Annotated in this window: 56 protein-coding genes and 4 tRNA genes (2 of these 60 running past the window's edge); 20 read left to right on the plus strand and 40 right to left on the minus strand. The window is 67.0% G+C overall.

The window, feature by feature from the left end; translation table 11 throughout:
* The 8 genes in view from nuoG to O4N75_RS13260 are tightly spaced (at most 55 nt apart) and all read right to left on the minus strand, a layout consistent with a single transcriptional unit that may run on beyond the window.
* Positions 1-1,136, minus strand: the 5' portion of a protein-coding gene (gene nuoG, locus O4N75_RS13225) for an NADH-quinone oxidoreductase subunit NuoG (protein ID WP_269625995.1). It extends 907 nt beyond the left edge of the window; 1,136 of the gene's 2,043 nt are visible here — the first part of the coding sequence; its start codon is at positions 1,134-1,136; its stop codon lies off the left edge, out of view.
* A gap of 6 nt (positions 1,137-1,142) precedes the next feature.
* Entirely contained in the window at positions 1,143-2,459 is a 1,317-nt protein-coding gene (nuoF, locus tag O4N75_RS13230) for an NADH-quinone oxidoreductase subunit NuoF (RefSeq protein WP_269625996.1), read from the minus strand.
* A 55-nt stretch (positions 2,460-2,514) separates the two neighbouring features.
* A complete protein-coding gene (nuoE, locus tag O4N75_RS13235) occupies positions 2,515-3,198 on the minus strand; it encodes an NADH-quinone oxidoreductase subunit NuoE (protein ID WP_267233043.1) in 684 nt (227 codons plus the stop codon).
* A 7-nt stretch (positions 3,199-3,205) separates the two neighbouring features.
* Positions 3,206-3,556, minus strand: coding sequence for a nuclear transport factor 2 family protein (locus tag O4N75_RS13240; protein ID WP_269625997.1), 351 nt, complete (start codon positions 3,554-3,556; stop codon positions 3,206-3,208).
* Positions 3,553-4,767, minus strand: coding sequence for an NADH-quinone oxidoreductase subunit D (locus tag O4N75_RS13245; RefSeq protein WP_269625998.1), 1,215 nt, complete (start codon positions 4,765-4,767; stop codon positions 3,553-3,555). Before O4N75_RS13245 ends, O4N75_RS13240 begins: the two co-directional genes overlap by 4 nt.
* Complete coding sequence (locus tag O4N75_RS13250; RefSeq protein ID WP_269625999.1) at positions 4,767-5,378, minus strand: NADH-quinone oxidoreductase subunit C; 612 nt, start codon at positions 5,376-5,378, stop codon at positions 4,767-4,769. The genes O4N75_RS13245 and O4N75_RS13250 overlap by 1 nt, the downstream gene beginning before the upstream one ends.
* Complete coding sequence (locus tag O4N75_RS13255; protein ID WP_267233039.1) at positions 5,375-5,956, minus strand: NADH-quinone oxidoreductase subunit B; 582 nt, start codon at positions 5,954-5,956, stop codon at positions 5,375-5,377. Before O4N75_RS13255 ends, O4N75_RS13250 begins: the two co-directional genes overlap by 4 nt.
* Positions 5,926-6,303, minus strand: coding sequence for an NADH-quinone oxidoreductase subunit A (locus O4N75_RS13260; RefSeq protein ID WP_056018620.1), 378 nt, complete (start codon positions 6,301-6,303; stop codon positions 5,926-5,928). Before O4N75_RS13260 ends, O4N75_RS13255 begins: the two co-directional genes overlap by 31 nt.
* 322 nt (positions 6,304-6,625) lie before the next feature.
* On the opposite strand from O4N75_RS13260, the gene O4N75_RS13265 reads away from it, so the two are divergent.
* The 3 genes from O4N75_RS13265 (at position 6,626) to O4N75_RS13275 (ending at position 7,785) form a co-directional block, all read left to right on the plus strand.
* Positions 6,626-6,702 (plus strand) — tRNA-Asp (locus O4N75_RS13265).
* 193 nt (positions 6,703-6,895) lie between these two features.
* A tRNA-Asp gene (locus O4N75_RS13270) sits at positions 6,896-6,972 on the plus strand.
* A gap of 138 nt (positions 6,973-7,110) precedes the next feature.
* Positions 7,111-7,785 carry a PEPxxWA-CTERM sorting domain-containing protein gene (locus tag O4N75_RS13275; RefSeq protein ID WP_269626000.1) on the plus strand — a complete coding sequence of 225 codons (675 nt, stop codon included), beginning with the start codon at positions 7,111-7,113 and terminating at the stop codon, positions 7,783-7,785.
* Positions 7,786-8,139: 354 nt separating this feature from the next.
* Here O4N75_RS13275 and O4N75_RS13280 read toward each other — a convergent pair whose 3' ends face one another.
* From O4N75_RS13280 to O4N75_RS13305, 6 genes are all read right to left on the minus strand, one after another.
* Positions 8,140-8,715 (minus strand): NAD(P)H-dependent oxidoreductase, encoded by a 576-nt coding sequence (locus tag O4N75_RS13280; RefSeq protein WP_269626001.1) that lies wholly within the window; start codon positions 8,713-8,715, stop codon positions 8,140-8,142.
* A gap of 81 nt (positions 8,716-8,796) precedes the next feature.
* Complete coding sequence (locus O4N75_RS13285) at positions 8,797-9,207, minus strand: GFA family protein (RefSeq protein ID WP_269626002.1); 411 nt, start codon at positions 9,205-9,207, stop codon at positions 8,797-8,799.
* 10 nt (positions 9,208-9,217) lie between these two features.
* Positions 9,218-11,137: an NAD(P)/FAD-dependent oxidoreductase gene (locus O4N75_RS13290; RefSeq protein ID WP_269626003.1), complete on the minus strand. Its 1,920-nt coding sequence runs from the start codon at positions 11,135-11,137 to the stop codon at positions 9,218-9,220.
* 82 nt (positions 11,138-11,219) lie between these two features.
* Positions 11,220-12,479 (minus strand): cytochrome P450, encoded by a 1,260-nt coding sequence (locus tag O4N75_RS13295; RefSeq protein ID WP_269626004.1) that lies wholly within the window; start codon positions 12,477-12,479, stop codon positions 11,220-11,222.
* A gap of 120 nt (positions 12,480-12,599) precedes the next feature.
* The gene (locus O4N75_RS13300; protein ID WP_269626005.1) at positions 12,600-13,067 is read right to left on the minus strand and encodes a nucleoside deaminase; all 468 of its coding nucleotides are present in this window, start codon (positions 13,065-13,067) and stop codon (positions 12,600-12,602) included.
* A 5-nt stretch (positions 13,068-13,072) separates the two neighbouring features.
* Positions 13,073-14,008 (minus strand): aldo/keto reductase, encoded by a 936-nt coding sequence (locus O4N75_RS13305; protein WP_269626006.1) that lies wholly within the window; start codon positions 14,006-14,008, stop codon positions 13,073-13,075.
* A 506-nt stretch (positions 14,009-14,514) separates the two neighbouring features.
* On the opposite strand from O4N75_RS13305, the gene O4N75_RS13310 reads away from it, so the two are divergent.
* Both O4N75_RS13310 and O4N75_RS13315 read left to right on the plus strand, forming a co-directional pair.
* Positions 14,515-15,072 carry a sigma-70 family RNA polymerase sigma factor gene (locus O4N75_RS13310; protein ID WP_269626007.1) on the plus strand — a complete coding sequence of 186 codons (558 nt, stop codon included), beginning with the start codon at positions 14,515-14,517 and terminating at the stop codon, positions 15,070-15,072.
* A 47-nt stretch (positions 15,073-15,119) separates the two neighbouring features.
* Positions 15,120-16,439 carry a transporter gene (locus O4N75_RS13315; protein ID WP_269626008.1) on the plus strand — a complete coding sequence of 440 codons (1,320 nt, stop codon included), beginning with the start codon at positions 15,120-15,122 and terminating at the stop codon, positions 16,437-16,439.
* A 2-nt stretch (positions 16,440-16,441) separates the two neighbouring features.
* Here the strand turns inward: O4N75_RS13315 and O4N75_RS13320 are convergent, their stop codons facing one another.
* From O4N75_RS13320 to clpX, 11 genes are all read right to left on the minus strand, one after another.
* Entirely contained in the window at positions 16,442-17,002 is a 561-nt protein-coding gene (locus tag O4N75_RS13320; protein ID WP_269626009.1) for a hypothetical protein, read from the minus strand.
* 4 nt (positions 17,003-17,006) lie between these two features.
* Positions 17,007-17,708 carry a C39 family peptidase gene (locus tag O4N75_RS13325; protein ID WP_269626010.1) on the minus strand — a complete coding sequence of 234 codons (702 nt, stop codon included), beginning with the start codon at positions 17,706-17,708 and terminating at the stop codon, positions 17,007-17,009.
* 31 nt (positions 17,709-17,739) lie between these two features.
* Positions 17,740-18,132 (minus strand): hypothetical protein, encoded by a 393-nt coding sequence (locus O4N75_RS13330; protein WP_269626011.1) that lies wholly within the window; start codon positions 18,130-18,132, stop codon positions 17,740-17,742.
* A 74-nt stretch (positions 18,133-18,206) separates the two neighbouring features.
* Positions 18,207-18,764, minus strand: coding sequence for a hypothetical protein (locus tag O4N75_RS13335; protein WP_269626012.1), 558 nt, complete (start codon positions 18,762-18,764; stop codon positions 18,207-18,209).
* A 138-nt stretch (positions 18,765-18,902) separates the two neighbouring features.
* Positions 18,903-18,979: transfer RNA gene (locus tag O4N75_RS13340), tRNA-Val, on the minus strand.
* A 69-nt stretch (positions 18,980-19,048) separates the two neighbouring features.
* Complete coding sequence (locus O4N75_RS13345) at positions 19,049-19,321, minus strand: HU family DNA-binding protein (RefSeq protein ID WP_267233024.1); 273 nt, start codon at positions 19,319-19,321, stop codon at positions 19,049-19,051.
* A 158-nt stretch (positions 19,322-19,479) separates the two neighbouring features.
* Positions 19,480-21,879 carry an endopeptidase La gene (gene lon, locus O4N75_RS13350; protein ID WP_269626013.1) on the minus strand — a complete coding sequence of 800 codons (2,400 nt, stop codon included), beginning with the start codon at positions 21,877-21,879 and terminating at the stop codon, positions 19,480-19,482.
* A 205-nt stretch (positions 21,880-22,084) separates the two neighbouring features.
* Positions 22,085-23,533 carry an amidohydrolase family protein gene (locus tag O4N75_RS13355; protein WP_269626014.1) on the minus strand — a complete coding sequence of 483 codons (1,449 nt, stop codon included), beginning with the start codon at positions 23,531-23,533 and terminating at the stop codon, positions 22,085-22,087.
* Between the two features lie 84 nt (positions 23,534-23,617).
* Positions 23,618-24,217: a DUF3011 domain-containing protein gene (locus O4N75_RS13360; RefSeq protein WP_269629371.1), complete on the minus strand. Its 600-nt coding sequence runs from the start codon at positions 24,215-24,217 to the stop codon at positions 23,618-23,620.
* A gap of 82 nt (positions 24,218-24,299) precedes the next feature.
* Complete coding sequence (locus O4N75_RS13365) at positions 24,300-25,730, minus strand: DHA2 family efflux MFS transporter permease subunit (protein ID WP_269626015.1); 1,431 nt, start codon at positions 25,728-25,730, stop codon at positions 24,300-24,302.
* Positions 25,731-25,802: 72 nt separating this feature from the next.
* Positions 25,803-27,065 carry an ATP-dependent Clp protease ATP-binding subunit ClpX gene (gene clpX / locus O4N75_RS13370; protein WP_269626016.1) on the minus strand — a complete coding sequence of 421 codons (1,263 nt, stop codon included), beginning with the start codon at positions 27,063-27,065 and terminating at the stop codon, positions 25,803-25,805.
* 340 nt (positions 27,066-27,405) lie between these two features.
* Here clpX and O4N75_RS13375 point away from each other — a divergent pair, with 340 nt between their 5' ends.
* The 4 genes from O4N75_RS13375 to O4N75_RS13390 are packed head-to-tail and all read left to right on the plus strand — an operon-like array spanning position 27,406 to position 29,077.
* Positions 27,406-28,071: an HAD-IB family hydrolase gene (locus O4N75_RS13375; protein WP_269626017.1), complete on the plus strand. Its 666-nt coding sequence runs from the start codon at positions 27,406-27,408 to the stop codon at positions 28,069-28,071.
* A 34-nt stretch (positions 28,072-28,105) separates the two neighbouring features.
* Positions 28,106-28,423 carry a helix-turn-helix domain-containing protein gene (locus tag O4N75_RS13380; RefSeq protein ID WP_269626018.1) on the plus strand — a complete coding sequence of 106 codons (318 nt, stop codon included), beginning with the start codon at positions 28,106-28,108 and terminating at the stop codon, positions 28,421-28,423.
* Positions 28,420-28,812, plus strand: a complete 393-nt coding sequence (locus O4N75_RS13385) for a nucleoside triphosphate pyrophosphohydrolase (RefSeq protein WP_269626019.1) — start codon at positions 28,420-28,422, stop codon at positions 28,810-28,812. The genes O4N75_RS13380 and O4N75_RS13385 overlap by 4 nt, the downstream gene beginning before the upstream one ends.
* Before the next feature lie 4 nt (positions 28,813-28,816).
* Entirely contained in the window at positions 28,817-29,077 is a 261-nt protein-coding gene (locus tag O4N75_RS13390; protein ID WP_269626020.1) for a hypothetical protein, read from the plus strand.
* On the opposite strand, the gene O4N75_RS13395 is transcribed toward O4N75_RS13390, so the two are convergent.
* The 5 genes from O4N75_RS13395 to O4N75_RS13415 form a co-directional block, all read right to left on the minus strand.
* Positions 29,067-29,552: a hypothetical protein gene (locus tag O4N75_RS13395; RefSeq protein ID WP_269626021.1), complete on the minus strand. Its 486-nt coding sequence runs from the start codon at positions 29,550-29,552 to the stop codon at positions 29,067-29,069. The genes O4N75_RS13390 and O4N75_RS13395 overlap by 11 nt on opposite strands.
* A gap of 46 nt (positions 29,553-29,598) precedes the next feature.
* On the minus strand, positions 29,599-30,213 hold the full coding sequence (locus O4N75_RS13400) for an ATP-dependent Clp protease proteolytic subunit (RefSeq protein WP_183770180.1): 615 nt from the start codon (positions 30,211-30,213) through the stop codon (positions 29,599-29,601).
* 161 nt (positions 30,214-30,374) lie between these two features.
* Positions 30,375-31,733, minus strand: a complete 1,359-nt coding sequence (tig, locus tag O4N75_RS13405; protein WP_269626022.1) for a trigger factor — start codon at positions 31,731-31,733, stop codon at positions 30,375-30,377.
* Between the two features lie 165 nt (positions 31,734-31,898).
* On the minus strand, positions 31,899-32,474 hold the full coding sequence (locus O4N75_RS13410; protein WP_269626023.1) for an MFS transporter: 576 nt from the start codon (positions 32,472-32,474) through the stop codon (positions 31,899-31,901).
* Positions 32,475-32,601: 127 nt separating this feature from the next.
* A tRNA-Leu gene (locus O4N75_RS13415) sits at positions 32,602-32,686 on the minus strand.
* A 204-nt stretch (positions 32,687-32,890) separates the two neighbouring features.
* On the opposite strand from O4N75_RS13415, the gene O4N75_RS13420 reads away from it, so the two are divergent.
* Together O4N75_RS13420 and O4N75_RS13425 are read left to right on the plus strand one after the other, a co-directional pair.
* Positions 32,891-33,070 (plus strand): hypothetical protein, encoded by a 180-nt coding sequence (locus O4N75_RS13420; RefSeq protein WP_269626024.1) that lies wholly within the window; start codon positions 32,891-32,893, stop codon positions 33,068-33,070.
* A 53-nt stretch (positions 33,071-33,123) separates the two neighbouring features.
* The gene (locus O4N75_RS13425; protein WP_269626025.1) at positions 33,124-33,276 is read left to right on the plus strand and encodes a hypothetical protein; all 153 of its coding nucleotides are present in this window, start codon (positions 33,124-33,126) and stop codon (positions 33,274-33,276) included.
* A gap of 7 nt (positions 33,277-33,283) precedes the next feature.
* On the opposite strand, the gene O4N75_RS13430 is transcribed toward O4N75_RS13425, so the two are convergent.
* From O4N75_RS13430 to O4N75_RS13445, 4 genes are all read right to left on the minus strand, one after another.
* Positions 33,284-33,904 carry a LysE family translocator gene (locus O4N75_RS13430; protein WP_269626026.1) on the minus strand — a complete coding sequence of 207 codons (621 nt, stop codon included), beginning with the start codon at positions 33,902-33,904 and terminating at the stop codon, positions 33,284-33,286.
* 251 nt (positions 33,905-34,155) lie between these two features.
* Positions 34,156-35,607 carry an NAD(P)H-hydrate dehydratase gene (locus O4N75_RS13435; RefSeq protein ID WP_269626027.1) on the minus strand — a complete coding sequence of 484 codons (1,452 nt, stop codon included), beginning with the start codon at positions 35,605-35,607 and terminating at the stop codon, positions 34,156-34,158.
* Positions 35,608-35,626: 19 nt separating this feature from the next.
* On the minus strand, positions 35,627-36,196 hold the full coding sequence (locus O4N75_RS13440; RefSeq protein WP_269626028.1) for a histidine phosphatase family protein: 570 nt from the start codon (positions 36,194-36,196) through the stop codon (positions 35,627-35,629).
* A 4-nt stretch (positions 36,197-36,200) separates the two neighbouring features.
* Positions 36,201-37,736 (minus strand): acetyl-CoA acetyltransferase, encoded by a 1,536-nt coding sequence (locus O4N75_RS13445; RefSeq protein ID WP_269626029.1) that lies wholly within the window; start codon positions 37,734-37,736, stop codon positions 36,201-36,203.
* A 243-nt stretch (positions 37,737-37,979) separates the two neighbouring features.
* On the opposite strand from O4N75_RS13445, the gene O4N75_RS13450 reads away from it, so the two are divergent.
* The 8 genes from O4N75_RS13450 (at position 37,980) to O4N75_RS13485 (ending at position 49,446) form a co-directional block, all read left to right on the plus strand.
* Complete coding sequence (locus tag O4N75_RS13450) at positions 37,980-38,318, plus strand: P-II family nitrogen regulator (RefSeq protein ID WP_267233004.1); 339 nt, start codon at positions 37,980-37,982, stop codon at positions 38,316-38,318.
* A gap of 39 nt (positions 38,319-38,357) precedes the next feature.
* Positions 38,358-39,770 (plus strand): type I glutamate--ammonia ligase, encoded by a 1,413-nt coding sequence (glnA, locus tag O4N75_RS13455; protein WP_269626030.1) that lies wholly within the window; start codon positions 38,358-38,360, stop codon positions 39,768-39,770.
* Between the two features lie 156 nt (positions 39,771-39,926).
* Positions 39,927-42,242 (plus strand): penicillin acylase family protein, encoded by a 2,316-nt coding sequence (locus O4N75_RS13460; protein WP_269626031.1) that lies wholly within the window; start codon positions 39,927-39,929, stop codon positions 42,240-42,242.
* Between the two features lie 137 nt (positions 42,243-42,379).
* Positions 42,380-44,437, plus strand: a complete 2,058-nt coding sequence (gene parE, locus O4N75_RS13465; RefSeq protein WP_269626032.1) for a DNA topoisomerase IV subunit B — start codon at positions 42,380-42,382, stop codon at positions 44,435-44,437.
* 70 nt (positions 44,438-44,507) lie between these two features.
* Positions 44,508-45,635, plus strand: a complete 1,128-nt coding sequence (locus tag O4N75_RS13470; RefSeq protein WP_269626033.1) for an acyltransferase — start codon at positions 44,508-44,510, stop codon at positions 45,633-45,635.
* Positions 45,636-45,861: 226 nt separating this feature from the next.
* Positions 45,862-47,397 (plus strand): DEAD/DEAH box helicase, encoded by a 1,536-nt coding sequence (locus tag O4N75_RS13475; RefSeq protein ID WP_269626034.1) that lies wholly within the window; start codon positions 45,862-45,864, stop codon positions 47,395-47,397.
* Between the two features lie 115 nt (positions 47,398-47,512).
* Complete coding sequence (locus O4N75_RS13480; RefSeq protein ID WP_269626035.1) at positions 47,513-48,568, plus strand: GGDEF domain-containing protein; 1,056 nt, start codon at positions 47,513-47,515, stop codon at positions 48,566-48,568.
* An 80-nt stretch (positions 48,569-48,648) separates the two neighbouring features.
* The gene (locus O4N75_RS13485; RefSeq protein WP_269626036.1) at positions 48,649-49,446 is read left to right on the plus strand and encodes an enoyl-CoA hydratase/isomerase; all 798 of its coding nucleotides are present in this window, start codon (positions 48,649-48,651) and stop codon (positions 49,444-49,446) included.
* On the opposite strand, the gene O4N75_RS13490 is transcribed toward O4N75_RS13485, so the two are convergent.
* Positions 49,443-50,621, minus strand: a complete 1,179-nt coding sequence (locus O4N75_RS13490; protein ID WP_269626037.1) for a low temperature requirement protein A — start codon at positions 50,619-50,621, stop codon at positions 49,443-49,445. The genes O4N75_RS13485 and O4N75_RS13490 overlap by 4 nt on opposite strands.
* Positions 50,622-50,708: 87 nt before the next feature.
* Between O4N75_RS13490 and O4N75_RS13495 the strand changes: the two genes are divergently transcribed.
* Positions 50,709-51,377 (plus strand): glutathione S-transferase, encoded by a 669-nt coding sequence (locus tag O4N75_RS13495; protein ID WP_269626038.1) that lies wholly within the window; start codon positions 50,709-50,711, stop codon positions 51,375-51,377.
* Here the strand turns inward: O4N75_RS13495 and O4N75_RS13500 are convergent.
* The 5 genes in view from O4N75_RS13500 to sufC are tightly spaced (at most 18 nt apart) and all read right to left on the minus strand, a layout consistent with a single transcriptional unit that may run on beyond the window.
* Positions 51,374-51,775, minus strand: a complete 402-nt coding sequence (locus O4N75_RS13500; protein ID WP_267233794.1) for an iron-sulfur cluster assembly accessory protein — start codon at positions 51,773-51,775, stop codon at positions 51,374-51,376. The genes O4N75_RS13495 and O4N75_RS13500 overlap by 4 nt on opposite strands.
* An 18-nt stretch (positions 51,776-51,793) precedes the next feature.
* The gene (locus tag O4N75_RS13505) at positions 51,794-52,156 is read right to left on the minus strand and encodes an SUF system Fe-S cluster assembly protein (RefSeq protein WP_183770203.1); all 363 of its coding nucleotides are present in this window, start codon (positions 52,154-52,156) and stop codon (positions 51,794-51,796) included.
* Between the two features lie 8 nt (positions 52,157-52,164).
* On the minus strand, positions 52,165-53,379 hold the full coding sequence (locus O4N75_RS13510; protein ID WP_269626039.1) for a cysteine desulfurase: 1,215 nt from the start codon (positions 53,377-53,379) through the stop codon (positions 52,165-52,167).
* 2 nt (positions 53,380-53,381) lie between these two features.
* Positions 53,382-54,413 carry a Fe-S cluster assembly protein SufD gene (gene sufD / locus O4N75_RS13515; protein ID WP_269626040.1) on the minus strand — a complete coding sequence of 344 codons (1,032 nt, stop codon included), beginning with the start codon at positions 54,411-54,413 and terminating at the stop codon, positions 53,382-53,384.
* Positions 54,410-55,061: the 3' portion of a Fe-S cluster assembly ATPase SufC gene (gene sufC / locus O4N75_RS13520; protein WP_269626041.1), read on the minus strand. The gene runs 95 nt beyond the window's last position; the window shows 652 of its 747 coding nt (coding positions 96-747); its start codon lies off the right edge, out of view; it ends in the stop codon at positions 54,410-54,412. Before sufC ends, sufD begins: the two co-directional genes overlap by 4 nt.

Below are 55,061 nucleotides of genomic sequence, written 5' to 3' on the forward strand. Positions count from 1 at the left end.
GCTTCGACGCGCGGATTGGTCCCGACCAGCAGGACGACGTCGGCGTCTTCGATGCCGGCGATCGTCGAGTTCATCAGCCAGCTCTCGCGCGGTCCGCCGCCCAGCACCATGCCGTCCTGGCGGCAGTCGATGTTGGCCGAGCCGAGCGCGGTGAACAGGTCCTTGGCGGCAGCCATGGACTCCACGTCCTGGACGTCGCCGGCGATCACGCCGATGCGCTCGCCGCTGGCAGCCTTGACCTTCGCGGTGATCAGCTCGAACGCCTGCGCCCAGGTCGCCGGCTGCAGGCGCCCGTCCTTACGGACGAACGGCTGGTCCAGGCGCTGGCGCGACAGGCCATCGACCGCGTAGCGCGTCTTGTCGCTGATCCACTCTTCGTTGATCTCTTCGTTCAGGCGCGGCAGCACCCGCAGGACCGCCGGACCGCGGCTGTCGACGCGGATCGCCGAACCCAGCGCGTCCATGACGTCGACGCTCTCGGTCTTCTTCAGCTCCCAAGGCCGCGCATTGAACGCGTACGGCTTGGAGGTCAGCGCGCCGACCGGGCACAGGTCGATGACGTTGGCCGACAGTTCCGACCCGACCGACTTGTCGAGATAGGTCGTGATTTCAACGTCTTCGCCGCGCGAGATAAGACCGATGTCCGGCACGCCGGCCACTTCGGTGATGAAGCGGACGCAGCGCGTGCACTGGATGCAGCGGGTCATCACCGTCTTGATGAGCGGACCCATGTACTTTTCTTCGACGGCCCGCTTGTTCTCGGCGTAGCGGCTGTCGTCGCGGCCATAGCCCATGGCCTGATCCTGCAGGTCGCACTCGCCGCCCTGGTCGCAGATCGGGCAGTCCAGCGGGTGGTTGATGAGCAGGAACTCCATCACCCCTTCGCGGGCCTTCTTCACCATCGGCGTGTTGGTGAAGATCTCCTGGCCTTCGGCGGCCGGCAGCGCGCAGGACGCCTGCGGCTTCGGCGGGCCGGGCTTCACCTCGACCAGGCACATGCGGCAGTTGCCGGCGATGCTGAGACGCTCGTGATAGCAGAAGCGCGGGATTTCCTCGCCGGCCAGTTCCGCCACCTGCAGGACCGTCATGCCGGGTTCGAACTCGACCTCGGCGCCGTTGACTTTAGCCTTGGGCATTAGGGGTTACTCCGCCGCTTGCAGGGACGCGCCCTGCACATGCGGCCTTCCGGCCCGGTATTGGGTGATGCGGTCTTCCACCTCGTGGCGGAAGTGGCGGAACAGGCCCTGGATCGGCCAGGCCGCCGCATCGCCGAGACCGCAGATCGTGTGACCTTCGACCTGGCTGGCGACGTCCAGCAGCATGTCGATCTCGCGCATCTCGGCTTCGCCGGTGACCATGCGCTCCATGACCCGCCACATCCAGCCGGTGCCTTCGCGGCACGGGGTGCACTGGCCGCAGCTCTCGTGCTTGTAGAAGTACGACAGGCGCGCGATCGCCTTCACGATGTCGGTGGACTGGTCCATCACGATCACCGCCGCGGTGCCCAGGCCCGACTTCAGCGCCGAGAGGCTGTCGAAGTCCATCAGTGCGGTCTCGGCCTCGTGGGCTGGGATCATGCGGACCGACGAGCCGCCCGGGATCACCGCCTTCAGGTTGCCCCAACCGCCGCGGATGCCGCCGCAATGGTCTTCCAGCAGCTGCTTCAGCGGGATCGACATCGCCTCTTCGACGACGCACGGCTTGTTCACGTGGCCAGAGATGGCCATCAGCTTGGTGCCCGTGTTGTTCGGCCGGCCGAAGCCCGAGAACCATTCTGCGCCCCGGCGCAGGATGGTGCCGACGACCGAGATCGACTCGACGTTGTTGATGGTGGTCGGGCAGCCGTAGATGCCGGCGCCGGCCGGGAACGGCGGCTTCAGGCGCGGCTGGCCCTTCTTGCCTTCCAGGCTTTCCATCAGCGCGGTTTCGTCGCCGCAGATATAGGCGCCGCCGCCATGGGTGACGTGCAGGTCGAAGTCCCAACCGTGGACGTTGCCCTTGCCGATCAGCTTGGCCTCGTAGGCCTGCTTGATCGCCGCTTCCAGGCGCTCGCGCTCATGCACGTACTCGCCGCGGATGTAGATGTAGCAGGTGTGCGCGCGGATCGCGTAGCTGGCGATCAGGCAGCCTTCGATCAGCAGGTGCGGATCATTGCGCATGATCTCGCGGTCCTTGCAGGTGCCCGGCTCGGACTCGTCGGCGTTGACCACCAGATAGTGCGGGCGCTCGCTCTCCTGCTTGGGCATGAAGGTCCACTTCAGGCCCGTGGAGAAGCCCGCGCCGCCGCGGCCGCGCAGGCCCGAGGCCTTGATCTGGTCGCAGAGCCATTCCGGCGTCTGCTTCAGCATCTCACGCGTGCCGTTCCAGGCCCCGCGCTTCTTCGCTCCCTCGAGGCCCCAGTCGTGCAGGCCGTAGAGGTTGGTGAAGATGCGGTCCTTGTCTTCGAGAATACCGACCAAGGCCCCTACACTCCTCTGTCCGCGCGCGCCGGGCGCGCGATCGAATTCATTGCGCTCACTGGGCCGGCTCCTTGGCGCCCTTGGACGGCTTGGGCGCGTTGGGAAGCGACTTGATCGGCTTGGCGCGCGTGCCGTCGTACAGCGACGCGTCGCTGAGCGTCAGCGGGCCGCCCTCCGGCGCAGAACCGCTGCGGCCGATCACCGAGCCCGGGGCGCGCGGCTTGCCGGCGGCGAACTCGTCCAGAACCGCGTCGAGCGTCTCGACCGTCAGGTCTTCGTAGTAATAGTCGTTGATCATCGCCATCGGCGCGTTGGAGCACGCGCCCAGGCACTCGACTTCCTGCCAGTAGAACTTGCCGTCGGCCGACAGGTGATCCTTCGGGCCAAGGCGCTTCTTGCAATGGGCGATCAGCTCGTTGGCGCCGCGCAGGGCGCACGGCGTCGTGCCGCAGACCTGCACCAGCGCATGGGTGCCGACCGGCTCGAGCATGAACATGGTGTAGAAGGTCGCGACCTCCAGCACCCGGATCTGGGCCATGCCCAGCAGCTCGGCGACGAGGCGGATGGCGGGCTCGGAGACCCAGCCCTCCTGCTTCTGCACGAGCCACAGAATCGGAATGACCGCCGATTGCTGGCGGCCGGCCGGGAACTTGGAGATCCACCAATCCGCCTGCTTCTTGGTCTCCGCGGAGAACTCAAAGCTGGCGGGCTGGTTCGGAGAGAGGCGGCGAACGCTCAAGCGATCCTCACTTCACGAAGTCGACGCGGACGATCTTGGCGTCCGAGACGGTGTAGATGGCGGCGACCTCGAAGGGTTCGGCGTCCGGCGAACGCTTCACCCGCTCGTGGTCGATGACCCGGGCGCCGACCACGATGCGGTTCAGCAGCTCGGCATGATTGTGCGGGAAGTCCGCGAAAACCTGCCGGTACTTGGCGCGATAGGCCTCGATCCCGGAGATCGTCACCGCCCCGTTCAGGTCGGCCACAACGACGTCGTCGGCGAAGCACGCGCAGTGCGCGTCCAGGTCCTGGGCGTTGTAGGCCTCAAGCTGGGCCTCGGCCACGTCGAACGGGCTGATGCAGGCGGGCGCGCTCACCGGTCGATCTCCCCGAACACGATGTCGAGCGAACCGAGGATGGCGGACACGTCGGCCAGCATGTGGCCGCGGTTCAGCCAGTCCATCGCCATCAGGTGCGGGTAGCCCGGCGCGCGGATCTTGCAGCGGTAAGGCTTGTTGGTGCCGTCGGAGACGACGAACACGCCGAACTCGCCCTTCGGCGCTTCCACGCAGGCGTAGACCTCGCCCGGGGGCGTGCGGAAGCCTTCGGTATAGAGCTTGAAGTGATGGATGAGAGCTTCCATCGACCGCTTCATCTCACCACGGCGCGGCGGCGCGAACTTGTTGTCTTCCGTCAGCACAGGGCCCGGCGTTTTCTTAAGCCGATCAGCGCATTGGATGATGATCTTCGCGCTCTGACGCATCTCTTCCATACGGCAGAGATAGCGGTCGTAGCAGTCGCCGTTGACGCCCAGCGGGATGTCGAACTCGAAGTCGTCGTAGCACTCGTAGGGCTGGCTGCGGCGCAGGTCCCAGGCGATGCCCGAACCGCGCACCATGACGCCCGAGAAGCCCCAGTTGATCGCCTCCTCCTTCGACACGACGCCGATATCGACGTTGCGCTGCTTGAAGATGCGGTTGCCGGTGATCAGCTTGTCGATGTCGCTGATCGGGCGCTCGAAGGCGACCGCCCAGTCACGGATGTCGTCGACCAGCGCGTCCGGCAGGTCCTGGTGGACGCCGCCCGGACGGAAGTAGTTGGCGTGCAGGCGAGCGCCGCAGGCGCGCTCGTAGAACACCATCAGCTTCTCGCGCTCTTCGAAGCCCCACAGCGGCGGGGTCAGGGCGCCGACGTCCATCGCCTGGGTGGTGACGTTGAGCAGGTGATTCAGGATCCGGCCGATTTCCGAGAACATCACCCGGATGATCGAGCCGCGGATCGGGACTTCCAGGTCCAGCAGCTTCTCGATGGCCAGGCAGAACGCATGCTCCTGATTCATCGGCGCCACGTAGTCGAGGCGGTCGAAGTACGGGATGTTCTGGAGGTAGGTCCGGTACTCCATCAGCTTTTCGGTGCCGCGATGCAGCAGGCCGACGTGCGGGTCGACCCGCTCGACGACTTCACCGTCCAGCTCGAGCACCAGGCGCAGCACGCCGTGCGCCGCCGGGTGCTGCGGGCCGAAGTTGATGTTGAACTTGCGGACCGGGGTTTCCGGGATCGCGACCGGGTTCGAAGCGTCGTCGGCCATTATTTCGCCTCCGCCTTTTCATCGCCCGGCAGCACGTACTCGGCGCCTTCCCAGGGCGAGAGGAAGTCCCAGTTGCGGAATTCGACCGATTTAACCGGTTCGTAGACCACCCGCTTCAGCTCGTCGTCGTAGCGCAGCTCGACATAGCCGGTCATCGGGAAGTCCTTCCGCAGCGGATGGCCGTGGAAGCCGTAGTCGGTGAGAATCCGGCGCAGGTCCGGATGCCCTTCGAAGAACACGCCGTACATGTCGAAGGCCTCGCGCTCGAACCAGTCGGCGCACGGATAGACGCCGGTCACGGTCGGAACCGGGGTGTCCTCGTCCGTCTGCACCTTGATCCGGATGCGGCGGTTCTTGGTCAGCGACAGCAAGTGGTAGACCACGTCGAAGCGCTGGGCGCGCTCCGGGTAGTCGACGCCGCAGAGGTCGATCAGCTGCTGGAAGCCGAACTGGTCGCGCAGCAGGGTCAGCGCCTCGACGATTCGGCTGGCGGACCCCGTGAGGGTCAGCTCGCCATAGGCTACCTCGAAGCCGGCGACGGCGCCGGCCCCGGCGGTGACGATCTCATCGCCCAGCGACCGCAGGGCGTCTTCGGTCAGGGGCCAGCTCATCGCTCGATCGTCCCCGTCCGGCGGATCTTCTTCTGCAGCTGCAGCACGCCGTAAACCAGCGCTTCGGCCGTGGGCGGGCAGCCCGGGACATAGATGTCGACCGGAACGATGCGGTCGCAGCCGCGCACCACCGAGTAGGAGAAGTAGTAGTAGCCGCCGCCGTTGGCGCACGAGCCCATCGAGATGACGTAACGCGGCTCCGGCATCTGGTCGTAGACCTTGCGCAGAGCGGGAGCCATCTTGTTGCAGAGCGTGCCGGCGACGATCATCACGTCCGACTGACGCGGGCTGGCGCGCGGGGCGAAGCCGTAGCGCTCCAGGTCGTAGCGCGGCATCGAGGCCTGCATCATCTCGACCGCGCAACAGGCCAGGCCGAACGTCATCCACATCAGCGAGCCGGTGCGCGCCCAGGTGATCAGGTCGTCGGCTGCCGCCGTAATAAAGCCCTTGTCCGCCAGTTCATTCGACACGCCGTCGAAGAACGGGTCATGGAGCTTGGGGTCGTAGCCTTCGACCGTCGAACGGCCGGCCGAACCCGCGGGAACGATCACTCCCATTCCAGGGCGCCTTTCTTCCATTCGTAGATGAAGCCGACGGTCAGCACGCCGAGGAAGGTCATCATCGACCAGAAGGCGAACTGTCCGAGCTCCTGCGGCAGCTTCATGAGCGACACCGCCCACGGGAACAGGAACGCCACTTCAAGGTCGAAGATGATGAAGAGGATCGACACCAGATAGAACCGGACGTCGAACTTCATTCGCGCATCGTCGAAGGCGTTGAAGCCGCACTCATAGGTGGACAGCTTCTCAGGATCCGGCGCCTGCGGAGACAGCGTGGCCGAAGCCACGATGAATGCGAGGCCCAGGGCGGTCGCGATCCCTAGGAAGATCACGATGGGCAGATACTGCAAAAGAAAGGCGTTCATGGAATCCTCGAAGGAGTCGCGCGCCCTTCTAGACCAGCATCGCTCAGGGTTCAAACGGCGTGGTGCGACCGGTGGTATCGCAAATGCGCGCAACCTGCATCGTCTGATAATTCCGCGCCCCGCGCCCGTGATCCATGCTCACATGTCTTCGATGGCGGAGAAGGTACGACTGACAATCACTCGCAATATTTGACAGCGCTCCCGGCCCTTTTCGGAGAAAAAAGCAGGCCTCGCCGGTTTGTCCACAGCTGCGCAAGATTGGCCGTTGACACGATTCAGGCGGGGTCATATCAGACGCCCCTCGCGGCGACGTAGCCGTCACGCGGATGTAGCTCAGTTGGTTAGAGCGCCGGCCTGTCACGCCGGAGGTCGCGGGTTCGAGCCCCGTCATTCGCGCCACTTCTTCTTTCCCTACAAGAACCTGATGTAAAGTGCAGCGCCGCACAGCACGCCATTTGGCGAGCTCCATGCCGCTCAAGCCGCCGACGCGCCTGCGACTGAACCGACGGCTCTCACATCCCCGCACCGATCCCCCTTCCGATTTCGATTCAGGTGGGGTATCAGACGCCCCTCGCGGCGACGTAGCCGTCACGCGGATGTAGCTCAGTTGGTTAGAGCGCCGGCCTGTCACGCCGGAGGTCGCGGGTTCGAGCCCCGTCATTCGCGCCACTTCCCCCGACAACTCAAGAACATAGCGCAAAGCGGCCAATGCTGGCGCGCGCGTCGCTTCCCACGAAAAACTTGAAATGGCTCTGCTTGACTTGGGGTGGCGCCGGGCGTCCGCTTCTCCCAATGAGGGAGGACGCTATGCCAAGAATACATGCGCCGGCAGTCGCCTTTGCGGCGGCCGCCTGCTTCTGGGCCGGATCAGCCGAGGCGGCCCGCTACTATGAGATCACGCTCAAGGGCGAGCTGGTGAGCGAATTGGGCTACGGCCCATGGGAACTCAACACCGGGGTCGATCAAAAGCTGGCGGTCGGAAACATCGTCACGTTGACCGCGCGCTTCAACGCCGATCGGGCCTTCGACCAGGGCGGAGGCTTCGTGGCTGGTCTTTACGGCCTGCCGACCGGCGGCGAAGAGTTCTGGCGCCTCGACGTCGGCGGCCTCACCTGGAATTCGATTCACGAGATGTACGATGGCTTCCCGATCTACGTCGATGACGAAAACTATTACGCCGACCCGTCGATCCGCTTCGCCGGCGGCAAGGTGACCGGCGTCTCCGGCGAGATGGTGCCGACCTCGACCGACACGATCCCGGTCTTCCGGCTCTCCGATTTCCGCATCGAGCCGGGCGAAGGGCTATATGGAAACACCTACGGGACCCAGGGCTTCAAAGGGACCTGGGACTACGCTGGCTCGTCGGCGGTCCTCTCGGGCGTGCCCGAGCCGGCGACCTGGGCGATCATGATTGTCGGGTTCGGCATGACCGGGGCGACGATCCGGGCCGCCCGCCGCCGCGGCAAGACCGCCCACGCCTAGCAGGCCGCCTCCGGGGCGGCGGCTCTCGCGCCCCGGAGCACGCCTTGGCTCCCTGAGACTCGACCATTCCCTCCAACGCGCGGACACCTTCACTGTCGACGGAGGATGCGCGCATGAGGACCTACCGCATGGTTTGGTTCGGACTGCTGCTGCAGTACTTTCTGATGGTCCAGGAGCAGGCAGGCGCGGACTTCGCCACCCGGACCGTCAATTTCTTCAGCTACTTCACCATTCTCAGCAACCTGCTGGCGGCGCCATGTCGGCCCCGACGCTCGCCCCGGCAAGCCCGCTCGGTCGCCACTTCGCCACTCGGGCCGCGCGCACCGCGCTCAACCGCCTTCTGGGCGGCAGGGCTTAGGCCGCCCCCTCACGCATTCCCTTCAGCGCCGCGGCCCAGCGGGCCAGCTCGTCCAGCATGGTCTTGGCCGAGCCCAGGTGGATTTCGTTGGGCGTGAAGCGCTTCTCGTCGTCCAGATGCTGGCTGAACATTGGGATCATCACCTGCTCGGGCAACGGCATAATCTTGAAGCTGGTCATCATCAGCTTCTCAGTCTGGGTGGCGCGGATGCCGCCCGACACCCCGCCATAGCTGACGAAGCCGGCGACCTTGTTGTGCCACTCGAGCACCAGGTAGTTCATCGCGTTCACCAGCGAGGGCGGCGGCCCGAAGTTGTACTCGGGCGTCACGAACACGAATGCGTCGGCGCTCTCCACGCTCGCGCTCCAGGCCTTGGTGTGGGCGTGCTCGTACTTGCGCAGGCGCGGATGGTGAGGCTCGTCGAAGACCGGCAGGGCGTAGTCAGCCAGATCTTCGAGGCTGACATCGAAGCCGCCATGCTCCTTGGCGTAGGTTTCGAACCACCGACCGATCGAAAGACCGACACGCCCAGGGCGGGTCGAACAGACGATGACGTTGAGCTTCAGGGCCATGGCGATTCTCCGAGCAAACCTATCGCCCCCAGCATAGCCGGCCCGGGGCCTCGAAGTCGTCCGCCGGAATGGCGCGCGCTCCTATCCGGGCGGCCCGCGCTCGAACACGGGCAGGCCGGGCGTCATCTGATGCCAGGACGGCGCGTCGACCGTCCAGATGTGCATGCCCGGCGACAACGCCGACGGATCGTCGAGGCCGCCCAGCTTCACGGCCAGGAACGGCAGCACCTCCGGGTCCGAGTAGAGCGGCGTGCCGCAATCAGGGCAGAACGCCCGCAGCACGTCCTGACCGCTGCCGCCGGGACTGACGAACGCCTTCGGCTCGCCCTGCGTCACCTCGAAGGCCTCGCGCATCACCAACGCCACATAGTTCGGGCCGCCGCCGGAGCTGTACTGACATTGCCGACAATGGCAGACGCCCACTCCCATCGGCGCCTGGCTGACCCGGAAGCGGATCTTGCGACAGGCGCAGCCGCCCTGAAGTTCACTCATCACCCCTCCCCTAGCCGACCAGTTCGGCGCTCTTCGTCAGCACGAAATCATCCGGGTCGGGCGCCAGCGTCGCGCGCCAGTAGTCGACAAGGGCGAAGGGCCAGTTCTGGCTGACGCGGCCGCTCTCGCTCTTGTACCAACTGCTCACCTGCGGCGCGCCCCAGGCCATCAGGCTGTTGCCGGCGTCCACCCGCTCATTGAACGCGTCATGCACCTCGCGGCGCGGCTCCATCGCCGTCGCCCCGGTCTGGGCCAACAGCTTCAGGCACCCGACGATGTAGCGGACGCTGCACTCGGAGAAGAAGATGATCGAGCCGTTGACGACGATGTTGGTGTTCGGCCCGTAGATCATGAACAGGTTCGGGAAGCCCGGCGTGGTCATGCCGAGATAGGCCCGCGGGTCGCCGCCCCAGGTCTCGTGCAGATCGGCCCCGCCGCGTCCTTTGATCTTCATCGGCCACAGGAACTTCGATGCATGGAAGCCGGTGCCGTAGATGATCACGTCGAAATCGCGCGACTTGCCGTCGGCGGTGGTGACACCGGTCTCGGTGATCTCGGCGATGGAGTCGGTGACCAGCTCGACGTTCGGTCGCTGCAGCGCGGCCATCCAGACGCCGTTGTCGAGCAGCGAGCGCTTGCCGCCGACCGGATAGTTCGGGATCACCTTCTCAACCAGGTCGGGCCGGTTCGGGGCCTGCTCGGCGATCGCCATCGCGATCATGTCCCGGAAGCCTTGGTTCAGTTCGCTGACCGCGGTCGGCGGGCCGTTCCAGGCGGGATCGGCGGTGACCATCGGCAACAGGCCGTCCGTCACCATCCAGAACATCCAGAAGCGGTACCATTTGTCGTAGAACGGCACGTGCTCCATCAGCCAGTTCATCCCCTCGGGGACGTCCTCGTGATAGTGCGCCACGGGGAACCCCCAAGGCGGGGTGCGCTGGAAGACGGTCAGGCTGGCGACCTTGCCGGTGATCTCGGGCACGAACTGATAGGCGCTGGCGCCGGTGCCGATGACGGCCACGCGCTTGCCGGTCAGGTCGACGTCGTGTCGCCACTCGGCTGAGTGGAAGGCCGGCCCGGCGAAGCGCTCCCGGCCCTTGATATCCGGATATCGCGGCCGGTTCAGTTGGCCGACCGCGGTGACGACGGCGTTGGCCTCCACATGCTCGACGCCCTCCGGGGTCTTCAGCCGGACCTTCCAGACGCCGCGATGATCGTCCCAGACCATCTCCTCGACCGTGACCCCGAAGCGGATGTGCTTCTTCAGGTCGTGCTTGGCGGCGACCCCGCGGAAATAGTCCAGCAGCACCGGCTGGGTGGAGAAGTGCTGCGGCCAGAAGTGGTTCGGCTCGAAGCTGTAGGAATACATGTGGTTCGAGGAGTCGACCCGGCAGCCGGGATAGGTGTTCTCCAGCCAAGTCCCGCCAACGTCGGCGTTCTTGTCGACCACCTGGAACGGCACGCCGGCCTGCTCGAGGCGCAGCGCGGTCAGCAGGCCCGACATTCCCGCCCCGACCACCAGGACATGCAGCCGGCGCGCGACGGTCTTCAGCTCCGGCGACCAGTCGGGATCCTTCGAGGAGTGGCCGTCCAGCGCCAGTTCGTCGGTGAGGAAGTCGCCATAGCTGTCGGGGATGTCGGCCCCGGCCACGAAGCTCATCATTTCCCGGACCATGGCCGGCGACGGCGTCGCCGCCATCGGGGTCTTGCCGGTCAGGTAGTCGGTGATCGCCGCCTTGGCGAGCGCGCGCATCTTCGCCTGTTCGCCCTCGGGAACTCCGGTCTCGCCTCGCGACAGCGGCGTATAGGCCGGCCGCCACTCGGACCGCAGCCAACCGGGATCGCCGGTCAGGTGGACGAGCGCCGCCGAGAGCGCCGGCAGATGCGCCGTCGCCAACGCCTGGTCGAGAGGCCCAAGGTCCACCGCCATGACACGTCTCCGCCCTGACTATCGTTGTTATGCGAGAAGACTACGCCTCTCGCGCGCCAGGGAAAGGGCGCCGTGACGTCAGCTAGGCGTGAATGCGGACCGGCAGCGTCTCATAACCCTTCACGAAGCTGGAACGGACCCGCCGCGGTTCGCCGACGACTTCCACATGCTTGAACCGCTTGAGGATTTCCTCCCAGACGATGCGCAGCTGCATCTCGGCCAGGCGGTTGCCGACGCAGCGGTGGATGCCGAAGCCGAACGACAGATGCTGGCGCGGCCGTTCGCGGTCGATGACGAAGGCGTCCGGATTGGCGATCACCTCGTCGTCACGGTTACCCGAGACGTACCACATGACCACCTTGTCGCCCTTGCGGATCTGCTTGCCGGCCAGCTCGACGTCTTCCAGCGCCGTACGGCGCATATGAGCGAGCGGGGTCTGCCAGCGGATGATCTCCGAGACCATCGACGGGATCAGCGCCGGGTTCGCCTTCAGCTTGTCGTACTGTTCGGGATTCTGGTTGAGCGCTAGCAGACCGCCGCTGATCGAGTTGCGGGTGGTGTCGTTGCCGCCGACGATCAGCAGGATGATGTTGCCGAGATATTCGTCGGGACTCATGTTCCGCGTCGCCTCGCCATGGGCGAGCATCGAGACCAGGTCTCCTGCCGGCGGGCGGTTGACCCGCTGGTTCCAGAGTTCGGTGAAGCTGGCCAGGCATTCCATCAGTTCGGCCTGCCGCGCCTCTTCGGTCTCGCACAGCCCCCCTGGCATCGGCAGGGTCGTCGCCACGTCCGACCACCGCGTCAGCCGTCGCCGATGCTCGAACGGATAGTCGAACAACGTCGCCAGCATCTGGGTGGTCAGCTCGATCGACACCCGGTCGACCCAGTCGAAGGTCTCGCCGACCGGCAGTTCGTCGAGGATGCGCCCGGCCCGCTCGCGGATGATCGGTTCCAGAACCTGCAGGTTGGCGGGCGAGACCACTGGACTGACCGTCTTCCGCTGCACGTCGTGTTTAGGTGGATCCATCGAGATGAAGCTGGGCCGGCGCAGGTCTGGCCGCGCGTCGCGGATCGTGATCCCGCCCAGGGCGGCCTCCGACGAAAAGGTCCCGTGATTGGTGTCCACGGCCATGATGTCGTTGAACTTGGTGACCGACCAATAGGGACCGAACTCGCTGTCCTTGCACCAGTGGACCGGGTCCTCGCGCCGCAGCCGCTCGAAGTAGGGCCAGTGAGTATCGGTGCGGAACAGGTCAGGATCGCCGGGATTGAACTCCTCCAGCGGCAAGGAATAGGCCCTGGCCTTGGCCTCGTCGGCCAGCTTCATGGCGCCGTCAGCCATCGCGCGATCTCCCTGTGTGATCGACGCCTGGTCGCAGCTGCCGCCGGCGCCGTTGGACCGATGAAAGCCCAATCCGCCGATCGCCACAACAACCCTTTGAATCCAAACTAAGTTCGGTTCTCAGTCATCCTGCCGCGACTTCCAGACCGCATAGAGCGAGGGCCCGTCGCGAGGGACCGCCTGCTGGCGGATGTCGATCGCCTGGGCGTCCAATGGCTTGGCCATCTGCGCGTAGACACGGGCCGTGGACAGGCCGAACGCCTCGGCCTCGTCGTTCGAATAGCAGAAGCGCACCGCCGCCACTCCGGTCATGTGCATCGCCGCCAGGCACATCGGACATGGCTGGCCGCTGGCGTAGATCATGCAGCCGTCGAGCCGCGGGACGCCCAGCGCCTGCGCCGCCCTGCGCATCGCCGTCAGTTCGGCGTGGGCGGTCGGATCCCCCGTCGCGCCGATTTCGTTGACGCCGGTGGCGATGACCTCGCCGTCCTTGACCACCACCGCGCCGAACGGCCGCCCGCCGCTGTCGAGGACATTTGCCGTCGCCAGGTCCACGGCTTGGGCCATGAAGTCAGCCTCGGTCGGCATCGCCGCTACTCCACGCCTTGAGCGCGCCGGATCTGATCCATGACCGCCGGCGACAGGGTGACGCCGGAAGCGCCCAGGTTATCGATCAGGTGCGCCATGCGCGTCGTCCCGACCACTGCACAGGACACATGGGGGTCGGCCAGCACGTAGGCCAGCGCCGCCTGCGACGCCGACAGGCCATTCAATCGCCCCAAGAAGCCGAACCGCGCGCCCTTGGCGATGTCGCTACGGTGGTTCTTGAGCGCGCGCAGGGCGTACCAGACGTCCCGTGGCGCGCGCAGGCGCGTGACCTGCCGATTGGCGTGCCCCATGGCCAGCGCCATCCCGGCCAGCACGCCCTTGCCCTGCTGCGCCGCCCGAGCGATCAACGCCGCGCGTTCGGGCCGCAGGACGTTGTAGTCGACCATCACGACGTCGAAGACGGCCAGGTTGATGATGTGGTCGATCACCGCCGGGTCGAAACTGTTGGCGCCGACCGCGCCGACGAGCCCCCGCCGCTTCAGCTCCTCCAGCATCGCCAGCATTTCGTCGTCTAGCTCGGAGATCGCCGGGCCGTGCAGCTGCAGCAGCGGCAAGCGCTCCAGGCCCAGGTTGCGCAGGCTCCGCTCGACGCTGGCGACGATCGCCTGCGGCCGAAAATCGCGGGCTACCCGACGGCCATCGTGAAACGTGCCGGCCTTGGTGGCGACCACCACCCGCTCAAGGTCCCTGCCCTTCAGCGCTCGGCCAAGCCGCGGCTCGGCCTCGCCGCCGGAATAGGCGGCCCCGGTGTCAAAGAAGGTGACCCCGCGCTCCAGGGCGGCATGCACGAGGTTCACCGCCTGCCGCTCGTCGAACGCCTTCTGTCCCCACCAACTCGCACAACCGAGGCCGATCTCGGAAACACTGAGGCCGGTGCGGCCAAGGGCGCGAGCGCGCACGGGATCGGCGAGGCTTGGCAAGGTCAGGTCCGGGACGGCGCCTAGAATTCGCGTTGGCGCGGGCAACGCTTGCGTTAGTCACTGCGTGGGTAGCCGCTTCAGCGCCTTGGATGCAAGCCCGACCCAGCCGCCGCCGCTATCTGAAACCGGCTCACCGCAACGGCTTGAGGCGTCGCCGGTCGATTTCAACGGAATAGACATTTACTCCTGCACATAAGTTTTCTTCACGCAATTTCACGTTCATTTCCAAATGAATGGAAATACCATAATCAATATTTCGCCTTAACATTTCCAAACAAGCCGAACCATGAATGAAATCCAACTGACACGTTTCTGACATGGCCTCGACGCTCACCTCAGGTCGAAACCCCACAACATCATCTCTGGCCTTGAATACGGAAACCGCAGGGAATAATAACATCGTTATTCGACGCGAGCGCTGCGAACTTCGCATCGCAGGTCGAAAAAGGGGGAGGCGTAAAGGACGGGGGCCCGCAGAGCCCTCGCGGCCAGGAGGGCTACCCCCGATGCGCGACGTGTTCCCAGACGCCGTCATCGCCCTGATTCCGATGATGCGCGGCTATGCCATGAGCCTCACACGCTCCAGATCGGAGGCGGACGACCTGGTTCAGGACACCCTCGTGAGGGCCTGGAGATTTCGAACCGCCTACGAACCGGGAACCAACCTGAAGGCCTGGCTCTACAAGATCCTGCGCAACATCTTCTATTCGAACCATGCCCGTCGCCGCCTGGTGGTTCAGGACGCCGACGGCAGGCTGACGGCCCAGCTGTCCTGCACGCCGGAGCAGGAGTGGCAGGTCGAATTCGGTGACCTGCTGCGCTCGCTGGACCGTCTCACGCCGGACACCCGCGACGCCCTGCTGCTGATCGTCGTCGCCGGGCTGAGTTACGACGAGGCCGCCGAAGTCTGCGGCTGCGCGACCGGCACCTTGAAGAGCCGCGTCAGCAGGGCCCGCGCCCGCCTGGCCGAACTGCTCGACTACGACCTGCCCGCCGCGCGCCGCCATCTCGCGCGCCGTCCCGCCGCCCCTCGGGGTGCGAATGAACTCCCAGGTCGGGCCTGACGTTTAGTCGCCGGCTACGGGGCTCTCCACAGTTCGGATCCGAGCAGATGACCACAGCACCCCCCCGCTCCCTGCGTCGCCTGGCGATCATCGGCGCTGCGATCGTCACGTTCGCAACCACCGCTCCGGCCCGGGCCCAGGAGGACGTCTCCGCCAAGCTCGCGCGCATCGAAGCGTTGCTGCTCGACCAGTCCTCGCGGTTGTCGGTCCAGGAGCGCAGGTTGGCCGAACAGGCCGCTCTCATTCAACAGCAGGATTTGGAACTGCGTGCCCTGCGCGCGACGCGGGACGAGGCCCTATCGGAGATCCGCGCTGGCCGGGCTGCGGCTCCCCAGCAGGCCGCGCCGCTCAATCCGCCGATGGGGCCGGCGCCGACGACGACCGCCGCCGCAGCCCCAACGCCGACCCGGCCGGTGGGCGAGGCCCCGCCCGCAGCGACCACCGAACAGAAGGCGCGCGAGGTCGCCGCCATCCCCGAACGCCTCGGCGTGCTGACGCCGGCCGGGCGGTTCGTATTCGACCCGACCATCGAGTATGTGCGCAGCAGCACGAACCGCCTGACCTTCAGGGGGGTGGAAATCGTGCCCGGCATCAATCTTGGCCTGATCGAGGCGGGCGACGCCGATCGCGACTCCGTCGTCGGCACGCTGGCCGCGCGCTATGGCCTGAGCAACCGGCTGGAGGTCGAGGCCCGCGTTCCCTACGTCTATCGCCACGATCGCATCACCACCGTCGCCGCAGCCGACCGCGCCGTCACCCGCACCATGGAACTGGACGCCAACGACCTCGGCGACGTCGAGGTGTCGGGGCGCTACCAGCTCAACAGCGGCGACAACGGCTGGCCGATCTTCGTCGCCGGCGTTCGGGTCAAGTCGGACACCGGCGTCGGCCCCTACGACGTCGACTTCGACGACTTTGCGGTCGCCAAGGGCCTGGCGACCGGCTCTGGCTTCTGGGCGACCGAGCTTGGGCTGACGATGCTCTATCCCAGCGATCCTGCGGTTATCTATGGCGGGATCAGCTACCTGCACAACTTTGCTGGTTCAGTCGACAAGGCGGTCGGCAACAACATCTTCGTCGGCGAGGTGGACCCGGGCGACGGCGTCAACGCCAGCATCGGGTTCGGCCTCGCCCTCAATCCGAAGTTCTCCGTCTCATTCGGCTACTCCCACCACTACATTTTCCCGACCGACACCGAGATCAACAACACCACGCAAAGCTCCAACAGCCTCTCGATAGGCGCGCTGCAGATGAGCCTCTCCTACCGCCTGAGCCGGCGCCTCACCCTGATCAACAGCTTCGAATTCGGGGTGACCAGCGATGCGCCGGATATGCGGCTGACGGTGCGCGCGCCCTATTCCTTCTGATGTCAGGGGCGGGCGGCGTCGCGCAGCGCAGCGCCGACCGCCTCCATCATGCGCATGTTGGCGCGCTCCTGCACCGCCGCCTGCTGGAACTGCGTCAGCTCCGGGATCGCCAGGTCGATCTGGACCTCCTGGCGGATGTCGCGGTTGTTCGCCGTGTTGACCACGATGTTGGAGATCCGCGCCGCGCTCAGCTCGTGCAGCACGACGGTCGTTCCGCCGTCTCCAGCCAGCGCAACCCCCGGCAGCTGCGCCGCCCCTTCGGCCAGCGTCACCTGGCCGGTCTGTCCCTGCGTCGCGAGGGGCGGCGCCGATTGCGTCTGCGTGGCCCCCAGATCGGTCCAAACCAGCTTGGTTTCCAAGGCCAAGGCGCCGTCGACGAAGGTGCGCACGGACGCCCCGAACCCGACCTCCATCCCAGTCGGCAACCGCAGGCCACCCCGCTCGGCGGCCAGCTCCCTATCGCTCAGCGCCGCGCCGACACCGATCGCCTGCTGCGCCGACGCTCCGCCCACGGCGATAACGAGGCTCAGGACTAGCGCGGCGAGGATCGAACAATAGGGCATGGCGTCAGAACCCCGCCGCCGGCCGGTTCTCCCAGACCACTTGGTAGAGCGGCGGCAACTGCATCGTGAGGGCCGCCAGGGACTCGTCCGCCAACGGCTGGCCGGCTAGTGTCGTCGTGGTCGCCGCCCATTCATTTGGAGTGTTGTAGAGGCCGCGGCTCGGTCCGGAGTGGATCCCGAATATGATGCCGTTCCAGACCTTTTCGAACTCGTCCTGGTGGTAGGACTTGAGCCCCAGCGCCGGATCGCCGACCAGGATGCGGTCCGCTCCCGCCCCCTTCACCACCACGAAGTGCTTGTAGGTCCCGACCGTGATCACCGCGATCGACGGCCACTTGGCGTGGACCAGAGCGTCCGCATCGATGCGGTAGCCGTCGGCCTTGTAGCCGCGCGCCTCCAGGTAGCGCTTCATGTCCAGCAGCGAGAAACCCACCTTCTGGATCTTCGCCTGATCGCCTCCGGCGTACATCGCCTTGAAGATGTCGACCTCGGTGACGTCGACGCCGTAGTGATAGCGCAGCAGCGTCGCCAGCGCCGCCGAGCCGCAGCTGTAGTCGTACTGCTGGCGCACGACCGTCCGGAAAGGCATGTCGCGAAGGGTCGTGACGCGGTCGAGCGCATAGAGCGATCCACCGTCCGAAAAGGCGATCTGCGCCGTCGCTGGGTTCGTCAGCGCGAGCGCGCCGGCGATTGCTGCGATGGCCAATTGTCGACCCTGACGCGGCATGACGCTGCGCCTAGGATCCGCCAAGGGTGGCGATGTTGACGCTAATCACGCCCTGCAGGTTGTTATTGTTGCCGGTATTGACGACGAAGTTGCCGATCCCGGAGTAGTCGCCCGTCGAGAAATCGACATTGCCAGTGGCGACCTGATCGGCCGCGATCGATCCGGAGTTGCTGGCCGAAAGCTGCTGGTTCGACAGCGCTTCGACGACAACCCCCTGCCCGCCGCTGATGGCGCCGAGTTCGGTCTCGCCGATCGGCGCGGCCCTAAGTCCTTCCGGCGCATCTTGAGCTATCGCCTCGACCGACGTTACGGGGCGGCCGGCCGGCGCATCCTCCGCCAGCGCGGAGCCTGAGGCCCCGAGGACGACCAGGCCAGCCAGCCCGCCGAACTTCCACCTGGACATCGCTCCCTCCAAATCGCCGAAGCCGCGGATGCGAGTACGGGCCGGCCTCCGGACGGACGCCGGCCCGAGTACGCTTACGGAGCGCCGAAACTGATGTTGGCGTTCGCCGACAGCGAGGTCGCCGCCTGGCCTTGCGAATTGATGCCCGAGTTGGCGTTGGCGGTCTGGATCCCGCCGAACGCGGCGCCGTCGAACGAAGCATTGCCAGTGGTGATCGAACCGGTCGCGCCGTCGCCGCCGGTGTTCGACACCGGAGAACCGGTGACCGAGCCGTTGAGCGTCTGGGTCGACACGGCGGTGTAGGTCGCCGTCGTCGAATTGTCCGAGTTGTCCGAATTGTCGGAGTTGTCGGTCGTCGAACTGTTCGAGTTATCCGAGCTGTTCGAATTGTCCGAATTATTGGAGTTGTCGGAATTGTTCGAATTGTCGGTGGTCGAATTGTTGGAGTTGTCTGTAGTCGAGTTGTTGGAATTGTCGGTGGTCGAGTTGTTCGAATTGTCAGTGGTCGCCTGGTTCACCGTCGCTGTCGAGGTGTTGTCGGCGGAGGTGTTGTCGACCTGCGCGATCGCCATGGTGCTCATGCCGAGGCCGATCACCAACGCGGCGGCCGAAGTGAGAAGCTTGGATTTCATAGGGTCACCCTCCCAGGGTCGCTGATGTTTGGAGGCGCCTGTCCTCCGGCCGCCAGAACCGGCGGGACATGGGGAGAGTTCGGATCACATGACCGTGAGCCCGATTTGTGAACCGCCTGCGGCTCCGACCGGGACGTGTGGTGGGCGGCGAGGGGTTCGAACCCCCGACCCCCTGGGTGTAAACCAGGTGCTCTGACCAGCTGAGCTAGCCGCCCTCATAGAATCGAAAAGGGCGACCTCCACGCGGGAAGGCCGCCCTTGAACGAAAACCGCTTGAACGGTTCTTAGTTCAGCGAGCCCTTCAGGCCTTCGCCGACGCGGAAACGCGCCGTCTTCGAAGCCGGACGGCTCACGGTCTCGCCGGTGCGCGGGTTACGCGCGGTGCCCGCCGCGCGGGTCACCGGCACGAAGCTGCCGAAACCAACGAGTCGGACTTCTTGGCCCGCCTTAAGCGACTCGGTGACGCTGTCGATGAACGCTTCCAGAGCATCCTTCGCCTGAGCCTTGTTGAGGCCCGCCTTGTCGGCGATCGCCGTGACGAGTTCGGCCTTGGTCATTTCTTGTCTCTCCCAGCCCATTATTCAAACCGCGAACCTCTCGCGGAAGCGCGAGGCTGCTTCGCGTTGCGCGATTATGGCGGTCGATTCTCGCCCGTCAAACAAAGGCGGCGCGGAGAGACCCCGCGCCGCCTTATTTTTTCTCAGTTTTCCACCGTTTAGTGGGTGATCATCGCCTCATCGGAGCCGTCATCGGCCGCAACCGATACCGCCGGTTGCTCGGCGGGGTTCCATTCGATCGGCGTCAGAGGCTGAATCAGCGCCCGGGCAAGGACTTCGTCGACATTGGAGACCGGGACGATCTCCAGCGCCGACTTCACATTATCCGGGATATCGGCCAAATCCTTCACGTTCTCCTGCGGGATCAGCACGGTCTTCACGCCGGAGCGCAGGGCCGCAAGCAGCTTCTCCTTCAGGCCGCCGATGGCCGTCACCCGGCCGCGCAGCGTGACCTCGCCGGTCATGGCGATGTCCTTGCGGATCGGGATACCGGTCAGCACCGAGACGATGGCCGTGGCCATGGCCGCGCCGGCGGACGGGCCGTCCTTGGGCGTGGCGCCGTCCGGCACGTGGATGTGCACGTCGGTCTTCTCGAAGACCGGCGGCTCGATGCCGAAGTGCGTCGCGCGGCTGCGGACATAGCTGGCCGCCGCCTGGATCGACTCCTTCATCACGTCCTTCAGGTTGCCCGTGATGGACATCCGGCCCTTGCCCGGCATCTTGACCGCTTCGATGGTCAGGATGTCGCCGCCAAACTCGGTATAGGCCAGACCGGTGATGATCCCGACTTGGTCTTCCTCGTCCGTCTCGCCGTAGCGGTACTTTTGAACGCCCGCGTACTTGGCCAGCCGTTCGTCGTCGACCGTGATCGAGGTGACGTTCTCACGGCCCAGGTCACGCACGGTCTTACGCGCCAGGTTGCCCAGTTCCCGCTCCAGCGAGCGGACGCCGGCTTCCCGGGTGTAGTAGCGGATCAGGTCGCGGATGGTCGTGTCCGGAACGATGAACTCTTCCGGCTTCAGGCCATGGTCCTTGGTCTGCTTGGGCAGGATGTGGCGCTTGGCGATCTCGACCTTCTCATCCTCGGTGTAGCCGGGGATGCGGATGATCTCCATGCGGTCCAGCAGCGGCTGGGGCATGTTGAGGCTGTTGGCCGTGGTGACGAACATCACCGGCGACAGGTCGTAGTCGACTTCCAGATAGTGGTCGCCGAACGTCGAGTTCTGCGCCGGGTCCAGCACCTCAAGCAACGCCGAGGCCGGGTCGCCCCGATAGTCGCTGCCCATCTTGTCGATCTCGTCCAGCAGGAAGAAGGCGTTGGTGGACTTCGCCTTCTTCATCGACTGGATGATCTTGCCGGGCATCGAGCCGATATAGGTCCGGCGGTGGCCCCGGATCTCGGCCTCGTCGCGCACGCCCCCCAGGGAGACGCGCACGAATTCACGGCCGGTCGCCTCGGCGATCGACTTGCCCAGCGAGGTCTTGCCGACGCCGGGAGGACCGACCAGGCAGAGGATCGGGCCCTTCAGCGAGCCGACCCGCGCCTGCACGGCGAGGTACTCCAGGATCCGCTCCTTGACCTTTTCCAGGCCGAAGTGGTCGCGGTTCAGGATCTCCTCGGCCTTCACCAGGTCGATGGTCTTGGTCTTGGTCTTGCCCCACGGGATCGAGAGCAGCCAGTCGAGGTAGTTCCGCACGACGGTGGATTCCGCCGACATCGGGCTCATGTTGCGCAGCTTCTTCAGCTCGCCCTCGGCCTTGGTGCGGGCCTCCTTGGACAGCTTGGTCTTCTTGATGCGCTTTTCGAGCTCGATCAGTTCGTCGCGCTGATCGTCCTGCTCGCCCAGCTCGCGCTGGATCGCCTTCATCTGCTCGTTGAGATAGTACTCGCGCTGGGTCTTCTCCATCTGCCGCTTCACGCGGTTCCGGATCTTCTTCTCGGTCTGCATGACCGAGATCTCGCCCTCCATCAGGGCGTAGACCTTTTCCAGGCGCTTCACGACGTTGAAGATCTCAAGCAGGCTCTGCTTCTCGGCGATCTTCACCGACAGATGGCTGGCGATGCGATCGGCCAGTTCGCCGGGCGCGTCGACCTGCGGCATGGACGCCAGGGCCTCCGGCGGCACCTTCTTGTTCAGTTTGACGTAGTTCTCGAACTGCTCGACGACCGCGCGCGACAGCGCCTCGGCCTCGGGCGAAGCCGCGCCGTCCTCGGAAATGAAGGCGATCTCGGCCTCGTAGTACTCGTCCTGCGCGGTGAAACGGGAAATGCCGGCGCGCGCCTTGCCTTCGACCAGCACCTTCACGGTGCCGTCCGGAAGCTTCAGCAGCTGCAGAACCGTCGCCACGACCCCGACGTCATAGATGGCCTCGGGCGACGGATCGTCGTCGTCCTTGTCCTTCTGGGTCGCGAGGAGGATCTGCTTGCCTTCGCCCCGCATCGCCTCTTCGAGCGCGCGTACGGATTTCTCCCGGCCCACGAAGAGCGGCACCGGTTGATGCGGGAACACTACGATGTCCCGCAGCGGTAGAATGGGAAGGGTCTTAATCTCGGACATGATGCGTTCTTAACTCCTGCCGGCCTGTTGGAGGATCAGGCTCGGCCCCCGGACCGCGGTCACTTCAGACGATGCGTCTGAGTCGGACGGCCCGTCCGCCTTCGAAGGCGGCTTATCGGTTCATTTATGTGGACGCTTGCGACCGTCATTCAAGCGCAGCCGCAAATATGCCCTCGATCCATCTAGGGATGATGCGGCTTGATACTCAAGCGCCGCCGGAGCGGGCGGCGGCCTCCGCCGCGCTTTTCAGCATTTCATCCAGAGCTTTCCGGTCGAAGTACCGCCCCTTCAGCACGACGCCGTCGATCGCGCGTGTGGCGGCGATGTCGGCGAGCGGGTTGCGCTCGAGGATCAGGATGTCGGCGGCCTTGCCCGCGGCGATCGCCCCATAGCGGTCGGCATGGCCAAGGAAGCGCGGTCCGTTGACCACCGAGGCCTGCAGCGCATGCAGCGGCGACAGCCCGGCGTCGACATAGATCTTGAGTTCGTCGTGCAGGCCGATGCCCGGATAGTTGAACGAGTTGAGGAACCCGGCGTCGGTCCCCGCCAGGATCGACACCCCGGCGGCCTGCAGCATCGGCACGAGCGAAGCGTTCTTCTCGTAGATGGCGTGCCGCCGCGCGATCGCCGCCGCATCGTCCTTCGCCGCCCGCTCCACACGCCAGGCATAGGTCGCCTGGAGGCCCTTGCCGATATAGGCCAGGTAGGCGTCGCCCTTGTGATCGTCCTGGTCGAGATAGGCGGTCGCCTTGCTGCCGTTCAGCGTCGGCGAGACATAGGTTCCCCGCGCCGCCAGCCGGCGGAAGCCGGCCATGGCGGTGGCCTCATCGAAGCTCGCCAGCGTCCGGTTGGTGGCCTCAGCGCCGGAAATCTTGCCGCTCGCGACGTCAGCGGCGATCTGCGCCTCCTGCGGCGAGCCCATCCGCAGCGCATAGCCCATATGCTCGATCGAGCTAAGCCCGGCCTCGCTGGCCATGTCGACCGTGATCGCGGCCGGAATGTGCGCCGAGGTGACCAAGCCGCGCCCCTTGGCCTGCCTGACCGTGTAGAGGAACAGCTGCGGCGTCAGCGTGTTCTCGGTGATCTTCACGAAGTCGACCTTCAGCCCCTGCAGCCTGTCCAGCGCAGCATCGGCCTCGGCCTCGGTTCCGACCTCGATCGTCCCCTTCCACATCGGCTTCACGCCCTCGATCTTCGGGCCGGAAGTGAAGATGGTCGGACCGAACAAGGCACCGGACGCCACCTCCCCGCGCCAAGCCAGCACCTCCTCGGGCAGGTCGCCCGAGGCGTCGCGAACCGTGGTCACGCCGTGCGCCACATAGAGCGGCAGCAGGGCTTTATTCTCACCGATCAGCTCGCGGCCGCCGCCGAAGTGGACATGGTTGTCCCACAGCCCCGGCATGACGAAGCGCCCCTTGGCCTCGATGGTCCGGCTGGCGGTGAAGTCAGCCTTGGCCTTGGCGGTCGGTTCGACCGCGATGATGGTGTCGCCGCGGACCGCGACGGCCGCCCCATTGGAGAGTTCACCCGTCGCGACGTCGATGACGGTCGCATCGACGATCAGCAGATCGACCCGCTCGGCGCCATAGGCCGCGACAGAGCCGCCCATGAGCAGGACGAGGGCGAGAGGAGCTGCAAGGGCGAGGGTCCGCATGTAGGCCTTCCGGAAAACTGAAGGCGTCGTTTAGCCGCTCAGGACCGCGGCGTCCCTGACATATCGTCGCGCGGCCGCCGCGCCTCAGTTCAGCTCCACGCGGGCGTAGCGGCCGTCGTAGTCGCAGTCGAAGCTGTAGGTCACTGACCGCGGCCCGACGTCGACAGTGACATCTCCCTCGACCGAAGGGCTCTCTCCCTGCCGCCTGGTCTTGGTGATCCGGTCGATCCGGGCGCGGACGCCATAGCGCGAGGCCTGGTTCATCGCTTCGCTCGAACAACTGTCGACCGCCTGGCGCGCCTCCGGCGACGATCCGCCGCCGTCCTTGTCCTTCGAGCCGGCCGCCAGCGCGCCCAGCAGAAGGCCGCCCAGCAAGAGGCCACCGACGACCGCAGCGGTGTTGTCCTTGTCCTTCTTGCCATCGTCGCCGTAGCGATCTTCGACCCGGAAACGGCCACGGCAACCGCGATCCACCCAGATCCCGCGTCCGTCCCAGCCCCAGCTCCGGTTCTCGATGCAGGCGCCGTTGCTGTTGCTGTACTGGTAGTCGAGCCAGACCCGGCCGCCGGAACTGACCGGGCAGTAGTTCCGGGCGTATCCCGACGACGAACAGTCAACGTAAGAGTCCGCGTAGGCGGGCGTGACCGGCGCGGTCCAAAGACCGAACACCGACGCGGCAATCATCAAGCCCACACGCATTCCAGAACTCCGACGCCTCTCAACCTTCACCCTAGCGCCAGCAGCCGCCCGTTGAGAATAGCGCTTGTCAGCGGCCGGCGGAGGTCTGAGGCCGCATGGCGAACGCTCCGACCAGACCGGCGGCGGCGGCGGCGCAGGCCGCCGCGATCATCGCCGCCTGGTACGCCTGGGTCATCGACTCGCCGCCGGCCTCGCCCGGGGCCAGGACAAACCCCGCCAAGGCGACGGCCATCAGGCCGCCGATCCGCGCCGTGGCGTTGTTCACCCCGGACGCCGCGCCTTCGTAGGCGTTCGGGACCGCGCCCAGGACCGCATCGGTCAACGGCGCCACCGCCACCCCCATGCCCAGCGCCAGCACGGCCAATCCCGGAAACACCCCCGTCCAGTAGGCGCCGTCCCGCGCGCTCCAGGCCAGGCCTGCGAAGCCTGCGGCGGCCAACAGGGGACCGATCGTCAACATCGCCCTCACGCCGATGCGCCCCGACAGGACGCCGGAGATCGGCGACAGCACCGCCAGACTGATCGACAACGGCAGAAGCGCCGCCCCGGCCTCCGTCGCCGGATAGCCATGAACTCTGATCAGCTGGAACGGCAGCAGGAACAGCGCCCCGCCGAACGCCGCGTAGAGCAGCAAGGTCAGCAAATTCGCCCCCGAGAAGGCCGGGCCTTGGAACAGCTCCAACGGGACCATCGGGCTGGTCGCCCTGCGCTCGATGTGAACGAAGGCCGCCAGCATGAATGCCCCCGCCGCGCCAAGGCCCCAGACCACCGGCGAGGCCCCCGCCGTCGAGGCCTGGGTCAAGCTCCAGGTCAGGGCGCTGAGCCCCAGGGTGGCGCAGGCTGCGCCGCGCCAATCCACCGGTCCGGCCGCCGGCTCACGGCTTTCGCGGGCCCCGGCCAGGATGAACCCGACCGCCAAGACGGCCAGAGGGAGGTTGATCAGGAACACCGCCCGCCACGAGACCACGTCCGTGAGCCAGCCCCCGAGCACCGGGCCGATGGCGCTCATCAGGCCGCTGGCGCCGGCCCACACGCCGACCGCCCGTCCCCTCGCCTCCTCGTCGAACGACGCGCCCAGCAACGCCAGGCTGGCCGGGACCAGCAGCGCCGCCCCCACGCCCTGCAGCGCCCGCGCCATGATCAGCAATGTCAGGTCCGGGGCCGCGCCGCACAGCGCCGAGGCCGCCGAGAACAGCACCACCCCGACGACGAACACCCGGCGACGGCCATAGCGGTCGGCCGCCGCTCCACCCGCCAGCACCAACGCGCCCAGCATCAGCGCATAGGCGTTCATGATCCACTGGGCGCCGGCCGCGTCGCCGCCCAGCTGGCGCTGGATCACCGGCAGGGTCAGGTTCACCGCCGACCCGTCGATAAACGCCAGGCTCGAGCCCAACACAGTCCCGGCAAGCACCAGCCGACCGCTGGCCGGTTTGGCGGCAGGCTCGGTCGCGGCGACGACGCCGCGGTCGCAGGGCGTCGCACCGATCTGGCTCATCGCAGCTCCCAAACGAAAAGGGCCCCGCGGCGCTGGTCCGCGGGGCCCATGATCATTGGTCGCTCAACCGCCTCAGGCGGCGCCGCCCTTGTCGCGGCGCTCGGCGTAGATGACCAGCGGCTGGGCGCGGCCTTCCACCACCTCGGCGTTGACCACGACTTCTTCGACGCCGTCGTAGGTCGGCAGCTCGTACATGGTGTCGAGCAGGATGCCTTCCAGGATCGAACGCAGGCCCCGCGCGCCGGTTTTGCGCTGGATGGCCTTGCGGGCGACCGCCAGCAGCGCATCGTCGGTGAACGTCAGGCCGACGTTCTCCATGTCGAACAGGCGCTGGTACTGCTTGACGAAGGCGTTCTTCGGCTCGGTCAGAATCTTGACCAGCGCGGCTTCGTCCAGGTCGTCCAGAGTGGCGATCACCGGCAGACGGCCGATGAACTCCGGGATCAGGCCAAAGCGCAGCAGGTCGTCCGGCTCCACCTGGCGGAAGATTTCGCCGGTGCGGCGGTCGTCCGGATCCGACACCTTGGCGCCGAAGCCGATCGAGGTGCCCTGGCCGCGGGCGGAGATGATCTTCTCCAGGCCGGCGAACGCGCCGCCGCAGATGAACAGGATGTTGGTCGTGTCCACCTGCAGGAATTCCTGCTGCGGATGCTTGCGACCCCCCTGCGGCGGAACCGAAGCGACCGTGCCCTCCATGATCTTGAGCAGCGCCTGCTGGACGCCCTCGCCCGACACGTCTCGCGTGATCGAGGGGTTGTCCGACTTGCGGCTGATCTTGTCGACTTCGTCGATATAGACGATGCCGCGCTGGGCGCGTTCGACGTTGTAGTCGGCGGCCTGCAGCAGCTTCAGGATGATGTTCTCGACGTCCTCGCCGACATAGCCGGCCTCGGTCAGGGTCGTAGCGTCGGCCACGGTGAACGGAACGTCGATGATTCGCGCCAGGGTCTGGGCCAGCAGGGTCTTACCCGTGCCGGTCGGACCGATGAGCAGGATGTTGGCCTTGCCCAGTTCGACGTCGTTGTTCTTCGTCGCGTGGTTCAGGCGCTTGTAGTGATTGTGGACGGCGACCGAGAGCACCTTCTTGGCGTGGTCCTGGCCGATCACGTAGTCGTCGAGGACTTCACGGATCTCCTTCGGAGTCGGAACGCCGTCCTTCGACTTCACGAAGGAAATCTTGTGCTCTTCACGGATGATGTCCATGCACAGTTCGACGCATTCATCACAGATGAACACAGTCGGGCCCGCGATCAACTTGCGGACCTCGTGCTGGCTCTTGCCGCAGAAAGAGCAATACAGCGTGCTCTTGGAGTCTCCGCTCGCGGCCTTGGTCATGCTCTTTTCTCACTCTCTCGACGTCGCTGACCGTAGTCTTCGCCATCGTTCGGCCCAGGGGCGTCCCTGACGCCATCAGTGCAGGATACGTGCCCGGGGTTGTCTAATCCTTGACATTCCCCGATCCGAGCCTCGATCACAAGCCTCTGACATGCTTCAGTGACATTTGGCGGCGGGGCGCCCGATGGCGGGCATGTCCGAATCCCTAGATGGGATTGTGTTCAAACGGCGCAAGTGAGACGCCCTAGCGCGGAAGCCGCCCCTCCCACAACGGCCGGCACGACGCCAGACGCGAGGACTTGAGTTGACACGCCTCAGAACGCGGCGTGTTGGGGGACTTATGGCTAAACGACAACTGCGCCGCATCGGCGGCTCGCAGGTGGAATCCTTGGACGAGCAGATTGAAGACGCGGGCGTTGTGGCCTTCGACTTCGACGGCACCTTGACCACCCACGACAGTTACACCGCTTTCCTGAAGTGGCGCGCCGGCCCGACGCGCTACAATCTTGGCCTGGCCAAGCTGGCGCCGGCGGCGATCTCGTATCTCGCGCACCGCAATCGCGGACGCATCAAGGCCGCCGCCACGCGCGAGTTCCTGGCCGGCGTCTCGCGCGAACGGCTGGAGGCGGACGCCCGCGCCTTCGCCGAACTGATGGCCCCGCGGATGCTGCGCCCCGACGCCCTGCGCACCTGGCGGCGCTGGGCCCAGCGGCGCGCCAAGCTGGTCATCGTCACCGCATCGCCGGAAATCATCGTCGCGCCCTTCGCCCGCGGCCTGGGCGCCGACCTCCTGATCGGCACCGAACTCAAGTTCGACGCCCGCGATCGGGTCACTGGCGCATTCGACGGCCCCAACTGCCGGGGGCCGGAAAAGGTGCGGCGGCTGCAGGAAATGTTCGGCCCCGATGTACGGTTGCGCGCAGCCTATGGCGATACAAGCGGAGATCGTGAGATGCTCGCGATCGCCGACGAGCGCGGCTACCGGGTCTTCCAGGAGAAGCCCTGAGACGCCGACTAGCCGCCCGACCACAGGAGGATCCATGACGACCGTCGTCTCCGGCGCCCAGATCGCCGCCGGCCGCGCCCTGACCGGTGTCAGCCAGGCCAAGCTGGCCCAGCGCGCCGGCCTTGAGATGGCCGCGCTGCAAGCCCTGGAAAGCGCCGGCCACGCGCCATTGGACCTAACGCCGGCGATCGAGAAGCTGCTGCTGGCGCTGGACTCGTTCGGCGTGCTGCTGATCGATGACGGCGACGGTTTTGGATCGGGCGTCCGACTGAAGTTCGGCCGCAAGCAGGCCCGGGCGATCGGCGCCTGGGAGGACGAAGGCGGGGTCGTCGGCGACGACGACGTGCCATGACCATGCGCTTCCGCGTCGAGAAGCTGATCCGTGATCGGCTACCCGAAATCATGCGCGGCCAAGGACTGGCGGTGTTCGACCGACGGCTCGACGACGCCGAATTCGTCGTCGCCCTTGGCGAGAAGCTGGTCGAGGAAGCCCATGAAGCCCGGCTGGCGAGCCCAAGCGAGATCGCCGGCGAACTCGCCGACGTCCTGGAGGTCGTCCATGCCCTGGCCCAGGTCCACGGCCTCAGCCTGCAGGACGTCGAGGCGGCCCGTCAGGCCAAGCGGGCCGAGCGCGGCGGCTTCGACGCGCGGGTCTACAATGCCGCGGTGGAGGCGGCGGACGGCCTGCCCGCGGCGGCGTACTATCTGGCCCGTCCGACCCAGTACCCTCGCGAGGACTGACGCCGTGAAGCATGCCGGCCCATACGCGCTCGACCAACTGGAGCCCCTGCTGGCCCAGCTTCGAGGCTTCGGCGGCATGGTCGAGAAGAAGCGCGGCGTGTTCTATCGCAAGAGCCAGGCGTTCCTGCACTTCCACGAAGATCCGCAGGGGCTGTTCGCCGACCTGCGCGAGGCGACGGGCGCGGACTTCGAGCGGTTCGACGTCACCGCCGCAGCCGGGCGCGAGCGGCTGCTGGCCGCGGCGGCCTCCCGCCTCAGGGCCTAGCCGACCAGGGCTCCACCTGGCCGATGACGCTCAGCGGCCGGTCGCTGCGCACAGCCTCCAGAACGCCGGCCGAGATCTCGTCGTTGGTCAGCCAGCGCGATCCGTCGCCGACCACCTGAAAGCCCAACACCACCTGCCGCAGACGGCAATCGACAAGGCCGTCGGCGACGGCCGCCGCGGACGCCAGTCGATGCGGATGGGCCGGGTCGGCCGTGGCGCTGCCCAGGACCTGGAACATCCGCCCCCTCACCTGCTGCGCCAGCACCCGCGGGGCGGCGATCTTGAGCGTGTGGAACCAGGCCACCGCCAGATCGATCGGGCCGTGGCGCAGCACGGCGGCCTCCAGGGCCGCCCGAAACCCCGCCTCGTCATGGTAGTCGCAATCGAAGCCGTCCGGATGCTGCGAAGCATGACGCGACAAAAGCGAAAGGCGCCCGCCGTCACCGGCGAGCGCCTCCACAAGTGCTGACAGCATGCCGGTCCCGCCCACGACGAGCACATGACCGGGCACGGCGACGCCCTTAGTCTTCGGCGCGGCGCTCGATCACATGGTCGACCAGACCCCACTCCTTGGCCTCTTCCGGGGTCATGAAGGTGTCGCGGTCGAGCTTTTCCTCGACCTCTTCGTACGAGCGGCCGGTGTGCTTGGCGTAGATCTCGTTCAGGCGGCGCTTGGTCTTGATGATGTCCTCGGCGTGGCGTTCGATGTCCGAGGCCTTGCCCGAGTAACCGCCCGACGGCTGGTGCACCATGATGCGGCTGTTGGGCAGCGCGATGCGGTTGCCCTTTTCGCCAGCCATCAGCAGGAACGAGCCCATCGACGCGGCCATGCCCATGCACAGGGTCACGACCGGCGAGCGGATGTATTGCATGGTGTCGTAGATCGCGAGACCGGACGTCACCACCCCGCCGGGGGAGTTGATGTACATCTGGATCTCTTTCTTGGGGTTCTCGGCCTCAAGATAGAGCAGCTGGGCGCAGATCAGCGCCGACATGCCGTCTTCCACCGGGCCGTTCAAAAAGATCACGCGCTCCTTCAGCAGGCGCGAGAAGATGTCGAAGGCGCGTTCGCCGCGGCTGGTCTGCTCCACCACCATGGGCACCAGGTTCAGCGCGGTGATCTGCGGGTCACGCATAAAGGGAAGCCTCTCTCATTGATCGACTCTGCGCGCAGAGCCGCGTTCCCCTCCGATATCGCGTGGCGGAGGGGCCAGCGCAAGGTGACCGATAGTCCTAAAGAAAATCCCTCCCGTTTCCGGGAGGGATTTCTGCGTCCGCCGTCAGGGGCGATCAGCGCTTAGGCGCTGTAGCCTTCCGGCATGTCGTCTTCCTTCAGAAGGTCGTCCTTGGAGACCTTCTCGTCGGTCACGGTCGCCTTCTCGACGATCAGGTCGACGACCTTGTCCTCGAAGATCGGGGCGCGCAGTTGGGCCTGCATGCCGGCGTTCTGGCGGAACATGTCGAAGATCTGCTGGGCCTGCTGGCCATAGCGCATGGCTTCCTGGCGCATGGCGTCCAGCAGCTCCTGGTCGGTGACCTGGACGTTGTTGATGCGGCCGATTTCGGCCAGCACCAGGCCCAGGCGCACGCGGCGCTCGGCGATCTTGCGGTACTCGGTCTGCAGCTGGTCGTCCGACTTTTCGGCGTCTTCCGGCGGCAGGCCGCCACGTTCCTTGTCGGCCTGGACCTGTTGCCAGATGGCGTTGAACTCGGCTTCGACCATCTTCGGCGGCAGCGGGAAGTCGTGCTTCTCATCGAGCACGTCCAGCAGGGCGCGCTTCAGCTTGAAGCGCGAGGCGCCGGCGTACTGCGACTCCAGGTTCGACTTCAGCAGTTCCTTGAGCTTCTCCAGGCTCTCGACGCCCAGACGCTCGGCCAGGGCGTCGTCCGCCTTGGCGTCGACCGGGGCGCGGACTTCCTTCACCGTGGTGGTGAACTCGGCGTCCTTGCCGGCCAGGTTGGCGGCTTGGTAGTCGGCCGGGAACGCCACCTTCACGATGACTTCATCGCCCGGCTTGGCGCCGACCAGCTGGTCTTCGAAGCCGGGGATGAATTGACCCGAGCCCAGCACCAGCTCCGAATCCTCGGCGGTGCCGCCCTGGAAGGCTTCACCATCGATGCGGCCGACGAAATCGATCAGCAGTTGGTCACCGTCCTTGGCCTTCAGCGACTTGCCGGTGCGCGGCTCATAGGTGCGGCTTTGCTTGGCCAGCTCGTCCAGCGCCTCGTCGACCTCGGCCTCGGTGGGCTCGTAGACCGGACGGGTCAGGGCGATCTTGGAAAGATCGGTCGGCTCGAAGTCCGGCATGATCTCCAGCGAGATTTCGTAGGAGAGGTCGGCCTTGCCGTCGATCACCTGGGCGATGTCGCCTTCCGGCTTCAGGTCGGGCTCGCTGGCCGGACGCAGCTTGTTCTCTTCCAGCACCTTCTGCGTGGTTTCCGAGATCGTCTGCTCGACCACTTCGGCCATCAGGGCCTTGCCGTGCACGCGGCGGACGTGGGCGGCAGGCACCTTGCCGGGGCGGAAGCCCTTGATGTTGAGCTGGGGCGTGATCTCGACGATCCGCGCCTCGAGCCGCTCGTTCAGGTCCGCGACCGGGACGGTCACGCCATAGACGCGGCTCAGGCCTTCGCCAGACTTTTCAACGATCTGCATCGACATTCTCGAATTCCGGAGTGCGGCGCGGGCTCGCGCCGGCAGGTCCGCCCTAGGGGTGAAAAGGTGGTCGCCGCCGAACGAGCGGCGGCGAGCGGGCGCTCTTATGTCATTTCGCAGCCCCTAGTCCAAGCGCAAAGACGGTCCCGCCTGCCGCGGCAAGGCCTAGCCGGCCCTGGCGGTCTGGGTCGCATCCTCGCCGCCGCGGCCCCGCAACGCGCCCGGCGACACGCCCAGATGCCGCTTGAAGGCGCGACTGAAGGCCGGTCCCGACTCATAGCCCAGCCGTCCGCCGACCTCGGCGATGCTCGGCACGAGCCGCATCGTCGTCGTCGCCGCCATCGACCAGAAGCCGCCCAGGCTGACGCCGAGCACGACCCGCGCGGCGAGCAGCATCGGCAAGTTGACCGCCGCGGCTGTCATCAGGTTGGACACTCCAAGCAGCAGGAGCAGGCCCAGCAGGACCAATCGCCGGTCCCAGCGGCTGGTGACGACCGGCACGAGCAAGGCGGCGAACGCGCCGACGACGGCGGTGGCGGTGACGGCCTGCCCCGCTGCGCCCAGGCTGACGCCGAGATCGCTCGCCAGCGGCGTCAGCACGCTAGGCGGCAGGAACTCGGCCGTCACCAGCCCGAATACGCTGAGCGATAGCGCGGCGACCCCGCTCCAGGCGGGCCGCTCGGGCGGGGCGATATCGTGGACGGCCGCGGCGGCCCCGTCGGCGGGATGGGCGTCAAGCATGAGGTACTCCGGATCAGCGCCCCGAGGTAGGCGGCGACGGCCGGCGTCTCAATGTCAGCCTATCCGGAAGAACTGGCCGATCGTCCGGGCGCGCCCCGGACGCCGGGCTCCTGAGACCAGGAGCCAATGGTGCGGGCGAGAGGACTCGAACCTCCACGCCTTGCGGCGCTGGAACCTAAATCCAGTGCGTCTACCAGTTCCGCCACACCCGCAACGTCCGCTGCATAGGGCGTTGCCCCCTGCGAAGGCAAGTCCCGCTCGCAGCGCCCCGACGAAACGGCAGCCGCGCGCATTGGACGCACGCGCTGCGCCGACCTGTTGTAGCGGGCGCGAGCCGACGAGGCTATCGAGGTTCGGGGGCGCGATACGTGGCCGCCGGCGCATCGTCGGCGGAGGTCCAGGCGGAGTCTCCTCCCATGTCCGGTCTTGAGCGTCTTCAGGCGCGCGCGAATGCGCGCCGCGGCCAGGTTGGGCGCCGCACCCTGACGATCATCGCCTTATGCGGCTTCTTGGCCCTGGGCATGGCGCTGGAATTGACGAACCGCGGCCAGGCCCCCGCGATCGATGGTCAGCCCGAGGCCGTCTCGCCGCGGTGACTCGGAACGCCGGCCGCTGCGATTGCGTTCAATCGGCGAACCGGAGCCAGATCATGGAAACCATCAAAGAGCGCCGCAGAACCTACGAGACGACCGGCCGGAGCACCGAGCACGCCGTGCTGCTTGTACTCCTGCTGGCCGTTTCGGGTCTGTTCGCCGGGTTCTCGATTGCGACCTTCATCGGCGTATTGTCTGGCGCGGGCTGACGGCGCGCTAGCGCGCGCCCCACAGCTCCAGCGCCACCGGCAGCAACGATAGGGCCAGCAACAGCGCCATCCCAACGTTGAAGGCCCGCAGGACGGCCGGTCGGTCGAGAAAGCGCCGCAGACCGACGCCGAAACCGGTCCAACTGGCGACGCACGGCAGGTTGATCGCCGTGAAGATCACCGACACCACCAGGATGTTCGCCACGTAGCCGTCACGCGGCGCATAGGCGGTCACCGCGCCCAGCGCCATCGCCCAGGCCTTCGGATTGACCCACTGAAAGGCGGCGGCCTGCAAGAAGGTCTGCGGCCGGGCGCCCGTCTCCCCCATGCCAAGCCCCGATGAGGTCGCGATCTTCCAGGCGAGCCAGAGCAGGTAGAGCCCGCCCGCGACGGCCAACACGTCATGCAATTCCGGATAGGCGGCGAACAGCCCGCCCAGTCCCAGCCCCACGGCGACCACCAGCAACAGGAATCCCCCGGAGACGCCGATCATGTGCGGGATCGAGGCGCGGAAGCCGAAATTGGCCCCTGAGGCCATCAGCATGGTGTTGTTCGGCCCCGGGGTGATCGAGGAGACGAAGGCGAACAGCGCCAGCGCCGCCAGAAGTTCGGGGGTAAGCGAGGACATGGGAGGCTCCATCGGATGGCGATCCGGCGACGGACATGGGCCCCAAAGCAAAACCCCTCCCGTCGCCGGGAGGGGCTTTCTGCTGTGCGTCAGGTCCGAACTCGAACCCTAGACGCCCCTGCCCTCCCAAACACGCATGATCATCCGCCCGGCGATTACCGGACGGCCGATAGCCACGATGGCGGCTGCGCGTTGGAGGTTCGAGGTCATCACGAGGGGCGTTACCACGCCCCGCGCGGCCTGGCCACCGTCTAGCCCAGGCGTCCTTCGTAGAGCCGGCGCAGGACGCTCGGTGCCAGACCCGGCAGGTCCTCGGCGATCAGCCCGGGCCCATGCAGCTCGGCCGCCTCGGCGTGGATCCAGGCGCCCGCGCACGCCGCCTCGAAGCTCTCCATGCCCTGAGCGATCAGCGAGCCGATGAAGCCTGCGAGCACGTCGCCCGAGCCTGCGGTCGCCAGCCACGGCGAGCCGTTGGCGTTGACGCAGGCGCGTCCGTCCGGGGCGGCGATGACGGTGTCGGCGCCCTTCAGCAGCACGATGGCGTCGGCCTGCTGCGCCGCGCGGCGCGCCGCGGCGATGCGGTCCGGCGCCTCCTTCAACAAGCCGGGGAAAAGCCGCTCGAACTCGCCCGGATGGGGGGTGAGCACGTCGTCCACGTCGAGCACCGAGAACAGCTCCTCGGGATCGTCGCGGAAGGCGGTGATGGCGTCGGCGTCGATGACGAGCGCCGCGCCGGTCCGCGCCAAGGCCAGGACGTTGACCAAGGTATTCTCGGTGACGCCCGCTGCCGGGCCGATAATGGCGGCGTCGACGTCCGCGGCAGCCTGCTCGAGCTCGGCTTCGGTGTCGAAGCCCTTGAGCATCACCGCCTCCAGGTGGGCGGCGTTCACCGACAGCGCCTCGCTCGGCGACAACAGGGTGACGACGCCCGCCCCCATCCGCAGCCCCGCCCGCGCCGACAAGCGCGCCGCTCCGGTGCTCCAGGCCTCGCCCGACACCACCACCAGGCGGCCGCGCGCGTGCTTGTGGGAATTGGGCTTGGGCCAGGGAAAGCGGGCCAGCCAGGCTTCCGGGCCGTTCTCGATCAGGTCGCTGGCCGTCTCGGCCAGGCCGATGTCGGCCACCACCACCTCGCCACAGAGCTCATGCCCCGGCTGCAGCACGTGGGCGGGCTTCTTGGCGTGGAAGGTCACCGTCAGGCCGGCGACCACCACCGGGCCGCGCGGATCGCCCGTATCGCCCGGCAGGCCGGACGGGACGTCCACCGCCACCACGTTCTCAGGATGTGCGGCCAGTCGCCCGGCCATGACCGCCGCCTCGCCGTTGAGCGGCCGCGCCAGCCCCGCCCCGAACATGGCGTCGATGTAGAGACGCGCCTCCAGCGGCGCGTCCCAGGCGCTCAGGCCGCCGTCCCAGAGGGCGGCCGCCGCCTTGGCGTCGGCGCTCTGCGGCTCAGCCAGCGCCCGCACCTCGACCGGCCAGCCGCGGGCCTTGAGCAGCCTCGCGGCCACATAGCCGTCGCCGCCATTGTTGCCCGGCCCGCAAAGCACGCAGACCGAACGCTGCGAGAAGCGCTCGGCGATGGCGTCGGCGACGGCCGCGCCGGCGCGCTCCATCAATTCGGATCCGGGCGTGCCCGCCGCGATGGCCGTACGGTCGGCCGCGGCGATTTCCGCGACCGTGAGAATCTTGCGCGCAGCCACGGCCGCTCCTCGTCTGCCCCTACAGGACCTGCGTAGAGGCTTCGCGCCCCCGCTCCACCAAGGTCAAGCACTCGCCGTCGGTTTCAAGGGTCGAGATTGAGGCGTGATCCGGGCGGAAGACGAGAACGCGTTCGTCGCCATCCAGATGCGAGATCGCCGCATTGATCGCCACATAGTGCGAGAACACCGCCGCCCCGCCCTTGACCTGCAAGGCTTTCACGACGTCGCCGCGCCAGGCCTCGTAGTCGAGGTCGCCCTCGACGTCCTTCCAGCGCCCCTGGAAAACGTCGCGCAGCCAAGCCGGCCGCTCCTCGGCGCCGAGCGCCTTCGGGGTCGGGATCTCGCCGACCAACGGATCGATCTCGACCTCCACGCCCAGCGCCGCAGCGGTCGGCGCCGCCGTCTCGCGGCAACGGCGCAGCGGCGAACTGAACACGCGCCGGGGACGATCAGCCTCCGGCAAGCTCATCAGATAGTCGCGGGCGGCCTCGGCCTGCGCCTGACCCGCCGCGTCCAGACCGGGGTCCTCATCGGCCTCGCCCCAGACGGCGGCCGGTTTGCCGTGGCGGATCAGGTACAGTCGGGACATCAGATCAATCCGGTACGAAGATGTTGCGGCTTCCGTCCTCGGAACGGCTGACGGTTCCGGTGCGGCCGACCGCTTCCTTAGCCTCAAGTCCGGCCAGCGTCGCCTCGTCCGTGGGCGTGTTGGCTACGAAGCGGCGGCCCTCGGCGTCGCGACCGACGACAATCCCCATCATGTAGCCCTCGCGCCCGTGCACCACCGTATAGGTCTCGATTGTGGCTGCGCCATTTGGCTCTTCAGTGACAGTCGGGTGCGGCAGGGCGTCGATCTGAGCCTGGATGATCTTCGGATCTTGCCGCTCGAACGGGCCCTTGGGCGGGGTGGTCGAATAGACGCCCGTCGACTGCTTGGTCAGGAACCAGCCGTTGGCGGTCACTAGGCCGTAGGATCCGGGGTCGTCACGCAGCCGTTGCATCATCACTGCGATCGAGTGCATGGCGTAGTTGTTGCCGGGTCCGCCCATATACGGGAGCCCGCCGGTGACCGTCAGGCCGCGAGGATCGTCCAGCGCCAGGCCCAGTTCCTCGGCGCCGACCTCCACCGCCACCGGGAAGCAGGAATAGAGGTCGATGTGGCCGATGTCGGCCAGGCCCACGCCGGCCATCTCCAGCGCCCGCTTGCCGGTCAGCCGCATGGCCGGGCTCGAATGGAAGTTCTGGCGGTCGAGCGGATACCAGAGGTCCGAGGCGTCGGCGCAGCCGAGCAGATAGACGAGTTTGTCCTCGGCCACGCCGAGCTCACGGGCGGTCTTCAGGCTGGCGACCAGCACCCCGGCCGACTGGTCGACCTCCATGATGGCGTTCAGGTACTTGGTGTAGGGGAAGCCGACCATGCGGTTGCGGTCGGTCACCTCGACCAGCTCCTGGGCCGAACGTTCGACCGGGAACCAGGCTTCCGGGTTCTGCGCCGCGACCTTGGTGAACGGTGCGAACAGCTCGCCCAGCCGCTTCTGGTGGTCGTGGATCGAGCGTCCGTCTCGCGCCCGCAGCGCGTTCTCGAACAGCGGGTAGCAGTTGATGGGCCGGCCCAAGCCGTGCTTGGCCTCATACGCCGTGACGCCCGGCCGCGGATCGCCGATCCGTTCCGGCGCCGGCAGCTCCTCGGCGTCGTCCCAGTCGGCGAAGCCCAGGCCCTTGGTCAACCGCTTGGTGGCCGAGCCGAGAAACTCGCACCCGACCACCAGGGCCAGGTCGGTCTCGCCCTTGGCGATGCGCTCGCTGACGATGTTGATCAGCTGTTGGGGGCTGTTGCCGCCCATGTGGGAATAGACGGCGTGCCGCGGCTGCGCGCCGATGCGCTTGGCCAAGGTCGCCGGCGGATTGGTCGAGTGCGGCACCAGCCGCCCGCCCCCAGGCGCGTCGATCGTGAAGCCGACCACCGCCAAGGTATCGATCTTCGAGAGCTTTTCCGGATCGAGGCCGGCGTCCTGCGCGGCCCGTTCCGCCGCAATCTTCAGCAATGCCGTCGGGGAAGGCGAAGACGCCGGATCGCCCCGATAGGTGAATTGGCCCGCTCCGATGAGAACTGGGGTCCGCTCGTCCATCATTTCCCTCCCCTCGGCGATTGATCGGCCGCCACGGGGGCCGCCGAACAGACGCGAACAGTATGTTTCCGGCGATGATCGTGATTTGGGCGCCGGGCGCCTAAAAAGGCATCATTCACATCTACGCATGCTCCCGCGACGGAACCGCAAGCCCATCCCTCTTGTGACTCCGCTCCGGAGCGTGCTCGTAGCCGCCAACCGCTTCGGCGGCGCCGCGCATCAAGTGAGGCCAGTGAGCTCGGAATGAAAAAGATCGAAGCCATCATCAAGCCGTTCAAGTTGGACGAGGTGAAGGAGGCCCTGCAGGAGCTGGGCGTCCAGGGCATGACCGTCATTGAGGCCAAGGGCTACGGCCGCCAGAAGGGCCATACCGAACTCTACCGCGGCGCCGAGTACGTCGTGGACTTCCTGCCGAAGATCAAAATCGAAGTCGTCGTCTCCGACGACCAGCTCGAAGCCGCGCTGGAAGCCATCGTGGGCGCCGCCCGCACCGGCCGTATCGGCGACGGCAAGATCTTCGTCTCGGAAATCACCGACGTTCTGCGCATCCGCACCGGCGAAACCGGCGCCGCAGCCGTCTAACGACTTTTAGCTATCGGACTTCTTCAAGGGGATAAGACCATGGCCGTCACCGCCAAGGACATTCTGGATCAGATCAAGGAAAAGGACGTCAAATACGTCGACGTCCGCTTCACCGACATTCGCGGCAAGATGCAGCACGTGACCTTCGACATCGACCTGGTGGACGAAGAGTTCCTGACCGACGGCACCATGTTCGACGGCTCGTCGATCGCCGGCTGGAAGGCCATCAACGAGTCGGACATGAAGCTGCGTCCGGACCTCGAAACCGCGATCATCGACCCGTTCTATCAGCAGACCACCCTGGCGCTGATGTGCGACATCGTGAACCCGGACACCGGCACCCCCTACAACCGCGACCCGCGCTCGATCGCCAAGGCCGCGCTGAACTACGTGAAGTCCTCGGGCATCGGCGACACCGTGTTCTTCGGCCCGGAAGCCGAGTTCTTCATCTTCGACGACGTGCGCTGGAACACCCAGCCGCACAACACCGGCTATTCGTACGACTCGAGCGAACTACCGGCCAACACCGGCCGTGAGTATCCGGAAGGCAACATGGGCCATCGCCCGGGCCCGAAGGGCGGCTATTTCCCGGTCAACCCGGTCGACAGCTGCCAGGACCTGCGCGGCGAAATGCTGGCGGTGATGGGCGAGCTCGGCATGAAGCCGGAAAAGCACCACCACGAAGTGGCGCCGGCCCAGCACGAACTCGGCCTGAAGTTCGACACCATGATCGTCATGGCCGACCGGATGCAGCTCTATAAGTACGTCATCCACAACGTGGCCGCGGCCTACGGCAAGTCGGCGACCTTCATGGCCAAGCCGATGTTCGCCGACAACGGCTCGGGCATGCACGTCCACCAGTCGATCTGGGCCGACGGCAAGCCGCTGTTCGCGGGCGACAAGTACGCCGGCCTGTCGCAGATGTGCCTGTGGTACATCGGCGGCATCATCAAGCACGCCAAGGCGATCAACGCCTTCTCGAACTCGACCACCAACTCCTACAAGCGTCTGGTCCCCGGCTACGAAGCCCCGGTGAAGCTGGCCTACTCGGCCCGCAACCGCTCGGCCTCGATCCGCATCCCGCACGTCGACTCGCCGAAGGCCAAGCGCATCGAAGCCCGCTTCCCGGACCCGATGGGCAACCCCTACCTGACCTTCGTCGCCCTGCTGATGGCCGGCCTGGACGGCATCATCAACCAGATCGACCCGGGCGCGGCCCAGGACAAGAACCTCTACGACCTGCCGCCGCGCGAGCAGAAGAAGGTTCCGGAAGTCTGCGGCTCGCTGCGTGAAGCCCTGGAAAACCTGGACAAGGACCGCGCCTTCCTGAAGGCCGGCGGCGTCATGGACGACGACTTCATCGACTCCTACATCGAACTGAAGATGCAGGAAGTGATGCGCCTCCAGCTGCACCCGCACCCGGTCGAATTCGACATGTACTACTCGTGCTGATCGAAGCCGCCTGAGGCGACTTTGTAGGGGCCGCGGAGCAATCCGCGGCCCCTTTTCGTTGCGCCACCAAGCTTCACGTTGACGAACTACGTTCGGTTGCGTCGTCATCCCCGCTTACCCTGCGAGTCGAAGCAGGGATCAGTTCGGGGAAACGCCATGAATAAGCTGCTTGTGAGCACCGCCGCATGGGTGCTGGCTGCCGGAATCGCGTCGAGCGCCGGCGCGGCGACCTACGAAGCCCAGATCGTCCGCACCAAGTACGGCATCCCCCATGTGACGGCCAAGACCTTCGGCGGGCTCGGCTATGGCCAAGCCTACGCCTTCGCCCAGGACAACCTCTGCCTGCTGGCCGACAAGGTCGCCACCGTGAACGGCGAGCGGACCAAGCACTTCGGCGCGGACGCGACCAACGTCGTCGCCTTCACCGACATCAAGAACCTCGAGAGCGACTTCTTCTTCCGCTCGAACATCGACGTTCCGGCCCTGCGCGCCAAGCTCGACAAGGGACCGGCTGACTATCGCGACCTGGTCTACGGCTATGTCGCCGGCTTCAACCGCTACCTGGCCGACACGCCGACGGACAAGCGCCCGGCCGATTGCCGCGACGGCGCCTGGGTGCGGCCGATCACCGTCGACGACATGGTGCGCCTGAACGAGGAGCGCATGATCCAGGCCAGCGGCGGGGCTTGGCTGCGCCAGACCAACGCGGCCGCGCCGCCCGCCGCGGCCGCCCCGGCCAAGGCCGCCGCCAATGTCGGCCTGCCGAACATGGCCGAGCAGATCGGCCTCGGCTCCAACGGCTGGGCGTTCGGCCGCGACGTGACCACCAACAAGTCCGGCCTGCTGCTCGGCAACCCGCACTTCCCGTGGGAGACCACCAACCGCTTCTACGAGGTCCACCTGACGATCCCGGGCAAGTTCGACGCCATGGGCGTGACCATCGCCGGCGCCCCGGGCCTGTCGATCGGCTTCAACAAGGACGTGGCCTGGACCCACACCGTCTCCACCGACCGCCACTTCACCCTGTTCGAGCTGGCGCTCGATCCGACCGACCCGACCGCCTACCTCGTCGACGGCAAGCGCCACGCGATGGACCGCAATGCGGTGACGGTCGACACCCCGGCCGGGCCCCAGACCCGCACCTACTTCACCACGCTCTACGGCCCGGTGGTGGTCATGCCGCAGGCGGGCCTCGCCTGGACGAGCAAGACCGCCTACGCGCTGCGCGACGCCAACAAGGGCAACAGCGCCTCGGCCGGCACCTGGCTGGACATCGCCCGCTCCCGTTCGGTGGGTGAAATCCGCGACACCATCACCAAGTCGCTGGGCATCCCCTGGGTCAACACCATCGCCGCCGACCGCCATGGCGATGCGCTCTACGCCGACATCACCGCCACGCCCGACGTCTCGGCCGACAAGCTGAAGACCTGCGCGCCCAGCCCCGCCGCCGCCAAGCTGGCCGCCGCCTCGCGCGTCTACGTGCTGGACGGCTCGCGCGCCGCCTGCGACTGGGGCGCGCCCGGACTGATGGCGGGGGCGACCATGCCCTCGATGATCCGCCAGGACTACGTCGCCAACAGCAACGACAGCTACTGGCTGACCAACGCTAAGGCCCCGATGGCGGCGGTCTCGCCGATCGTCGGCCTCACCGACATCCCGCAGAACCTGCGCACCCGCTCTGGCATCGTCGAGATCGACGCCCGGCTGGCCGGAACCGACGGCCTCACCGGCAAGGGCTTCGACCAGGCGGCGGTGAAGACCATGCTGTTCTGGAACAAGAACCACGCCGCCGAACTCTTCCTCGACGACACGCTCAAGGCCTGCGGGACTGGCGGCGCGGTCGCCCTCGCCGACGGCAAGAGCGTCGACCTCTCCCAAGCCTGCGCGATCCTCGCCAAATGGGACCGCCGGATGGACAACGACAGCGTCGGCGCCTTGCTGTGGATGGAGTACTGGCGCCAGGCCCAGAAGATCGCCGACCTCTATGTCACGCCGTTCGACGCGGCCGATCCGGTGCACACCCCACGCGGCCTGAAGACTGATCCGGACACCGTCGCCGAGCTGCGCCAGGCGCTGGCCGGCGCCGTGGAGCTCATGGCCAAGCAGAACATCGCCCTGGACGCCCCCTACGGCGCCCATCACTTCGCGATCCGCGGCGAACACAAGATCCCCGTCCACGGCGGCGAAGGCTCTGACGGGGTGCTGAACGCCCAGCAGGCGCACTTCAACGCCAAGGCCGGCGGCTACGTGCCCTATCACGGCTCCAGCTACATCCAGGTCGTGACCTTCGACGACAAGGGCCCGGTGGCCGACGCGGTGCTGTCCTATTCGCAGTCCACCGACCAGGCCTCGCCGCACTTCGCCGACCAGACCTGGCTGTATTCGAAGAAGGGCTGGCACCGTCTGCCCTTCCATCCCGCCGACATCGCCGCCGACGAACCCAGCGCCCCGCTGGTGCTCAAGGGCAAATAGCTCCGGCGACGGGCCAGGCCGCCGCGCCTGGCCCGCTTCGGAAAGCCTGCGCTCGCCGCCGGCCGCGGGGTCGCATTGATTTAGATGTCTGCGCGATTCATATGGGGCGGTCTCGAATCGTTCCATTTTCAGGTCGCATGTCCCAGGCCTCTACTCCCCAAGCTTCCCTCTTCGACGACGCGCTCAATCCCGCGCCGGCCGCGCCGCTGGCGCAGAGCCATGAGCCGCGCCCCGATCCGGCGGTGCTGACCGAGAAGCCGGCCAGCGGCTACTCGGCCAAGGACATCGAGGTCCTCGAGGGGCTGGAGCCGGTGCGCAAGCGCCCCGGCATGTACATTGGCGGCACCGACGAGCGGGCGCTGCACCACCTGTTCGCCGAAGTGCTCGACAACGCCATGGACGAGGCCGTCGCCGGCCACGCCAAGGTCATCGAGGTCAAGCTGGACGCCGACGGCGTGCTGAGCGTCAAGGACGATGGGCGCGGCATCCCCGTCGACCCGCACCCCAAGCATCCAGGCAAGTCGGCGCTGGAAGTCATCATGACCGTCCTGCACTCGGGCGGTAAATTCTCGGGCAAGGCCTACGAGACCTCCGGCGGTCTGCACGGGGTCGGCGTCTCGGTCGTCAACGCGCTGTCCGAGCGCGTTGACGTCACCGCCTGGAAGGACGGCTTCGAGTGGCGCCAGTCGTTCAGCCGCGGCAAGCCGCTGGCCTCGATCGAAAAGCTCGGCGCGACCCGCAAGAAGGGCACGGCCATCGCCTTCCTGCCCGACGAGCAGATCTTCGGCGAGGGCTGCGCCTTCAAGCCTGCGCGTCTCTATCGGATGGCCCGGTCCAAGGCCTACCTGTTCGGCGGCGTCGAGATCCGCTGGAGCTGCGATCCCTCGCGCATCCACGACCAGACCCCGGCCGAGGCGGTGTTCCGCTTCCCCAACGGCCTGGCCGACTTCCTGGCCGAGCGGGTCAAGGACATCGAGACCGTCACCCCCGAGCCCTTCGCGGGCCGCTACGAACGCCCGGGCGAAACCGGCAAGGTCGAGTGGGCCGTCACCTGGACGCCGGCCGGCTTCGGCGAGGCCGACAGCTTCATGCAGTCCTACTGCAACACCGTGCCGACCCCCGAAGGCGGCACGCACGAGGCTGGTTTCCGCGCCGCCCTGACCCGCGGCCTGAAGCAGTACGCCGAACTGACCGGCGAAAAGCGCGGCGGCCTGATCACCGCCGAAGACGTCGTCGCCCAAGCCGGCTCCCTGGTCAGCGTGTTCATCGCCAACCCCGAATTCCAGGGCCAGACCAAGGAAAAGCTCTCTTCGTCGGACGCCCAGCGCCTGGTCGAGAACGCCCTGCGCGACCCGTTCGACCACTGGCTGACAGCCCAGCCGAAGTCCGCCAGCCTGCTGCTGCAGTTCGTCATCGACCGGGCCGAGGAGCGCCTAAAGCGCCGCCGCGACCGCGACGTCCAGCGCGCCTCGGCGACCCGCAAGCTGCGCCTGCCGGGCAAGCTGGCCGACTGTTCGGGCCAGGCCACCGACGGCACCGAGATCTTCCTGGTCGAAGGCGACTCCGCCGGCGGCTCGGCCAAGCAGGCCCGCAACCGCAAGACCCAGGCGATCCTGCCCCTGCGCGGCAAGATCCTGAACGTCGCGTCGGCCTCGGTCGACAAGTTGGTCGCCAACAAGGAACTTTCCGACCTGCTGCTCGCCCTCGGCGTCCAGCCGGGAAAGAAGTTCAAGGAAGAGGACCTGCGCTACGAGCGCGTGGTGATCATGACGGACGCCGACGTCGACGGCGCCCACATCGCATCGCTGCTGATCACCTTCTTCTATCGGACCATGCCGGAGCTGATCCGCGCCGGCCGGCTCTACCTCGCCCTGCCCCCGCTCTACCGCATGAGCCACGGGGGCAAGACCATCTACGCCCGCGACGACGCGCACCGCGAGGAACTGCTGGCCACTGAATACAAGGGCAAGAAGCCTGAGATCGGCCGCTTCAAGGGCCTCGGCGAGATGATGCCCGGCCAGCTGAAGGAAACCACCATGGATCCGGCCACCCGGACCATGGCGCGCGTCACCCTGCCCCGCGCCGAGGAGACCGTCGAGGATCTGGTCGAGGCGCTGATGGGCCGCAAGCCCGAGTTGCGCTTCCGCTTCATCCAGGAAAACGCCGAGTTCGCCGCAGACGACCTCGACGTGTAGGCAGGCCTCGACGCTACCCAAACAAGACGAATCCAGCCCTAGGATGTTCCGCACACCCTAGGGGGCTTCCTTGCCTGTCACGAACCCGCACGCCCATCGCCCGCATCTGCCGGGCGTCGAAGCCCTGCGAGGCTACGCCGCGTTCGCGATCGTGATCTTCCACGTGATCCACCTGACCCAGGCGGCGGTGCCGCAGAGCCTGGAGTTCATGAAGTGGTTCTTCGGCTACGGCGTCCCGCTGTTCTTCGTCGTCAGCGCCTTCAGCCTGGCCTACGGCTATGCGGGAAAGCTCTCGACCGGTCCGCAGATCAACGAGTTCTATCTGCGCCGCCTGTTCCGCATCGCGCCGCTCTACTACCTGGCCATCCTGACCCAGCTGGGGATCATCGCCTATCTCGGCGGCGAGCAGCCTTCCTGGCGCAGCCTGCTGCTCTGCATCGGCTTCCTGTTCAACCTCAGCCCGACCATGGTGGACGGCATCGCCCCGGCCTCCTGGTCGGTCGGCGTCGAAATGCTGTTCTACGCCATCTTTCCGCTGGTGCTTGCGCTGGCCTCGACCCTGCCGCGCGCCATCCTGCTCACCGCGGCGTTCAGCGCGCTGGCCGTCGCCTATGGGATCGCCGTCAACAAGCTCAAGCTGAATCCGTCCTTCATCACCCACGGCCTGACGTTCAACCTGCCCTATTTCGGCTTCGGGCTCGTCGCCTATCAACTGCTGCTCAAGACCCCCGCCCGCTGGGGCGCGCCGGCGAGCTTCGCCGGTCTTGGGCTGATCGTCGCGGCCTGGGCGAGCGCCCCGATCTTCGCAAACCCCGGCGCCGGCGCCGTGACCAATATCCTCTACATGCTGGCCTGGGGCGCCCCGTTCGGCGTGCTGAGCCTGGGGATGGCGCTGGCCCCGCCAGCCGTCCTGTCCAACCGCGTCACCCAGTTCCTCGGCAAAATCAGCTTCGGGGTCTATCTGGGCCACCCGCACGTCATCTTCCTGCTAGACCGGATCGGGGTCTACGCCCGCATCCGTGAGCTGCCGGGCGGTTCAGGGGTGACTTTCCCGCTGGCGGTCCTGGCCACCTGCGCCGTCGTCATTCCGATCGCCTGGGCGCTGTTCAGGTACGTGGAGGCGCCCGGCATCGCCCTCGGCCGCCGCCTCGTCGGGCGGCTTGCGTCCCTCCGGACGAGCCAGACGATCGCCGCCTGACCTCGCCGACAGGCCGCCCGCCAAGCAGATTCAGAGATTGCGCCCGGGCGCGCCTTCGGCCACTACATCGACGAACCTCGCGCCCGCCCTTGAACTGCAAGGGGCAGAACGCGTTTGACTTGACGCTATGTCTCCGTATCTTCCGCGTCGCGCGACGATCGCCGTCTGCGCCGCCGCGGTTCGCTAGCTCGTCTTCGGGCGAGCCCTCCGCCCCCATTGCTGATGAATGACCGAATTTTCCGAACTGGGCCTGTCGCCCGCGACGCTCCAGGCTGTTGCCGACACAGGCTATACGACCGCCACCCCGATCCAGGCCCAGGCTATTCCTGTGGCCCTTCAGGGTCGCGACGTCCTCGGCATCGCCCAGACCGGCACCGGCAAGACCGCCGCCTTCACCCTACCGATGATCGATCGACTGGCCGCCGGCCGGTCCAAGGCGCGGATGCCGCGTTCGCTGGTCATCGCCCCGACGCGTGAGCTGGCCGACCAGGTCGCCGCCTCGTTCGAGAAGTACGCCAAGGGTCAGAAGCGCACGCTTTCGTGGGCCCTCCTCATCGGCGGCGTCTCGTTCGGCGATCAGGAGCTGAAGCTTGATCGCGGCGTCGACGTGCTGATCGCCACGCCCGGCCGCCTGCTCGACCACTTCGAACGCGGCAAGCTGCTGCTGACCGGCGTTCAGATCATGGTCGTCGACGAAGCCGACCGCATGCTCGACATGGGCTTCATCCCGGACATCGAGCGCATCTTCAAGCTGACCCCGGCCAAGAAGCAGACGCTGTTCTTCTCGGCGACCATGCCGCCGGAAATCACCCGGCTGACCAAGCAGTTCCTGAACGATCCGCAGCGGATCGAGGTGGCCCGCCCGGCGACGACGGCCGAGACGATCACCCAGCACATGATCAAGCTGCCGACCTCCGATCCGAAGGCCAAGCGCACCGCGCTGCGCATGCTGATCGAGCGGGCCAAGGTCGATACCGGCATCGTCTTCTGCAACCGCAAGTCCGAAGTCGACATCGTCGCCAAGTCTCTGAAGAAACACGGCTTCGACGCCGGCGCCATTCACGGGGACCTGGACCAGGCGACGCGCATGCGCACCCTGGAATCCTTCCGCAAGGGCGAGCTGAAGCTGCTCTGCGCGTCCGACGTCGCCGCCCGCGGCCTCGACATCCCGGCCGTCGGCCACGTCTTCAACTACGACGTCCCGCACCACGCCGACGACTATGTCCATCGCATCGGTCGGACCGGCCGCGCCGGCCGCACCGGCGAAGCGTACATGATCGTCACCCCCGCCGACGCGAAGAACATCGACAAGGTGCTGAAGCTGATCGGCAAGACCCCGCAAGAGGTCGTGCTCGAAGGCGTCGACTTCGCCTCGATCAAGGACGAGCGCCGCGCCAGCAGCCGCGACCGCGGCGGCCCGCGCGAGCGCGGCGGCCGTGGCGAGCGCGGATCCCGCGACCGCGCCCGTCCGATCGCGCCGCACGGTGAGGTCGCGGCCATGGAGCCGCTCGTCGCTGCGCCAGCCGCGGACGAGACCGAGAGCGAAGCCCCCAAGCGCCGCAGCCGCGCCCGCGCCGAGGCGCCGGCCAAGGCCGAGCCGAAGGCCGCCCCCAAGGCCGCTCCGCCCGCGCCGGTCGCGGCCGAGCCGGCCCGTCGCGACCGTTCCCGCCGCGAACCGCGCGAGGACGCCGTCGTCGGCTTCGGGAACGATATCCCCGCCTTCCTGCTGCGCGCCCCGCCCCGCGCGACGACGACGGAATAGCTGAAAAACCTGCATTTTAACGGGTCGTTCGGCTCTCTCCGGTAGGCTTAACCTCGGGACATGGAAGCTGCCGCGAAAAACTCGCGGCCTCTTCGAGGATTTCGGGGAAGACAGTATGTCGGGCGACATCGAAACCAAGCTGCGGGGCCCGGGCGCATACGCCTTGGCCAGGCAGACCATGGACGCCATGGAGGCGCACAAGGTCTGGCCGACCGCGGTGAACTTCGAGCTCTGGACCCACTTCATCGCCGCGCCCGACAGCGCCCTGGGCCGGGAAATCGCCCGGATGCTCTCCACCGGCGAGGCGTTCACCGACACCGTCGCCGACGAACTGGCGGCCACCTACCTCCCGAAGGCCCGCCTCAACGACCAGATCCGCGACGCCGGCGACGCCCTCACCAAGGAACTCGACGCCGTCAGCCGCGCCATCGAGACCGCCCAGAAATCCAGCGAGGCCTATGGCGAGACCCTGGCCGGCGCCTCCCGCTCCCTGACCACCGCCGGCAACGCGGCCGACCTCCAGGCGACTGTCGAGACGCTGGTGGCCGCCACCAAGCGCGTACAGCGCGAGAACAAGTCCCTCGAGCGCCGCCTCAGCGAATCCACCGACCAGGTCTCCAAGCTGCGCGAGCATCTGGAGCAGGTGCGCCGTGAAGCGACCACTGACGGCCTGACCAATCTCGCCAATCGCAAGGCCTTCGACGAGGAACTCGAGCGCGCCTGCGCTGACGCTGGGGACCAGGCCCAGAGCCTGACCCTGGCGGTCATCGACATCGACCACTTCAAGTCGTTCAACGACACCTGGGGCCACCAGACCGGCGACCAGGTCATCCGCTACGTCGCCAGCGTTATCGGCCGCGTCGGCGCCCCGCCCCGCTTCGCCGCCCGCTACGGCGGCGAGGAGTTCGCGCTGATCTTCCCGCGCGAGCGGGCCGATCTGGCCACTGTCGTCCTCGAGGAAATTCGCGAAGAGGTCTCCTCGCGGATGCTGAAGCGGCGCTCGACCAACGACGACCTCGGCGCGATCACCATATCCATCGGCCTGGCCGAACTGCGGCCCGGCGAGAGCGCCCACGGGCTCATGGAACGCGCCGACAGCGCCCTCTATGTCTCCAAGCGTTCCGGCCGCAACCGCGTGACCAGCGCCGAGGCCGTGGCCGCCGCGGCCTGAACCGCGGCGGGTGTTTTTCCCCTAGGCTGACGCCGCGACATTCCTCTTTAAGTTCTACGAGGACCTTGAGGGAGGACGCCATGGCCTATTCGAAGATCAAGACTTCGGTCGCGGACGGGATCGGCGTCATCACGCTTGCGGATCCCAGCACGCTGAACGCGGCCGGCCTCGACCTCATGGACGAGCTGCAGCAGGCGTTCGCGGCCATGAAGGCGGACCCCACTGTCCGCTGCGTGGTGCTGACCGGCGAGGGCCGCGGCTTCTGCTCGGGCGCCAACCTCTCGGGACGCGGCCCCGCGGCCGAGACGCCCGATCCTGAGGGTCCCGACGCCGGCGCCTCGCTGGAGGCTGTCTACAACCCCTTCGTCACCTCGCTGCGCGAGTATCCGGTTCCCATTGTGACCGCCGTCAACGGCGTGGCCGCCGGCGTCGGCTGTTCGCTGGCGCTGATGGGCGACATCATCGTCGCCGCCGAAAGCGCCTACTTCCTGCAGGCCTTCCGTCGCATCGGCCTGGTGCCGGACGGCGGCTCGACCTACCTGCTGCCGCGGCTGATCGGCAAGGCGCGGGCGATGGAGATGGCTCTGCTCGGCGACAAGGTCCCGGCCAAGACCGCGCTCGATTGGGGCCTGGTCAACCGCTGCGTCGCCGACGACCAGCTGATGGCCACGGCCATGGAGCTCGCCAAGGCGCTGGCCACCGGCCCCAAGGCGCTGGGCGCGATCCGCAAGCTGGTCTGGGAAAGCCTCGACGAGGAATGGGCCGCCCAGCTCCATGCCGAACGCGTGGCCCAAAAGACGGCCGGCCGCACCGAGGACAGCCGCGAGGGCATCCTCGCCTTCCTCCAGAAGCGCCCGGCCGAATTTAAGGGACGCTAGGCCGCAGCCTCACGGCGCCAGAACGTCTCCGCCGCCGCGACCGCGACCAGCACCGAGGACGTCGTAACGCTCAGCAAGGCCGGCGACAGAGCGCCCGCCGCCGGAACCAGGGCCGCCAGCGCCGCCAGGGCGACCACGTGGGCGCGCGGAATGCGCTGCGTGGTCACGCGCCGGAACAGCAGGTCGCCGGCGAGGTAGAGCGCCGGGCCGGCCAGCAGCACCGCGCCCGTCTTCAGGTCGACGTGACCGTTCGGATGCACCAGCGCCAGCTCGTCCCCGACCGCGCTGACGACGATTCCCGCCACCAGCGGCAGGTGAAAATAGGTGTAGGCCAGACGGGCGATCTTCCCCGGATCGTCGGAGCTGGCGAAGGTTCTGCTCGCCCGCTCGGCCGCCGCGTCGAAATAGATCCACCACATCGCCACGCTGGCGGCGAACGCGGCCCCGAACGCGGTCAGCACCCCCGCCTCCCTCGGCAGCTCGGCGACGGTCGCGCCGGTCATCAGCAGGGTCTCGCCCAGGGCGATGATCACGAACAGGGCGCAACGCTCGGCCATATGCCCGCCCTCGACGTCCCAGTCGGCGGTCGTGGAGCGGCCGAGCCCCGGCGTCCAGAAGCCCAGCGAGGGCGAAGCGAACTCGATGGCCACCGCCAGGCCCCACAGGGCCATCCGCTGCGGCCCCTCCGACAGGCCGCCGGCGATCCAGCAGGCGCCGGAAACCGCCAGCCAGGCGGTGATGCGCAGGAAATTCCGATAGTTCCTGGCGTTGTGCCGCCTTAGCGCCCAGGCCACGAACAGCGAGCGGCCCACCTGCATCAGCACGAAGGCGATCGCGAAGGTCAGGCCCTTGTCCTCGAAGGCCTCGGGCAGCGACATCGACATCACCAGGCCGGCCAGCATCAGCGCCAGCAGCAGCAGGCGCACCGCCGGCCGCTCCGGGTCGAGCCAGTTGGTGATCCAGCAGGTGTAGATCCACACCCACCAGACCGCCAGGAACAGCAGGGCGGCCTGGAACGCCCCCAGCGGCGTCAGGTGGTGCAGCAGCCCATGCGACAGCTGCGTGATCGCGAAGACGAACACCAGGTCGAAGAACAGCTCGATATAGGTGACGCGGTGGTGGCCGTGCCCGTCCCGCACCCGCTGAAGTCGCGCCTCGCGCCGATCATCGCCCACCTCGTTGCCAGCTCCGCCATCTAGGCAGGACACATGCCCCAGCGCCATCGCTTGTCAGGCAAATCTTACGGTGTAAATGTAACTTCTATGCTCACCGTCCACCACCTGAACAACTCCCGTTCGCAACGCGTGCTCTGGCTGCTGGAGGAGTTGGGCGTTCCCTACGAGATCAAGCCCTACCAGCGCGACGCCGCGACCATGTTGGCGCCGCCCGAACTGCGCGCCGTCCATCCGCTGGGCAAGTCGCCGGTGGTCACCGAGGACGACGTGACATTGGCCGAGACCGGCGCCATCGTCGAGTGGGTCATCGAGCGCTACGGCCTGGGCAGGCTGGCGCCGCCACCAGGATCGGCCGAGCGCCTGCGCTGGACCTACTGGCTGCACTACTCTGAGGGCTCGGCCATGCCGCCGCTGCTGCTGAAGCTGGTGTTCGGCCGCCTGCCGACCAGCGCCCCTGCCCTGCTGCGCCCCATGGTCAACCTCATCGCCGGCAAGGCCCAGTCGAGCTTCATCGACCCTAACTTGAAGGCGCACTTCGACTATTGGGAAGCCGAGCTCGGGAAATCGGAGTGGTTCGCCGGCTCGGAGTTCACCGCTGCGGACGTGATGATGAGCTTTCCGGTCGAAGCCGCGGCTGATCGCGCCGGAGCCCTGAACGGTCGCCCTCGCCTCGCCGCCTTCCTGCAGAAGATCCATGCGCGCCCGGCCTATCGCCGAGCCCTGGAGCGCGGCGGGCCGTACGCCTACGCCGACTAGGCGTCGGCGGCCTTGGCCGGTTCGATCGTGACGCTTTCACCGCAGCCGCAGGCGTCGGTCTCGTTCGGATTGCGGAACTGGAACTTGGACGAGAGCTTGGTGGTCACATAGTCGATTTCGGTGCCGACCAGGAACAGCACCGCCTTGGGCTCGATCAGGATGGTGACGCCCTTGTCCTCGACCACCTCGTCCAGCGGGCCAGCTTCCTCGGCGTATTCCAGGATGTACTCCTGGCCCGCACAGCCGCTGTTCTTCACCCCGACCCGCAGCCCGGCATAGGGCTTCTCGGCCTTCGCCATGATCGCGCGCACGCGTTCGGCGGCGGCCTCGGTCAGGGTGACCACCTTGGGCCTCGGACGGCGCGCCCGCGGCGCGGGTGTCAGGTTCAGATCGCTCATGCTCCCCTCCATATGGGGTCAGAACATGTTGAGTTGAAGCTTGGCCTCGTCGGACATCCGCGAACTGTCCCACGGCGGATCGAACACCAGCTCGACCGTGACGTTGCGGATGCCGGGGATCTCGCGCACCGCGTCCTGCACCCAGCCGGGCATATCGCCGGCCACCGGGCACCCCGGTGCGGTCAGCGTCATGTCGATCGCCACGTCCTTGTCGTCGGACACGTCGACCTTGTAGATCAGGCCCAGCTCGTAGATGTCGACCGGGATCTCCGGGTCGAACACGGTCTTGAGCTTTTCGATCAGCTGATCGGTCAGGGCGTCCAGCTCCGCCTGCGAAAGCGGCGTGGTCGCGGTCGGCTCGATGGAGGCGGCGTCGTCCATGTTCAAACTCAAGCGAAGAAGGCCTGGGTGCGGGTCAGCGCGTCGACGAATGCGTCGGCCTCCCCTTCCGTATTATATAGGGCGAAGGAAGCTCTGGCGCTTGCGGTCAGGCCGAAACGCCGCATCAGCGGCTCGGCGCAGTGGGTGCCGGCGCGAACCGCCACCCCGTAGCGATCGAGGATCTGGGCCACGTCATGGGCGTGGGCCCCGTCGACCGTGAAGGCCATGATCGCCCCCTTGCCCGGTGCCTCGCCGATCACCCGCAGCCAGTTGTAGCCCTTCAGGCCCTCGATCACCCGCGCATAGAGCCGAGCCTCATGCTCGGCCGCGGCCTTGCGGTCGATGGTGTTCAGCCACTCGATGGCCGCGCCCAGGCCGATCGCCTCGATGATCGGCGGGGTGCCGGCCTCGAACCGGTGCGGCGGGTCGGCATAGGTGATCGCCTCCAGCCGCACTTCGCCGATCATCTCGCCGCCGCCCTGGTAGGGCGGCAGCGCGGCCAGCGCCTCAGACGTGCCGTACAGCACGCCGATCCCGGTCGGACCGTAGAGCTTGTGACTGGAGAACACATAGTAATCGACGCCCATCGCCTTAACGTCGATGTCCAGGTGGACCACGCCCTGGCAGCCGTCGACCAGCACCTTGGCGCCGGCGTCGTGGGCCATGCGGGCGATCTCGGCGACCGGATTGATCGTGCCCAGCACGTTGGACATCTGGGTCAGCGCCACAACCTTGGTCCGCGCCGTCAACAGGTCCGGGATGGCCGCCAGATCCAGCGTCCCGTCGTCCAGCACCGGCACGAATTTCAGCACTACACCCTTGCGCTCACGTAGGAAGTGCCAGGGGACGATGTTGGCGTGGTGCTCCATCACCGTCAGCAGTATCTCGTCGCCCGGGGCGAGGCTTGCGCCCAGACCGGCCGCAACCAGGTTGATCGCCTCAGTGCCGCCCTTGGTGAAGACGATCTCGTGCTCGCCGGCGTTGATGAACTTCGCCACCGACTTGCGCGCCGCCTCGTAGGCGTCGGTCGTCTCGTTGGCCAAGGTGTGCAGGCCGCGATGGACGTTGGCGTACGAGCCCTCCATCACCGCGGTCATCGCGTCGATCACCGCCCGCGGCTTCTGGGCCGAGGCGGCGCTGTCCAGATAGACCAGCGGCTTGCCGTTGACCTGGCGGCTCAGGATCGGGAACTGCGCCCGCACCGCCTCGACGTCGAAGGCCATGCTCAGACCTCCAACCGCTGGGCGGCCCAGGCCTGTGCGGCCTCGCGCACGGCCTCGTGCTCGATGCGCTCGATCACCTCGCCGACGAACGCGGCGGTCAGCAGCGCGCGCGCCAGATCCTCGGGCATGCCCCGCTGCTCGGCATAGAACAGCGCGTCCTCGTCCAGCGCCCCGACGGTGTTGCCGTGCGCGCACTGCACGTCGTCGGCGAAGATGAGCAGTTCGGGCTTGGCGTCGATCTCGGCCTTGTCGGACAGGATCAGCGCATGGTGACCCATGCGCGCGTCGGTGCGGTCCGCGCCCTCGGCGACGACGATGCGGCCCTGGAAAACGCCGCGCGACTGGTCCCGCACCACGCCCTTGGTCAGTTGGCTGGTGACGCCGTCGACGCCCAGGTGCTCGACCACGGTGGTCAGGTCGGCGTTGTGCTGGCCTTCGAGCAGATAGGCGCCGTCCAGGCGGACCTGCGCATGAGCGCCCGGATGGGCCACCCGCGTCTCGATCCGCTGGCGGCGGGCGCCGGTGGTCAGGACCGTCTGGGCGTAGCTCGCCTCGGCCGCCAGTTCGACGGTGGCATCGACCACCGAGACGCCTTCGGCGTGGTCGGCTGCGAACACCACGCGCTCGACGCGCGCGCCCTTGGCCAGCCGCAGGTTGATGTTGGCGTTGGCGAGGTACCCGCCGCTCGCGCCCTCATAGCTCTCGACCAGGGTCAGCACCGCGCCCTCGCCCACCGAGACCCACAGCTCCGCGGTATGGGCCCCGGCCTCGGCGCTCGACAGGAAGCGGTAGGCGGCCAGCCGCGTCTCGCCGGCCGGCACCTCCAGGTCGCTCGGGCCCCGGCCGTTCACGACCTCGATCATGCTGTCGACGCTCTGCGCCAGCGGGTGATCCCAGGCCCAGGCCCGCCCCTCCGGCGAGGCGGCCGGCATCTGGCGGATCAGCCCGCGCAGGTCGGTCCAGCGCCAGTCCTCGTCGCGTCGTCCCGGCAGCAGGCCGGCGTCGCCCGAGCTGATGGCCTTGGTGACGCTCACGCGGCCCTCGCGTACTTGTCGTAGCCTTCGCGCTCGAGCTCGAGCGCCAGCTCCGGCCCGCCGGTTTCCACGATCCGCCCGGCCGACAGCACATGCACGCGGTCGGGTTTGATATAGTCGAGCAGCCGCTGATAGTGGGTGATCACCAGCATCCCGCGCTCGGGCGAGCGCATCGCGTTCACGCCGTCGGACACAATCTTCAGCGCGTCGATATCCAGGCCGGAATCGGTTTCGTCGAGGATCAGGAAGCGCGGCGAAAGCATCGCCATTTGAAAGATTTCCATGCGCTTCTTCTCACCGCCCGAGAAGCCGACGTTCAGCGCGCGCTTGAGCATGTCGAAGTCGATCTTCAGCGACGCCGCGGTCGCCTTGGCCAGCTTCAGGAACTCCGGCGCGCTCACCTCCGGCTCGCCGCGCGCCTTGCGCTGGGCGTTCATGGCGGTGCGGATGAAGGTCAGGGCCGGCACGCCCGGGATCTCCAGCGGATACTGGAACGACAGGAACATCCCCTTGGCGGCGCGCTCGGCCGGGTCGAGGCTCAGCAGGTCCTCGCCGTTCAGCGTCGCGGTCCCGCCGGTGACCTCGTATCCGTCGCGGCCGGTCAGCACGTAGGACAGGGTCGACTTGCCGGCCCCGTTCGGCCCCATG

Origin of the sequence: Phenylobacterium sp. NIBR 498073 (assembly GCF_027286305.1) — a bacterium.
Classification (GTDB): domain Bacteria; phylum Pseudomonadota; class Alphaproteobacteria; order Caulobacterales; family Caulobacteraceae; genus Phenylobacterium.

Coding starts and splice junctions, on each gene's coding strand:
- O4N75_RS13245 (WP_269625998.1), bottom strand. CDS start 4,767: ATGGCCGACGACGCTTCGAACCCGGTCGCGATCCCGGAAACCCCGGTC.
- O4N75_RS13250 (WP_269625999.1), bottom strand. CDS start 5,378: ATGAGCTGGCCCCTGACCGAAGACGCCCTGCGGTCGCTGGGCGATGAG.
- O4N75_RS13255 (WP_267233039.1), bottom strand. CDS start 5,956: ATGGAAGAAAGGCGCCCTGGAATGGGAGTGATCGTTCCCGCGGGTTCG.
- O4N75_RS13260 (WP_056018620.1), bottom strand. CDS start 6,303: ATGAACGCCTTTCTTTTGCAGTATCTGCCCATCGTGATCTTCCTAGGG.
- O4N75_RS13275 (WP_269626000.1), top strand. CDS start 7,111: ATGCCAAGAATACATGCGCCGGCAGTCGCCTTTGCGGCGGCCGCCTGC.
- O4N75_RS13280 (WP_269626001.1), bottom strand. CDS start 8,715: ATGGCCCTGAAGCTCAACGTCATCGTCTGTTCGACCCGCCCTGGGCGT.
- O4N75_RS13285 (WP_269626002.1), bottom strand. CDS start 9,207: ATGAGTGAACTTCAGGGCGGCTGCGCCTGTCGCAAGATCCGCTTCCGG.
- O4N75_RS13290 (WP_269626003.1), bottom strand. CDS start 11,137: ATGGCGGTGGACCTTGGGCCTCTCGACCAGGCGTTGGCGACGGCGCAT.
- O4N75_RS13295 (WP_269626004.1), bottom strand. CDS start 12,479: ATGGCTGACGGCGCCATGAAGCTGGCCGACGAGGCCAAGGCCAGGGCC.
- O4N75_RS13300 (WP_269626005.1), bottom strand. CDS start 13,067: ATGCCGACCGAGGCTGACTTCATGGCCCAAGCCGTGGACCTGGCGACG.
- O4N75_RS13310 (WP_269626007.1), top strand. CDS start 14,515: ATGCGCGACGTGTTCCCAGACGCCGTCATCGCCCTGATTCCGATGATG.
- O4N75_RS13315 (WP_269626008.1), top strand. CDS start 15,120: ATGACCACAGCACCCCCCCGCTCCCTGCGTCGCCTGGCGATCATCGGC.
- O4N75_RS13320 (WP_269626009.1), bottom strand. CDS start 17,002: ATGCCCTATTGTTCGATCCTCGCCGCGCTAGTCCTGAGCCTCGTTATC.
- O4N75_RS13330 (WP_269626011.1), bottom strand. CDS start 18,132: ATGTCCAGGTGGAAGTTCGGCGGGCTGGCTGGCCTGGTCGTCCTCGGG.
- O4N75_RS13335 (WP_269626012.1), bottom strand. CDS start 18,764: ATGAAATCCAAGCTTCTCACTTCGGCCGCCGCGTTGGTGATCGGCCTC.
- O4N75_RS13345 (WP_267233024.1), bottom strand. CDS start 19,321: ATGACCAAGGCCGAACTCGTCACGGCGATCGCCGACAAGGCGGGCCTC.
- lon (WP_269626013.1), bottom strand. CDS start 21,879: ATGTCCGAGATTAAGACCCTTCCCATTCTACCGCTGCGGGACATCGTA.
- O4N75_RS13355 (WP_269626014.1), bottom strand. CDS start 23,533: ATGCGGACCCTCGCCCTTGCAGCTCCTCTCGCCCTCGTCCTGCTCATG.
- O4N75_RS13360 (WP_269629371.1), bottom strand. CDS start 24,217: ATGATTGCCGCGTCGGTGTTCGGTCTTTGGACCGCGCCGGTCACGCCC.
- O4N75_RS13365 (WP_269626015.1), bottom strand. CDS start 25,730: ATGAGCCAGATCGGTGCGACGCCCTGCGACCGCGGCGTCGTCGCCGCG.
- clpX (WP_269626016.1), bottom strand. CDS start 27,065: ATGACCAAGGCCGCGAGCGGAGACTCCAAGAGCACGCTGTATTGCTCT.
- O4N75_RS13375 (WP_269626017.1), top strand. CDS start 27,406: ATGGCTAAACGACAACTGCGCCGCATCGGCGGCTCGCAGGTGGAATCC.
- O4N75_RS13380 (WP_269626018.1), top strand. CDS start 28,106: ATGACGACCGTCGTCTCCGGCGCCCAGATCGCCGCCGGCCGCGCCCTG.
- O4N75_RS13385 (WP_269626019.1), top strand. CDS start 28,420: ATGACCATGCGCTTCCGCGTCGAGAAGCTGATCCGTGATCGGCTACCC.
- O4N75_RS13395 (WP_269626021.1), bottom strand. CDS start 29,552: ATGCTGTCAGCACTTGTGGAGGCGCTCGCCGGTGACGGCGGGCGCCTT.
- O4N75_RS13400 (WP_183770180.1), bottom strand. CDS start 30,213: ATGCGTGACCCGCAGATCACCGCGCTGAACCTGGTGCCCATGGTGGTG.
- tig (WP_269626022.1), bottom strand. CDS start 31,733: ATGCAGATCGTTGAAAAGTCTGGCGAAGGCCTGAGCCGCGTCTATGGC.
- O4N75_RS13410 (WP_269626023.1), bottom strand. CDS start 32,474: ATGCTTGACGCCCATCCCGCCGACGGGGCCGCCGCGGCCGTCCACGAT.
- O4N75_RS13420 (WP_269626024.1), top strand. CDS start 32,891: ATGTCCGGTCTTGAGCGTCTTCAGGCGCGCGCGAATGCGCGCCGCGGC.
- O4N75_RS13425 (WP_269626025.1), top strand. CDS start 33,124: ATGGAAACCATCAAAGAGCGCCGCAGAACCTACGAGACGACCGGCCGG.
- O4N75_RS13430 (WP_269626026.1), bottom strand. CDS start 33,904: ATGTCCTCGCTTACCCCCGAACTTCTGGCGGCGCTGGCGCTGTTCGCC.
- O4N75_RS13440 (WP_269626028.1), bottom strand. CDS start 36,196: ATGTCCCGACTGTACCTGATCCGCCACGGCAAACCGGCCGCCGTCTGG.
- O4N75_RS13445 (WP_269626029.1), bottom strand. CDS start 37,736: ATGGACGAGCGGACCCCAGTTCTCATCGGAGCGGGCCAATTCACCTAT.
- O4N75_RS13450 (WP_267233004.1), top strand. CDS start 37,980: ATGAAAAAGATCGAAGCCATCATCAAGCCGTTCAAGTTGGACGAGGTG.
- glnA (WP_269626030.1), top strand. CDS start 38,358: ATGGCCGTCACCGCCAAGGACATTCTGGATCAGATCAAGGAAAAGGAC.
- O4N75_RS13460 (WP_269626031.1), top strand. CDS start 39,927: ATGAATAAGCTGCTTGTGAGCACCGCCGCATGGGTGCTGGCTGCCGGA.
- parE (WP_269626032.1), top strand. CDS start 42,380: ATGTCCCAGGCCTCTACTCCCCAAGCTTCCCTCTTCGACGACGCGCTC.
- O4N75_RS13475 (WP_269626034.1), top strand. CDS start 45,862: ATGACCGAATTTTCCGAACTGGGCCTGTCGCCCGCGACGCTCCAGGCT.
- O4N75_RS13480 (WP_269626035.1), top strand. CDS start 47,513: ATGTCGGGCGACATCGAAACCAAGCTGCGGGGCCCGGGCGCATACGCC.
- O4N75_RS13485 (WP_269626036.1), top strand. CDS start 48,649: ATGGCCTATTCGAAGATCAAGACTTCGGTCGCGGACGGGATCGGCGTC.
- O4N75_RS13495 (WP_269626038.1), top strand. CDS start 50,709: ATGCTCACCGTCCACCACCTGAACAACTCCCGTTCGCAACGCGTGCTC.
- O4N75_RS13500 (WP_267233794.1), bottom strand. CDS start 51,775: ATGAGCGATCTGAACCTGACACCCGCGCCGCGGGCGCGCCGTCCGAGG.
- O4N75_RS13505 (WP_183770203.1), bottom strand. CDS start 52,156: ATGGACGACGCCGCCTCCATCGAGCCGACCGCGACCACGCCGCTTTCG.
- O4N75_RS13510 (WP_269626039.1), bottom strand. CDS start 53,379: ATGGCCTTCGACGTCGAGGCGGTGCGGGCGCAGTTCCCGATCCTGAGC.